Source organism: Pantoea sp. USHLN298 (assembly GCF_037149395.1).
Taxonomy (GTDB): Bacteria; Pseudomonadota; Gammaproteobacteria; order Enterobacterales; family Enterobacteriaceae; genus Pantoea; species Pantoea astica.
The window spans coordinates 857,566-914,678 of sequence record NZ_JBBCRO010000001.1; the positions used below are offsets into that span (position 1 = coordinate 857,566).

The window sequence follows — 57,113 nt, forward strand, 5'->3', positions numbered from 1 at the left end:
GTGGTGGTACCGGAATCGAAAATCACCGTGTCGCCATTTTCGATATGCTGGGCTGCCAGCCGGCCAATCGCCTCCTTCTCTTCCAGATGGGTCTGCCGCTCAAGCAGCATCGCCCCGGTATTCTGTTTGCCGGTCATCAGGGTTGCGCCCCCGTGGTAGCGCTGGACAAAGCCCTGTTTTTGCAGCATTCGCAGATCGCTGCGCAAGGTGGCTTCCGTCAGGCCAAAGGTCTCGGTCAGGGCTTTGACCGTGACGGTGCCATCCTCTCGGATCATCTCCAGAATTTTTTCGCGGCGTTGCTGCATATCAGCTAACTGCTCACTTTTGCTTTTCAATCGAAATGCTCCCTTTTCCAATCGCAGGGGTTCAGGCGAAGAAGGATCTGTCGCAGAGTTTAACGCGACGTTTTTATGAATGCGAGATAGCCCGCAGCAACATTGATTTTCGAACGAAAGTTAATATCCGACAGGTCATTGAATCATCCGCGTTTTCATCCATGCGGTTCAGCACTTTTATTTCCGCATTGCAAGCCGGATCACGTCTTTTCAATAAGATAATCCCTGCCAGCAGGCAGATGGTCGAAATTTGATCTGCCCCACATATCATTTCTTTTCGATAGCTTATATTTTTGTTCGAAAATGATTGAGTCCAGAGCGGCAGCAAAAAACTGAGGGGATAAGTGGGATGAGTGCTGAATATGACGTAAACCTGCGCTACGGCGTGGATATCGCGCTGAATCTGGCTGAGAAAGTCGCGGTGGTGACCGGTGGGCTCGGCGGCATTGCGATGGCGACCAATGGCATGTTGCTGGAGAAAGGCGCACGTCTGGCGCTGCTCTATCCGCCGTTCGAGGCGGATAAGGTGGTCAGCCTTGAGGCGGAGTTTGCTGCCGATCGGGTGCGTTTCGTCTGCTGTGATGTCACTGACCCCGCTTCCGTTACTACGGCCTTTGACCAGGTAATCGCCCACTACGGCCGCATCGATATTCTGGTGAACTGCGCCGGGTATGTGATGTTACAGCCGGTGATCGAGACCGATTTTGCCGAGTGGCAGAAGCAGATCGCCGTCAATCTCACTGGCCCTTTTCTCTGTTCGCAGGCCGCAGCGCGCCTGATGATCGCGGCGGGTAACGGCGGAAAAATCATCAATATCGCCTCGCAGGCGGCCTCCATCGCCATTGATAACCACGTCGCCTACACCTCAGCCAAAGCGGGACTGCTCGGCATGACGAAGGTGATGGCGAAAGAGTTCGCGCCGTACCGCATCAACGTTAATACCCTTTCGCCCACCGTGGTGCTGACGCCGATGGGCGAAAAAGCCTGGCGCGGCGAGAAGGGCGAGCAGATGAAGAAACTGATTCCGTTAGGCCGCTTTGCTTACACCGATGAGATTGCCGCCGCAGTGCTGTTTTTTGCCAGCAACGGCAGCGACATGATCACCGGCGCAGATTTGATGATCGATGGCGGATTTACCATCTGGTAAGGCTGCTCTGACACCCGGGAATCAACACCCAGTGATAACGATAAGAGAGAACATCATGAAAAACCGTACCCTGCTGTGCACTGCTGTGGCCGCCTGTCTGGTTTCGCAGGCGGCATTCGCCGTCGAGAAAGGCACCATTATGATTCTGGTTAACTCCCTCGATAACCCGTATTACGCCTCGGAAGCCAAAGGCGCCAACCTCAAAGCGCAGGCGCTGGGCTACAAAACCTCGGTGCTGTCGCACGGCGAAGATGTGAAGAAGCAGAGCGAACTGATCGACGCCGCCATCGGTAAAAAAGTGCAGGGTATCGTGCTGGACAACGCCGACTCTACCGCCAGTGTGGCGGCGATCAAAAAAGCCAAAGATGCCGGTATTCCGGTGGTGCTGATCAACCGTGAAATTCCGGTGGATGACGTGGCGCTGGCGCAGATCACCCATAACAACTTCCAGGCCGGTTCTGACGTCGCCAACGTGTTTGTCGAGAAGATGGGTGAGAAGGGCAAGTACGCCGAGCTGACCTGTAACCTGGCCGACAATAACTGCGTGACGCGCTCCAAATCGTTCCATCAGGTGCTGGATCAGTACAGCGATATGCAGAGCGTGGCACGCCAGGATGCCAAAGGAACGCTGATCGACGGCAAGCGGATCATGGACAGTATTCTGCAGGCGCATCCGGATGTGAAAGGGGTGATTTGCGGTAACGGACCGGTGGCGCTGGGGGCCATTGCCGCCCTGAAAGCAGCCGGACGCAACGATGTGATTGTGGTGGGGATCGATGGCAGCAATGACGAACGGGATGCGGTGAAGGCCGGCACCCTGAAAGCCACGGTGATGTTACAGGCGCAGGCGATTGCGGCGCAGGGCGTGACCGACCTCGACAATTATATCCAGAAAGGGGCGAAACCGGAGAAACAGCGGGTAATGTTCCGCGGCATCCTGATTACGCCGGATAACGCCAGCGGCGTACAGGATTTCAACTTCAAATCGTAATTCACTCATCGCCGCCGCGCCTGCCTGAGCGGGCGCCAGGGAGAAGAAGATGTCCGGAAGAGTCTGGCTGACACTGGGGGTCCTGCTGCTGAGCGGCTGCCGGATTGTGTCGCAGCAACAGCTGGCCGAGCTGAAAAATCCCCCCAATCCACAGATGGCCAACATCGATCAGGTCTGGCAGCAAAAGCTGGTGCCACAGCTCACGGCCGAGGCGAAACCGCTGGCAGTGTTAATGAAGTCGCTGCAGTCGGCGAAAGATTTTGACAGCGCCTGCCAATCCTATGGCTACCGCAGCCAGGCGGAAAATCCGTGCGTATTCAGCGTAACGGTTCGTGGTGACGTCACCGCGCTAAACACCACTTCCCGCAGCGGCAAGATGAGCGTCAAAGATGAATCAGGTGACACTGTCACTATTCAGATCGGGCCGATCATTCGCGGGACCGCGCTGCGTGATGCTTATAAGGGCGCGAGCTATCAGGACTTTAACGATCAGGTGCTGTTTGGTGATTACGGCAAAGCGATTAATCAGCAGGCGGCCAGCCTGATGCAGACATTCAAGCCTGGCGTGGGCGATAAGGTGACGGTCGTCGGCGTGTTCAGCAGCTGGGACATCCCGCAGTCGCTGCCGGAGATCACCCCGGCGTCGATCAGCCGGCAATAAGGAGCGGCAGATGCAAGATCTTCAACCGCAGCAGAGCAGCGATGTGATCATCGAAACCCGCAACGTGTCGCGTCTCTATCCCGGCGTTACGGCACTCGATCAGGTTAACTACCGGGTCTATCGCAATAAAGTCAACGTGCTGATTGGCGAAAACGGTGCCGGCAAATCAACCATGATGAAGATGCTGGCGGGGGTCGAAACGCCCTCATCCGGCGAGATCCTGCTGGACGGTAAGGTGGTATCGCTTAACTCGACCCATCAGGCAGAGAAGCAGGGCATCAGTATCATCTTTCAGGAGCTGAACCTGTTCCCCAACATGAACGTGATGGACAACATCTTTATCGCTAACGAGTTTTTCCAGCGTGGCGTGATCAACGAAAAATATCAGTATGCGCTGGCGAAGACGCTGCTGGAGCGGCTGGAGCTGGATGTTGACCCTTATGCGCCCCTTGGTGAGCTGGGCATCGGTCATCAGCAGCTGGTGGAGATCGCCCGCGCGCTCTCCAAGGATACGCGGGTATTGATCATGGATGAGCCGACCAGCGCGCTGAGTCAGTCCGAGGTGAAAGTGCTGTTTAACGTGATCGCTCAGCTCAAGCGGCGCGGCGTCACCATCATCTATATCTCGCACCGGCTGGAGGAGCTGATGGAGATTGGCGATCACATCACCATCTTCCGCGATGGGCGCTTTATCAGCGAACGCGACGTGCGAGAGGCAAGCGTGCCGTGGATTATCGCCCAGATGGTGGGTGATAAGAAGAAGCAGTTCGATTACCAGGCGGCTCCGCAGGGGGAAACGGTATTGCAGGTTGACGGCCTGACTGCCCTGCACCAGAACGGCGGTTACACCCTGAATGACGTGACCTTTACCCTGCGCAAAGGCGAAGTGATTGGCATTTACGGTCTGCTGGGTGCCGGGCGCACCGAACTGTTTAAAGGGCTGATTGGCCTGATGCCGTGTCAGTCAGGTCAGGTGCAGCTGGCGGGTAAAGATCTGGCGAAACGCAGCTTCCAGCAGCGGCTAAAAAGCGGTATCGCGCTGGTGCCGGAAGACCGTAAAGGGGAAGGCGTGGTGGAGCTGATGTCGATCACCGCCAACATGACGCTCTCCGATCTCAGCCTGCGCGGGTTTCGCCATGCGCTGCGGCTGCTCAGGCCGGCTCAGGAGAATCAGCGGGTGAATGAGATGATTGGGCATCTGTCGATCAAGGTCAGCGACGCGGAACTGCCGATCACCGCGCTGAGCGGCGGCAACCAGCAAAAAGTGGTGCTGGGTAAAGCGTTGATGACCGGTCCGCAGGTGGTGCTGCTGGATGAGCCAACGCGCGGCATCGACGTCGGCGCAAAAACCGATGTTTACCATCTGATTGGCAATCTGGCGCAACAGGGGCTGGCGGTCATGTTCTCCTCCTCGGAACTGGATGAGGTGATGGCGCTGGCAGACCGCATCCTGGTGATGGCCGATGGCCGGATTACTGCCGATTTGCCGCGTGCCGTGGCGACGCGAGAACAACTGATTGCGGCATCAACCCCGCAGGATTAAAAGCCTGGTCCATCGGGCTATTTTATTTGTCAGTCTGACGCTGGGCAGTGGTCACACAGGCTGCTTTAGCAACCTGAACGCCCGTCAGGGCGGCCCTGAAGGGGCGAGCACAGCGAGTAATCCTCACGTACTGCGTGTACGGCTGGTTGTTCCGCGCTGTCCGTGTCCAGACTGCCTGCAACCATTACGCCTGGTGGGCCAGGCCCTAAGCTGGCCGGAGAACTTCATGAACCAAAAATATCTGCTCTATATGTACCTGCTGAAGGCGCGCACTTTTATCGCGCTGCTGATTGTGGTCGGCTTTTTCAGCGTGATGGTGCCGAACTTTCTGACGCCCTCCAACCTGCTGATTATGACTCAGCATGTGGCAATTACTGGCCTGCTGGCGATTGGTATGACGCTGGTGATCCTGACCGGCGGTATCGATCTTTCGGTGGGTGCAGTGGCGGGCATCTGCGGCATGGTGGCGGGCGCGCTGCTCACCAACGGCGTGCCGTTGTGGGGCGGGAATACGCTGTTTCTTAACGTGCCCGAAGTGATTCTGGTGGTGGCGATCTTTGGCGTGCTGGTGGGATTCATCAATGGCACGGTGATTACCCGGCTGGGCGTGGCGCCCTTTATCTGTACCCTTGGCATGATGTATGTGGCGCGCGGCGCGGCATTGCTGTTCAACGACGGCAGCACCTACGCCAATCTGGTCGGGCTGCCGGCGCTCGGCAATACCGGCTTTGCGCTGCTTGGCTCCGGCACGGTGCTGGGCGTTTACATCCCGATCTGGCTGATGATCGGTTTCCTGCTGCTCGGGCTCTACCTGACGCGCAAAACGCCGCTCGGGCGTTACATCTACGCCACCGGCGGCAATGAGTCCGCGGCCCGGCTGGCGGGCGTGCCGATTATCAAAGTCAAAGTGTTTGTCTACGCCTTTTCTGGCCTGTGTGCTGGCCTGGTCGGGCTGGTGGTGGCCTCTCAGCTACAGACGGCGCATCCGATGACCGGCAACATGTTTGAGATGGATGCGATTGGTGCCACGGTGCTGGGCGGCACCGCGCTGGCGGGCGGACGCGGACGGGTTTCCGGTTCGATTATTGGCGCCTTCGTGATTGTCTTTCTGGCTGACGGCATGGTGATGATGGGCGTCAGCGATTTCTGGCAGATGGTAATTAAAGGGCTGGTGATTGTGACCGCCGTCGTCATTGACCAGTTCCAGCAGCGTCTGCAAAGCAAAGTGGTGCTGTTACGTCGGCATGAAAAGAAGTTACAGGCGGCACCGCTCTCTGACATTCGTCACAGCTAACAGGAGTGTTTATGACCCGCGATTTTAGTGGAAAAACAGTGGTGATCACTGGTGCCTGTCGCGGCATCGGTGCCGGAATTGCAGCCCGCTTTGCCCGCGATGGGGCGAAGCTGGTGATGGTGTCCAACGCCGACCGCGTCTTCGCCACCGCTGAGCAGTTACAGCAGCAATACGGCAGTGAGATTCTGGCGCTACAGGTGGATGTCACCGATGAGGCGGCGGTGCAGCAGCTCTATCAGCAGGCTGCCGATCGCTTTGCCCAGATCGATGTGTCGATCCAGAATGCTGGCGTGATCACCATCGATCGCTTCGATACGATGCCGAAAAGTGATTTTGAGAAGGTGCTGGCGGTGAATACCACCGGCGTCTGGCTCTGCTGTCGCGAAGCGGCGAAGTATATGGTAAAGCAGCGCAGCGGCAGTCTGATCAATACCTCATCGGGACAGGGACGGCAGGGCTTCATCTACACGCCGCACTACGCCGCCAGCAAAATGGGAGTCATCGGCATTACTCAGAGCCTGGCGCTGGAACTGGCACCCTGGCACATCACGGTCAACGCTTTTTGTCCCGGCATTATTGAGAGTGAGATGTGGGATTACAACGACCGCGTCTGGGGAGAAATCCTCAGTAGCGATCAGAAAACCTACGGCAAGGGCGAGCTGATGGCGGAGTGGGTGCAAAATATTCCACTGAAGCGCGCCGGTCAGCCTGAGGATGTCGCCGGTCTGGTGGCCTTTCTGGCGTCTGAGGATGCGCGCTACATCACCGGCCAGACGATCAATGTCGATGGCGGATTAATTTTCTCCTGAGGATGCGCATTAACTCCGGGCTTGCTGCGGCAGGCCTTTTTTGCGTCAGATTTTTCTGGCATATGCACGATTTGTCACCTCTGTCCTGTATCGCCGTCACAATATGGTAAGGTAAAGGCACGTTATTTTTCATCCGCTGCCACTAAACCTTAATCTGAATGCCTGGTGACATGATACGAAAAACAGTGATTCTCTCTTTGTTCGCACCGGTGCTGCTGACGCTGCAGCCTGTTCGCGCGCTCCAGACCGAAACACAGGTGTCTGAAACGCCATTTGACGATCCTGCTCGCTATCGTCAGTCGCTGGACGCATTGCCGTCGCTGGGCAGCAGCGCTGAGCAGGATGAAGAGTGGAGCAAAAAACTGGCGGCGGTCGCCAAAAGTATTGGGGAAGCGAGTAACAACAGTGACAGTGACGTCTCCTTTGGACAGCAGGCTGGCGTCTGGGCCTTTAATCATCTGCGTGATGAGGTGGCCGATCGGGTCGAGAGCGAAGGGCAGTCACTGCTCTCCCCGTACGGCACCGCACAGCTCGATCTGATGGTGGACATGAACGGTAACTTTACCGGCACCGGTGGCGATCTGTTCAGTGCGCTGGCCGATGAGAACAGTATGCTCACCTTCAGCCAGCTCGGAGTACACGACACCGGCGACGGGCTGGTGGGGAATGCCGGGCTGGGGCAACGCTGGGATGCAGGCAACTGGCTGCTGGGCTACAACGGTTTTGTCGATCGCATTTTCAGCAGCGGCCTGCAGCGTGCCTCGCTGGGGACCGAGGCCTGGAGCGACAATCTGCGCCTCTCCGCCAACTACTATATGCCGCTGTCAGGCTGGAAAAATCTCGGCGATTCACAGCAGCAGCGTATGGCGCGCGGTTACGACATCACCAGCCAGAGCTATCTGCCGTTCTATCGTCAGCTTGGCGTCTCGGTGAGCTACCAGCAATATCTCGGCGAAAATGTCGATCTGTTTAACAGCGGCAACCGCTATCATAATCCCTCCGCAATGGCGTTTGGCCTCTCCTATACGCCGGTGCCGCTGGTGACGCTGTCCGCGACCCATAAAACCAGCAGTGCCGGAGAAAGTCAGGATCAGCTCGGCCTGAAGCTCAATTACCGCTTCGGTGTGGCGCTGAGCCGCCAGCTGGATGCCAGTAACGTTGCTGAAGCGCACTCGCTGCGCGGCAGTCGTTACGATACCGTGACCCGCAGCGATACGCCGGTGCTCTCATTCCGCCAGCGCAAAACCCTGTCGGTGTTCCTCGCGACGCCGCCGTGGCAATTGAATGCCGGTGAAAGTCTGCCGCTGAAGCTGCAGGTGCGCGCCAGTAATCCGATTAAAGCCGTTAGCTGGCAGGGCGATACCCAGGCGCTGAGCCTGACACCGCCCGCCAATAATGCCGATCCGCAGGGCTGGAGCGTCATTTTACCGCAGTGGGATGATTCGCCGGGTGCCAGCAACGAATACCGGCTGTCAGTCACGCTGGAAGACAACAAGCAGCAGCGTGTGACCTCAAACTGGATCACCCTGAAAATCCAGCCGCCAATGGCAATGGACCCGCCGTCACCGGATGAGCGTTACGATCTGATGGCACCAGCCGGCGTTTCGGGTGTGGCGCTGTAGCCATCGTGCTGAAGTGTAATACTGTTGCAGCTGCGTTGATGTGTCGCGTTGTAAGGTGAAATACCGCAGCGCTGCCGTCCGCGCCCTGCGCTAAGGTACCGGCTAATCTGATGGCCTGTTGTTACTTGTCCTGGCGATAACCCCATCAATATCCAGGTGAAAAGCTACAGATCTGAAGATAAACCGGCGCAGGCTCAGCCTTTAAGCGTGCCTGCTAACGGGCGTATCGGCTAATTGTTCCGTGTCGGGCCAGCATTACCTTTATCCGATGCGCTTATAGCATGGTTAACCTGGCGTGAAGATGAGAGTGATATCGACATCAGTCTCGTCGTTACCTCGCCATGTTTAAGCCACCTCAGCGAGTTGCACATGAAAATACGCTTTCTTCTGCCGCTATGTTCTCTGTTAGTCGCAGGTTGTTCTTCGATAGAAAAATCAACGGACCCGGAAAGGGATTATGAGATTCTGCAAAGGAAACAACAGGCGGAAGCAGTGAAACGTTTTGAGTCGCCAACCTCCTTACCCAGAACCCGTGATCCGCTTTATCAGATGCGAGGCATTCACTGATTCAGCCTAATCAGTACCCGGTTCACCCCACTGTTTTGCTTCACAATTCCGCATATCTGCCGCACAGCGCTGCGACAATGTTAATGGCTGGCATCGTCGGCGAGGTCACCTCGCTGATATGGCAGGCCATACGAAGATACTTTTCTCTTTCCTGACGCCTTCCGCCGCATAACCCCTTTATAGCCACGCTTCTGTTGCACCGTCTGGTAGCCCTTTGCGCCAAAACAGGGCAACGGTTGACCTTTTTTGGACAGATAATTTATCAGCGATCACAAAAGCGATATTTCCTGCCATAAATGCATAATTCTGCTGATTAAAACCCGGCGCTGCCGCTGCGATAAGACAATTATTCACTATATATGCAAAATAAGTGAATAGTGTCAGTGGCTAAGTTATTGATAATCCGTTTGCAGGACGATTTTATGCATTAATCTCCTTGGCTGGCACGCTATCTGCACTCTACAGTAGAGCAGCTTCACAACATCCTTTAACAATTTTAAAACAAAATATTTACCCAGCCGGGTAAGCAGGAGAGTCGGTTATGTCACTGCAGGTTTCGCGTCACGATTTCGATCAATGGATGATGCCGGTGTATGCGCCCGCCACCTTTGTGCCGGTTCGCGCTGAAGGGTCAACCGTCTGGGATCAGAACGGCAAGGATTACATCGATTTCGCCGGTGGCATAGCCGTCAATGCGTTAGGCCATGCGCATCCGGCATTACAGCAGGCGTTGCAGGAACAGGCCGCACGTTTATGGCATACCGGTAACGGTTATACCAATGAGCCGATTCTGCGTCTGGCTAAGCAGCTGATCGACGCCACCTTTGCGGACCGGGTGTTCTTCTGTAACTCCGGTGCTGAGGCGAACGAAGCCGCGCTGAAGCTGGCGCGTAAAGTGGCGCACGATCGCTTTGGCCCGGCTAAAAGCGGCATCGTTGCCTTTAATAATGCCTTCCACGGCCGCACGCTGTTTACCGTTTCGGCTGGCGGTCAGCCCGCCTATTCAAAAGATTTTGCGCCGTTGCCGCCAGATATCCAGCATGCGCCTTTTAACGACCTGGCCGCTGCGGCCACCCTGATTAACGACACGACCTGTGCGGTGATCGTCGAACCGATTCAGGGCGAAGGCGGCGTGGTACCGGCCGAACCGGCCTTTCTGCGTGGCCTGCGTGAACTGTGCGATAAGCACAACGCGGTGCTGATTTTTGACGAAGTGCAAAGCGGCGTTGGCCGCACCGGTTCGCTTTACGCCTATATGCACTACGGCGTGACGCCAGACGTGCTGACCAGCGCGAAAGCGCTTGGCGGCGGCTTCCCGATTGGGGCGATGCTGACGCGTGAGGATCTCGCGCTGGTGATGGGTGTCGGCACCCACGGCACTACCTACGGCGGCAATCCGCTGGCTGGCGCGGTGGCGGGAAAAGTGATGGAGCTGATCAATCAACCGGCCCTGATGGCGGGCGTGACCGAGCGTCACCAGTGGATCGTTGCGGCACTTAATGAGATCAACCAACGGCTGCATCTGTTTAAAGAGGTGCGCGGTCTGGGTCTGCTGATTGGTGCGGTTCTGAACGACGATTTCGCCGGCAAAGCGAAGCAGATTAATCTCGCGGCGGCTGAAATGGGCGTGATGGTGCTGATTGCCGGTGCCAGTGTGGTGCGTTTCGCGCCGGCGCTCAACATCAGCGAGCAGGAAGTGAAGCTGGGCATGGCGCGCTTCGCCGAGGTGTGTGAAAGCCTGGTACGAGGGTCCGCATCATGATGGTGATCCGTCCGGTTGAACGCGACGACCTGAGCCAGCTACTGGCGCTGGCCGGTAAAACCGGCGGCGGGCTGACCTCGCTGCCGGTGGATAGCGCCACGTTGCAGGCGCGCATCGATCGATCGCTACAAACCTGGCAGGATACGCTGCCGCGCGCCGAGCAGGGCTACGTGTTTGTGCTGGCCGACAGTGAGGACAATCGGGCCGTGGGCATTTGCGCCATTGAAGTGGCGGTCGGCCTGCAGGATCCCTGGTATAACTTCCGGGTCGGTACCCAGGTACACGCCTCCAAAGAGCTGAATGTCTATGCCGCGCTGCCTACGCTGTCGCTGAGTAACGACCACACCGGCAGCAGCGAGCTCTGTACGCTGTTTCTCGACCCGGACTACCGCGACGGCAAAAACGGCTACCTGCTGTCGAAGTCGCGCTTTCTGTTTATGGCTAACTTCCGCGAACGCTTCATGGATCGGGTGGTGGCTGAGATGCGTGGCGTCAGCGATGAGCAGGGACATTCGCCATTCTGGGAGAGCGTCGGCAGCCGGTTCTTCTCGATGGAGTTCAGCAAAGCGGACTTCCTGAGCGGCACCGGTCAGAAATCCTTTATCGCCGAGCTGATGCCAAAACATCCGCTCTATATTCACTATCTGTCGCCAGAGGCACAGGCGGTAATTGGCGAGGTACACCCCAAAACTGCGCCAGCCCGCGCCGTGCTGGAGGCGGAAGGTTTCCGCTACCTCAACTATGTTGACATCTTTGACGGCGGCCCGACGCTGGAGTGCGACATCGATCGTATCCGGGCGGTACGCAAAAGCCGCCTGCGCTGCGCCGAATCGGGCGAAAACCGCCACGATGCGCCGCTGTGCCTGGTCGCTAACCACAATTATCGCCAGTTTCGCGTGGCGCTGATACCGGCCGAAGCGGATGGCGACTGCGTGCACCTGACGGATGAACAGATGCGGGCGTTGCACTGCCAGCCGGGCGATAGCCTGCGCGTCGTGCCGCTTTGCAGTGAGGAGAAAAAAGTATGACCCACCTGATTAATGGACAATGGCTGCGCGGCGAAGCAGAGGCGTTGGTCAAAACTGACCCGGTCAGTGGCGATACGCTGTGGCAGGGCGTGGCAGCTTCGCCAGCCCAGGTCAGCGCCGCCTGTGAGGCGGCACGCTCGGCCTTTCCCGGCTGGGCCAGACGTCCGTTTGCCGAGCGTCAGGCAGCGGTAGAAAAGTTTGCCGCACAGCTGGAAGCACACAAAGCTGAGCTGGCGGAAACCATCGCCCGCGAAACCGGCAAGCCACGCTGGGAAGCGCTGACTGAAGTTGGCGCGATGATCAATAAAATTGCCATTTCGGTGAAGGCCTGGCATAGCCGCACTGGCGAACAGGCGGACGGCGAGAGCAGCCTGCGCCATCGTCCGCACGGGGTGCTGGCGGTATTTGGTCCCTATAATTTCCCCGGCCATCTGCCGAACGGTCATATCGTTCCGGCGCTGCTGGCCGGTAACTGCGTGGTGTTCAAACCCAGTGAGCTGACGCCGCTGACGGCTGAGAAAACCGTGCAGCTCTGGCTGGCGGCCGGCCTGCCAGCCGGTGTGCTGGCGCTGCTGCAGGGCGGCCGGGAAACCGGTCAGGCGCTGGCTGCGGATAGCCAGATTGATGGCCTGCTGTTTACCGGCAGCGCGCATACCGGTTACCAGCTGCACCGCCAGTTTGCCGGACAGCCTGAAAAGATGCTGGCGCTGGAGATGGGCGGCAACAATGCGCTGATTGTTGAAGATCCGGCCGATATTGACGCCGCGGTCCACATTGCGTTGCAGTCGGCGTTCATTACCGCCGGTCAGCGCTGCACCTGCGCCCGTCGCCTGCTGGTGAAACGCGGCGCAGCGGGCGATGCGTTTTTACAGCGTCTGGTGGAGGTCGCCGGTCGTTTGCAGCCGGGCGGCTGGAACGCTGAGCCGCAGCCGTTTATGGGCAGCGTTATTTCGACCGGCGCGGCGGAAAAGATTTTCGGGGAATGGCAACAGCGGGTGACGGCGGGCGGCAAAGTGCTGCTGGCGATGCGCTGGCCGGATCGCCACAGCGCACTGCTGACGCCTGGCATTATCGATTTAACCGATGTCGCGGGCGTGGCGGATGAAGAGGTGTTTGGCCCGCTGCTGGGCGTGATTCGCTATGACGATTACGATCAGGCGATCCGGCTGGCTAATCAGACGCGCTACGGTCTGTCGTGCGGCCTGATTTCGCCCTCCCGCGCCCAGTTCGATCAGCTGCTGCTTGAGGCACGAGCGGGTATCGTAAACTGGAATAAACCGCTGACCGGTGCAGCCAGTACCGCACCGTTTGGCGGCATTGGCGCGTCAGGCAACCATCGCGCCAGCGCCTGGTACGCCGCCGATTACTGCGCCTGGCCGATGGCCTCGCTGGAAACGGCGGATCTGACGCTGCCTGCCACACTCTCGCCGGGACTCGATTTTTCACCTCAGGGAGCGGCGAAATGAGTGCAGTGGAAGCGAACTTTGATGGGCTGGTGGGTTTAACCCACCATTACGCCGGCTTGTCGTTTGGCAATGAGGCTTCGACCCGTAATCAGCTGCAGCCGTCGAATCCCCGGCTGGCGGCAAAGCAGGGCCTGCTGAAGATGAAAGCGCTGGCGGATATGGGCTATCTGCAATGCGTTATTCCGCCGCATGAGCGACCCAACATCGGCGCGCTGCGCCAGTTAGGCTTCAGCGGCAGCGATGAGCAGGTGCTGGCCCACGCCGGAAAAACCGCACCAGGTTTACTTTCGGCCGCCAGCTCCGCTTCGGCGATGTGGGTGGCGAATGCCGCCACGGTCTCGCCGTCGGCTGACAGTGGCGATGGGCGGGTCCATCTGACCGTGGCTAACCTCAATAATAAATTTCATCGGGCGATGGAAGCGCCGGAGACCGCATTACTGTTGCGCGCCATCTTCCGCGATAGCCGCCACTTTAGCGTGCATGATGCCTTGCCGCAGGTGGCGATGTTTGGTGATGAGGGCGCGGCCAACCATAACCGGCTCGGCGGCGCGTATGGCGAGCCGGGCCTACAGCTGTTTGTTTATGGTCGTGACAGCAGCCATGAAGGCAGGGCGCCGCAGCGTTATCCGGCCCGACAGACGCGCGAAGCCAGTGAAGCGGTGGCGCGACTGCATCAGCTCCCGGCCGAACAGGTGATGTTCGCGCAGCAAAACCCGGCGGTTATCGATCAGGGTGTGTTTCATAATGACGTGATAGCCGTGAGCAATCAGCAGATGTTGTTCTGTCACCAGCAGGCGTTTGTCGACCAGCCTGCGTTACTGGCCCGGCTACAGGCGCGGGTGCCGGGATTTGTGGCACTGGAAGTGCCGGAAAGTCGGGTATCGGTCAAAGACGCGGTCAACACCTATCTGTTTAACAGCCAGCTGCTGAGCCAGCCTGACGGCAGTATGCTGCTGGTGCTGCCGGAAGAGTCGCGCCAGCATGCGGGCGTCTGGGACTATTTGTGCGAGCAGGTGGAGAGTGAGGGTCCGCTCAAGGCATTGAAGGTGTTTGATCTGCGTGAAAGCATGTATAACGGAGGCGGACCGGCCTGCCTGCGTTTGCGGGTGGTGCTGACGCCACAGGAGCAGCAGGCGGTGAATCCCGCTGTAATAATGAACGATCGGCTATTTAACCGGCTGAACCAATGGGTTGATCGCCATTATCGCGATCGCCTGACGCAGGCCGATCTGGTCGATCCGCAGTTACTGCGCGAAGGACGTGAAGCGCTGGATGAATTAACGAAGCTGCTAGACTTAGGAAATGTGTATGCATTTCAGCAGTGAAGGGCGCGGCATCAGCGGCTGCCGCTCACTTCAGGCTCAAAGGAGGAACGATGCAGGACTTTTTACAGCAAACGCTGTCCGGCGAGGCGCCGCGTAAGCGTAGTGGTGAAACGGCGCATCTTCGCTGGCAGTGGTTGTATCACGGCATTCTGTTAATGGAACCGACGGTGCCGGTTAAGCAGGCGCTGGTATTGTCAGCCGGTATTCACGGTAACGAAACCGCGCCGGTCGAAATTCTCAATCAGGTGATTAATCCGCTGTTGCGGGGCGAGAAGCCGCTGCAGCAGCGGATGCTGGTGATCCTCGGCAATCCCTCGGCGCTACGCAGCGGCAAACGCTACGTTCGCTATGATATTAACCGGCTGTTTGGCGGACGCTGGCAGCAGATTGATGACGGTGACGAAGCCCGTCGCGTGCTGCGTCTGGAGCAGACACTGGAGACCTTCTGGCAGGTCGGCGAATGCGATGAGACACGCTGGCACCTTGATATGCACACCGCGATTCGCGGTTCTTATCATCCACGCTTCGGCGTGATGCCGCACAATGAGCGTCCGTGGCCGCCTGAGTTTCTCAAATGGCTGGCGGCGGCCGGTCTGGAGGCGCTGGTATTCCACCGTTCGCCGGGCGGTACCTTTACCCATTTCAGCTGCGAGCACTTCGGGGCGGCCAGCTGTACGCTGGAGCTGGGCAAAGCGCTGCCGTTTGGCGCGAACGATCTCACGCAGTTCAGCGCGACGCAGCAGGCGCTGGCGGCCCTGCTGTATGGCGATGCGCTGCCACCGGCGACATCCACACCGCGTCACTATCGGGTGGCGCAGCAGATTACCCGGCTGAGTGAACATTTCCAGCTCCACATGTCACCGGAAACGCTCAACTTCACCGCCTTTCCGCAGGGCGCGCTGCTGGCGGAGGATGGGGAGACCCGCTATTACGTCCAGCAGGCGCGCGAGTATGTTCTGTTTCCCAACCCCAATGTCGCTGCCGGCCTGCGCGCCGGATTGATGCTGATTGAAGAGGGCGAACAGACTCAGGCGCTGCCGATCTGACGTCGGGCAAATTCAGCGAAAACAGGCGGGAGTTTTACTTCCGCTTTCCTGCCATTACCCTTACACTCCCCGCACACCTCTCCATGATTTCTGCCAGATTCGCTTTAAATTCATAAAGTTTTGCAATTCCTCACGCCTTTCTTCGCATTCTCTTCATGATTGCCGGATTTTTGTCTTTTATGCTTTCACGGCTTTACTCAGCCTCTGAGTAGTTGACGTTCAGCATCGTATGCTTGTTTCCGAAGACGCGACAGAGTGCTGTCGTCATAATCCCGAATCAATAATAAGGACACTATTATGCGCAAACTGACTTCCCTGTTACTGGCTTCTTCACTGGCATTTGGCGCGGCCAGCGCCGTTCACGCCGCCGCTGATAACCTGACGCCACCGCCGGCCGGCAGTGAAAAAGCGATGCATAAACCGCCAATGCGTCACGGCGGCATGGAGATGATGTTTAAAGGTCTGAACCTGACTGACGCACAGAAAACCCAGATACGTGACATCATGAAAGAGAGCCACAAAGAGATGAAACGTCCGTCGCTGGAAGAGCGCCGTGCGATGCACAGCATTGTTGCCGCGGACAGCTTCGATCAGAGCAAAGCTGAAGCGCAGGCGGAAAACATGACCGCCAATGCGAAAGATCATGCGCTGAAAATGCTGGAAACCCAGAACAAACTCTATAACGTGCTGACGCCAGAGCAGAAGAAGCAGTACAACGCCAATTTTGAAAAGCGTCTGACTGAGAAACGTCCGCACGATGACAAAATGGCACCGCCAGCCGCACCCGCTGAATAATTTTCGTTAAGCGAACGGTCTGAGACCGCCGGCCTTGTCCACTGACAGTAAGTGGACAGCGTCGGCGGTTTTTTTTATTTACAGCGGCAGGATAGGATAATCGCCCGACAGAATCGGTCGGCAGAGGATCTTGTAACCGTCGTGATCGAACCCCCCTTTGGGACGCTGCAACGTTTTCGCTTCCTCGATATTGCTGACCGAGCCAAGGTAAAACCAGTGATCGATGACGTGGATTTGAGTCATCTGTTTGCCTTCCTCGACCAGCCCGACCGCGCCCTGCCACGGCCAGCAAAAGACCCGTACATTTTCCAGCGCTTCCAGCAACCGATCCTGATGATCGCTGACCGGCTCTTTGCCGCAGCAGGCACCGGCACAGCGGCGCAGCGCGGAACGGAAACAGCCGCGCTGAGCACTGAGCGCTTCCAGTCCGAGCAAACCGTGACAGAGCTGATACTCATCGGCCAGCTGCTTCAGCCGCTCTATCGCAGCAAAGCGGCTACGATAGAGGCCAAACAAATTGGGCGACTGGCTGAAGTCGAGATCTTTGGCGTAAACCACCTGCGGTTTACCGTCGGTAATCTGCAACGAGCAGAGCTGGCGGTTTTTACGCAGGCGCTTATTAAACAGCGGCTGCTGCGTTTTAATCATCTGCGCTTCCAGCAGCAGCGCGCCGAGATCGCCCGCGGTTGGGATCCAGCTGACGCGCCGCGACTGGCGCAGCATTTTCGCCTCGTCCGGGGTGCGGAAATGCGACATCACCCGCGAGCGCAGGTTAACGCTTTTGCCAATGTAGAGCGGCAGCGAATCACTTTCGCCGTGAAAGGTATAGACGCCGGGCTGATTGGGCAGGCCTTCCAGCCACTCACGCAGGTGTTCGGGATATTGATAAATTGCAGCCGCGTCGAATTCGAGGCGGTGCGTTGCAGCACGTCTGACCAAGATGGACTCCATTTACTGGTTGTCCATACAGCATAACAGGCAGGTGAAATGATCGCCAGCCAGCCGATCAAAGACGCCGCGTCGCCAGCCAGCAGATCAGCGAACCGAGCGTGATCATCGCCACGCCTTGCCAGAAGGCCAGCGGCGGCGTCAGGCCCAGCCACAGTGAGGCCAGCAGGGCGGAAAAAACCGGTGTGAAGTAGGAGGCGGTGGCCAGCAGTGTCAGATTGCCGTGCTGAATACCGTGATTCCAGGCGGAGTAGGCGATAGCGGTCGACGCCCCGACAAAGAATACTTCCAGCAGCGGCAGCAGCGCGAATTGCATCGGTGCCGCTGGTGCACTCAGCAAGGTTTTGACCCACAGCGCCAGCGCGGTAAGGATAAAAAATAGCGTGACACCATTCGCGCCGCGGGCATAGCGACGGGTGATATTGTTGTAGAGCGCCCAGGTTATGGCGGCGATAAACGCCAGCGTGTAAGCCGTTGGGTTACGCAACAGGTTCTGCCACATCAGGGCGGGCGAGCCGCCGCCGTTGGCCTTCATCACCCAGACAATGCCCAGCAGAGAAAGCGCCAGTCCCGGCCACAGCCACAGGCGAAAGCGCTGCTGGTTAAACGGGATCGCCAGCACCACCGTCAGGCAGGGCCAGAGATAGTTGATCATGCCCAGCTCCAGCGACTGGCTGCGATCGCTGGCCAGCCCAATCGCCAGCGCCAGACAGATTTCATAGCCGACAAACAGCGCACCGCCGATGGCTAAGTACGCGGCGGGCATCGCGCCGGGTCTGGGCAAACCGCGAGTAATGCAGAGCAGCAGGGCGGTGGTGGTATAGATCAGGGCCGCACCGCCGGTCGCGCCAAAGGCTTCACTGACGCTGCGCAGCAGGCCAACCGTGGTGCTCCAGAGTAGAATGGCGATCAGACCGATCAGGGTGGCGCGTGTCACAGTAGCAGGCATGTCGCTATCAACGGGATGAGGCAGGAGAAAGCCTCCCTTGCCGCAGCAAGGGAGGGACGGGTTTACTTCCAGAAGTCGTCGAATACGGTAATCGGTGGGCGACGTTTGTGCTCAGTTTTCTGATACCAGCCTTCAATGATTTTCGCGTTATCCGGGTCGATGGTTTTGCCTTCCAGATAGTCATCAATCATCTCGTAGGTTACGCCCAGCGCCACTTCATCCTGCAGGCCGGGACGATCGTCTTCCAGGTCAGCTGTGGGTTTCTTCAGGTAGAGATGTTCCGGGCAGCCGAGCTGCTTCAGCAGTTGCTTGCCCTGGCGTTTGTTAAGACGGAACAGCGGATTAATGTCGGTACCGCCATCACCATATTTGGTGAAGAATCCGGTGACCGCTTCAGCCGCATGGTCGGTACCCACCACCACGCCTTTGGTCATACCGGCGATGCTGTACTGGGCTTTCATACGCTCACGCGCTTTTTCATTGCCGCGCACGAAGTCAGACAGTGTAATGCCGGCCGCCTGCAGCGCCCGCTCACTGGCCAGCACCGATTCTTTAATATTGACCACCAGCGAGCGATCGGGCTGGATAAATGCCAGCGCGTTCTGGCAATCCTGCTCATCGGCCTGCACGCCGTAGGGCAGGCGCACCGCGATAAACGTGTAGTCATTATCGCCGCTCTCTTCGCGCAGTTCGCCGATCGCCATCTGCGCCAGCTTGCCTGCGAGGGTCGAGTCCTGACCGCCGCTGATCCCCAGCACCAGCGTCTTAATGGCGCTGTGCCGCTTCAGATAGGCTTTAAGAAAATCGACGCTAACGCGCACTTCGTGATCGGCGTCGATAGTAGGCTTAACGCCCAGTGCTTCAATGATTTCCTGCTGCAGTGACATGAACTTCTCCTCAGGTCAGTGGCCCGTCGGCTCGATGCGAACGTTTTATTAAAGCTAACGTGCCTCAGCGAAAACAACAAGCCAAAGCGGCAGTCGATTTCAGTTAACCGTTGCGAAATCAGACAGTTTTCACCTGCGGCTGCGGTTTTTTGGCCAGCACAATGAACATCAGGATCGCCAGCATAAAGCAGCCAAAAATGGTAGCGGTCATGCTCAGCACCGAGGTGCCGCCAATGCCGGTAATCGGCACGGTGATAGCGCCCAGGGTGAACATGGTGACGCCAATCACTGCCGAGGCGCTACCGGCGCGATGGCCCTGGCTCTGCATCGCCAGTGAGGAGGCCGTCGTCGCGATCACCCCGTTACTGGCAATGGTAAAGAACAGCGCCACCAGCAGCAGCGGTAACGGCGCCTGCGTTAGCGCGGCCAGCAGCAGCAGGCTGGAGGCAACAAAGGCCAGCGTCAGTCCACCTTTCAGCACCCGATATTCTCCCCACAGCGGGCAGAGACGGGCACTGGTCTGCGAGGCGATCACCAGCCCGACACCGTTGGCGGCAAAGCAGAAGCTAAACGCCTGCGGCGAGAGTCCGTAGATTTGCTGCAGCACAAACGGTGAAGCGCCGATATAGGCAAACATCCCGGACATCATAAAGCCCTGCGTCAGACAGAAGCCCATGAAAGGACGATGAGTCACCACCTGTCCCAGCGCTGCGTAGGCGGAGAAAATGGAACCTTTACTGCGTCGCGCATCGGGCAGAGTTTCATGCAGTTTCCAGCGCGCCAGCAAAATCAGCAGCAGGGCAATGCAGCCGAGCACCACAAAAATGCCGCGCCAGTTAAGCACCGTCATCAGCACGCCGCCAAGTACCGGTGCGGCGATCGGGGCCAGGCCATTGACCAGCATCAGCAGCGCAAAGAAGCGGGTCAGTTCGTGACCGCTGTACATATCACGAGCGATGGCGCGTGATAATACTGCACCGCCCGCGCCGGCTAAGCCTTCAAACAGACGGGCCAGCAGTAGCTGATGAATATCCTGCGCCAGCGCACAGCCGATCGAGGCGATAAACAACAGCACCAGTGACAGCGCCAGCGGCCGCAGACGCCCAAATTTGTCGCTCATCGGACCAAACACCAGCTGACCGGCACCCAGGCCGAGTAATCCGGCGGTCAGGCTAAGCTGTGCCGTGGCGGTTTCGGTTTGCAGGTCACGCGCCAGCTGGGGCAGCGCGGGCAGGTAGAGATCGATACACAGCGGGCCGAGTGCGGCCAGCAGGCCCAGCGTAATGGCATAAACCAGCCGGTTGGAATGTACAGGTGTCATTTATTCTCAGTATCTGAAGCGATGGGTGAACAGCAGGCAGACAACGCCTTCACAGGCGGTCACGGATGCCGGAGCCGGTCCTGGCACTGCCGGTGATGGCAAACTGCACTCGGCAGATGGGTTGTTGCCGCGAGAGGCGCCGTTTTTTTGGCGCTGATTATACGTGCCCGTTGACAGCAAAACAGCCTTCTTTACGAAATCCTGACGGTTGTCAGTGCATTAAAAGTTCGCCATAAACTTGATAAACCTGAATTTATGTTCCAGGCTTGTCTGCACATGGACAATAAATGAGGAACAACAAGATGAATAAAGTGATGGGATGTATCGCTGCGGCGCTGACGCTGGCTGCACTGTCTGGTTGTACGACTTACGACCGCGCTGAAAGCTACGTCACCAAGCCGGTGGTGAAGGATGTTAAAAAAGGGATGACCCGTGACCAGGTTCGTCAGATCGCTGGCGCACCGTCAACCGAGATCACCATGGTTCACGCGCGCGGCACCTGCCAGACCTACGTTCTGGGCCAGCGTGATGGCAAAGCACAGACCTACTTCGTGAGCTATAACGATACCGGTCGCGTAATGAACTACGGCTTCCAGAGCTGTGCGGAATACGATACCGATCCGCAGGTTCAGCAGTAAGTTATACGCTGTAAAGCCCCAATTGAATAATAAGCGGCCCGTCAGACGACGGGCCGTTTTTCGTTTTGGTGCGGCTTATAACCCTGCCGGGCGCGGAACCTCGACGTAGTCGCCATCGATCTGGCGCTGATAGTAGTGTCCCTGCTGGACATAGAAGCGTTTACCGTTGAAGTCCAGTACCCGCATATCGTCGCTGACGCGGCGCTCTTCAGGTGGCTCCACCACCACATACTCCTCGCCGTGGCGCTGATAGTAATTACCGTTAAGCAGGTAGTAAGTCAGGCCGCCAATCAGTACTGCCGTGGCGGCTTCAGGCAGGAAGCGCACCGGACCGGGGCCGCCCCAGTGAGGGCCAGGACCGCCGTGTGGGCCCCATCCGCCAGGATGGGCAAAAGCGATAGCCGGGGTTAACAGGGTTAACGCCAGCAGTGAGGCGATAACTTTTTTCATCGGGCATTCTCCTCATAAGACTCCACGCAGAATTGGCTTTTTACCGGCTAATGACAAGCGCTAAAGCGGCGAATTTTCGCCTGTTTACCACGCTTAACGCTTTCTTAACGACGTCGCCATCAAGCGGGGAAATTATGGAGAGAGGAAGGCGGGAGAGGAGAAGAGAACCTGGCGCAGGCGCGCCAGGTTTAACCAGGATTAACGATGTGCCAGTTCGGCGTGTTCATCGCTTTCCAGCACGCGCTTATCGGTCAGACCTAACCAGCGGCTGGTCAGGGAACCTGCCGTCATCGAGCCATTGACGTTCAGCGCGGTACGGCCCATATCGATCAGCGGTTCGATGGAGATCAGCAGTGCGACCAGCGTCACTGGCAGGCCCATCGCGGGCAGCACAATCAGCGCGGCAAACGTAGCACCGCCACCGACACCGGCCACGCCGGCAGAGCTCAGCGTTACAATCCCGACCAGCGTGGCGATCCACAGCGGGTCAAACGGATTGATGCCGACGGTTGGCGCAACCATCACCGCCAGCATGGTCGGATAGAGACCGGCACAGCCGTTCTGACCAATCGTGGCACCGAAAGAGGCCGAGAAGCTGGCAATCGACTCCGGTACGCCAAGGCGACGGGTCTGCGTCTCGACGCTCAGCGGAATGCTGGCGGCGCTGGAGCGGCTGGTAAAGGCGAAGGTAATCACCGGCCACACTTTGCGGAAGAAACGCATCGGGTTAATGCCGTTCACCGACAGCAGCAGCGCGTGGACGCCAAACATAATCGCCAGGCCAAGATAAGAGGCAACCACGAAGCTTCCCAGTTTGATGATGTCCTGCAGATTCGAACCGGCCACCACTTTGGTCATCAGGGCCAGCACGCCGTAGGGGGTCAGCTTCATCACTAAACGGACCAGCTTCATCACCCACGACTGCAGCGTGTCGATCGCGACCAGCACACGCTGACCTTTGACTTCATCATCTTTCAGCAGTTGCAGCGCGGCCACACCGAGGAAGGCCGCGAAGATGACGACGCTGATGATCGACGTCGGGTTAGCGCCGGTGAGATCGGCAAACGGATTTTTCGGAATAAAGGAGAGCACTAGCTGCGGCACGCTCAGGTCAGCGACCTTACCGACGTAGTTGCTCTGAATGGCGCTCAGACGCGCCGTTTCCTGCACGCCCTGCACCAGACCTTCAGCGCTCAGACCAAACAGGCCGGTGACAAATACGCCGACCAGCGCGGAGATAGCGGTGGTAAACAGCAGCACGCCGATGGTCAGTACGCTGATTTTACCCAGCGAGGAGGCGTTATGCAGCCGGGCAACCGCACTCAGAATTGAAACAAACACCAGCGGCATCACCACCATCTGCAGCAGCTGAACATAGCCATTACCGACGATGTTAAACCAGCTGATGGAGGTTTTAACCACCGCGCTGTTTTCACCGTAAATCAGCTGCAGCACCAGGCCAAACAGCACGCCGATCACCAGACCGGTCAGCACTTTCTTTGACAGGCTCCAGTTGTTGCGGCTAAAGCGCGAGAGCAACACCAGCAGCACCACAAAGGCGACGAGGTTAAGCGTTAAGGGAAGGTCCATACTGAAACTCCAGAGTAATGCGGCTTTCCGCGTCGGGAAAACCGCATAATGTTAATCACGAATTAAGACTGCGGGAATGTTAGCAGCAGGAGAGGGTGCAGACCTTATATCCAAATGGAATGCTTTATAACTTATTGCCTGAATTTGTTGGTTTAATGCGCAGTCTGGCTGGAAATGAGCCGGCCAACACCGTTTTGCAGGGTATCGAACAGCTGAGCCGGCCAGCCGTTTGCACCAAACGAAGGCATACCCACCGGGAACCACAGCGCATAGCCGACCAGTCCGAGGCATAGCGCTCGCTCAAGCTGGTTACCTTTCTGACTTTTCAGAATAGGGAGACGGAAGCGCCAGCGGCAGGGCCACAATAATGGGACGCCTGCCGGCGTCAGCATATCGGCGACAATATGACTGAGATAACCCAGCGTCAGCCCCTGTAACACATCGGCCGGAATCGGGGACTCTTTGGGCAGATTGATCTGGAACAGCCACAGCCCGGCGGCGACCGCCAGCAAACTGTGGGTAAAGCCGCGATGACCAAAGGCGCGCGCAATCGGATGAGAGAGCCAGCGCAGCCGCTGTCCCAGCACCGACTTCGGGTGATCGATGTCGGGCAACAGGCAGGTCAGCAAGGCTGATGGAACGAGATGCCACCAGTCTGCCTGCGCCAGCACTGGCGTAAGTTCAGCACGTTTGGCAAATATGGCGCTCGCAATGGCGAAAATGATATGGCCCTCGGCCGTCATGATGGAACCTGGCTGCAAAGAAAACTGTCGATGCATCCAGTATAGGGATTTATCCAGTGAATGAGAACATGTGACGCTGTAACGAAGCGTTAATAATTACGCATTAAAGGCGGACAAGCATCGCGCATTGCCCGCCAGATTGATCAGCGTGCCAGCCAGCCGCCATCTACCGCCAGCGTATAGCCGTTAACATAGTCAGACGCGGCGGACGCGAGGAACACCACCGGCCCCATCATGTCATCCGGCACGCCCCAGCGACCTGCCGGAATACGGCCAAGTATCTCTTCGCTGCGTGCCTCGTCGCTGCGTAACTGTTCGGTGTTATTGGTCGCCATGTAGCCGGGCGCAATGGCGTTAACGTTAATGCCATGCTTCGCCCACTCGTTGGCCATCAGACGGGTCAGCCCCATCACGGCACTTTTTGACGCGGTGTAAGACGGAACGCGAATCCCGCCCTGGAAGGAGAGCATCGACGCGATGTTAATGATCTTGCCGCCGTTACCCTGGGCAATAAACTGCCGGGCGACCTGCTGTGACAGAAAGAACAGACTTTTGCTGTTGAGATTCATCACATCATCCCAGTCCTGTTCGCTGAAATTGAGTGCATCCTCGCGTCGGATAATCCCGGCGTTATTCACCAGAATGTCGATTTTACCGGCTGCGGCCAGCGCCTGCTCAACCACTGAGCCGACCACCTCCGTTTTCATCAGATCCGCCTGTATCGGCCAGAAACGGCGGCCCAGCGCTTCTACTTTGCTTTGGGTCTCGTCCGGACCGTCGCGGTTAACGCCGACAATGTCGCATCCCGCCTGCGCCAGGCCCAGCGCCATACCTTGTCCTAAACCGGTGTTACAGCCGGTCACCAGCGCCACTTTACCTTCCAGGCTAAACGCATTCAGTACCATGATATTTCTCCTCTGCTCAGCGCAGTTCGCTGATTTTGACGTGGTCCATGTCATCAAAGACCTGATTTTCGCCCACCATGCCCCAGATAAAGGTGTAGCGCTGCGTACCAACACCCGCATGGATTGACCAGCTGGGCGAGATCACCGCCTGCTCGTTATGCACCAGCAGATGACGGGTTTGCTGCGGCTCGCCCATCATGTGGAATACCGCGCTCTCCTCGCTCATGTCGAAATAGAAATAGACCTCCATGCGGCGTTCATGGGTGTGACACGGCATGGTGTTCCACAGGCTGCCTTCCTCCAGTTTGGTTAAGCCCATAGTGAGCTGACAGGTGGGAAGGACATCCGGCACGATAAATTTATTGATGGTGCGGCGGTTAGAGGTGGCGGGATCGCCGAGCGTGGCGGTAGCCGCTTCCTGTAAGGTGATTTTTTTATCCGGGAAGGTCGCGTGTGCCGGGGCGCTGTTGTAGTAGAACTTCGCTGGCTGCGCCGGGTTCAGGCTGCTGAATACTAAATTACGCGCGCCTTTGCCGACATAGAGCGCCTCTTCATGGCCGATTTCCCAGCGCTTGCCATCCACTTCCACCAGGCCTGGCCCGCCAATGTTGATCATGCCCAGTTCGCGGCGCTCAAGGAAATAGCTGACCCCCAGCTGTTTGCCCATCTCATCGCCAATGGTGACCGGGTTATTCACCGGCATCACGCCACCGATAATGATGCGATCGATATGGCTGTAGGTCAGGGTGTAGTTATCGGCAGTAAAAATATTCTCAATCAGAAACTGGCGACGCAGCGCGTCAGTGTCCAGCTGTCTGGCGTGATCACTGTGAATGCTTTGACGAACGTCCATCTCAGGCCTCTCTGCAGATCAGGTTAAGCATGCCCCGGAACAGGGACTGTTCGGGCATCTTAGGCAGAGTGGGATATGAATTCAATAAAAATGAAACGTTGTTTTATTTATTTGCGGAGTAGATCAATAGCCGGTGATGGCGTTGAAACTGCCCGCCTGATGGCGGGCGGTGATTAGCCTTGTAAATCAGCCAGCGTGAGACGGGTCAGATCGTCCAGTCTGACATCGGCCAGCGACCAGCGCGGATCGTTACGATGCTCCGCGGCAGGCACCACAATTGAACGCATCCGTGCTGCCTTGGTGGCAATCATGCCATTGAAGGAGTCCTCCAGCGTGACGCAGTTCAGCGGATCGATCGCCAGACTGCTGGCCGCGTTGAGATAGACCTGAGGATGCGGTTTGCTGTAGGGCAGCGCTTCCGCCGAGGAGAGCACGTCGAAATAGTGGCGCAAATTAAATATCTCCAGTACCCGTTCCAGCATCGCCAGCGGTGAGGCAGAGGCGAGACCGATTTTCAGGTTGTGCTCCCGGCAGAGTTGCAGCGCGCGTTCAACGCCGGGCAGCAACGGACGCGTCTCTTCGACCAGCGCCATCGCCCGGGCAATGATCCGTTGCGTCACCTCCTGCTGGCTGGGTCCGTGCCACGGCAGGGTTTCATACCACATGCGCACCGTCTGATCGATGCGTAAGCCCAGAGTGTCAGGCATTTCGCTGCGACGAGAGAGGTCGACATCCAGCGTGGAAAAAATATCCATTTCAGCCTGGTCCCACAGCGGCTCTGAATCAATCAGTAATCCATCCATGTCAAACAGCGCGGCGAGAACGGGGCGGTGATAGGGCATCTGAGGTCTCCTTATACAGTTTGGTCTACCTTAGCATGTTCAGCCGGTCCCGGGTCGACGGGCAGCGCGTCACGCTTTATTTGGGAAATTTCGCCATTGGCAGGTAGACTTACAGCAAATTGGATTCCGGGTTCAGGAGATATCATGACCTATCAACAGGCTGGCCGCATCGCCATCCTCAAGCGTGTGGCTGGCTGGGTGATTTTTTTACTGGCGCTACTCTCAACCATTATTTCTGTGCTGAGCTTTATGTTTAAGCACAGTGAGAAGCAGCCTGGCATTGATGCCGTAATGCTCGATTTTGTTCATGTGATGATCGATATGATCCGGTTTAACACCCCGTTCCTTAACTTCTTTTGGCATAATTCGCCGGTGCCGGAGTTTAACGGCCAGATGAACCCAGGCTTCTGGCTGATCTACATTCTGATTTTTGTCGGGCTGGCGCTGGAGTCGTCAGGGGCGCGGATGGGCCGTCAGGCGCGTCACGTCAAAGAAGGCATTGAGGATCAGATGATTCTGGAGCAGGTTAAGGGCAGTGAAGGGCGCACGCGTCAGCAGCTGGAAGAGAAGGTGCGGGTGCCGCGCCACACCATTTTCCTGCAAATTTTCCCGCTTTACGTGCTGCCGATAGTGATTGCCGTCGCTGGCTACTTCGTGCTGTCGCTGCTCGGCTTTATCTGAGCCGGTCAGGCCGGTCTGGCCTGACGAGCCGCCAGCGCATCTTCATCCAGCAGCTGACCAATGGCGAACTGGGCGTCGCCCAGCCAGTGGCCGCCAAACACGTTGGCCCGGTTTAGCAGATAATAAAGCTGGTATACCGGCTGCCGCTGCGAAAAGCCATCCGGCAGCGGCCAGACGGTGTGATACCCCTCGAAGATCTGGCGTGGCAGATCCGGGAACCAGTTTAGCATTGCTAAATCGCATTCCCGGTCGCCCCAGTAACAGGCGGGATCGAAAATCCACGGTCCCGCTGCGCTGCCTGCGCAGTTAGCGGGCCAGAGATCGCCATGCAACAGGGAAGGCTGGGGATGATGTGATGCCAGCACCCGCTGCACACAGGCAATAATCAGCTCGGTGTCGCCATACTGAATGCCTTTTTCCGCCGCCAGCTGCAGTTGCCAGCCGATGCGTTGTTCCGCAAAGAAAACCGACCAGCGTCGTAGCCAGCTATTGGGTTGCGGGGTGGTGGTGATGTTGTTGTCGAAGTCGAGCCCGAACTGGGTTTGCTCACTCCACTGATGCAGATGCGCCAGCTGCTGTCCCAGCTGAAAGGCACTCTGCTGATCAAGCGGCTGCGGCTCGATATATTCCAGTAGCAAAAAGCTCTCTTCGCGATGATGCCCGACACCGTACACTTTCGGCACGGTGACGGTCTGGGTGCGCGCCAGCAGGGCGAGCTGATCGGCTTCCCAGGTAAACAGCGACAGCATCTCGCGACTGTTGCATTTCACAAAGACGTCATGATCACCGTAGCGGATACGCCAGGCGGGATGGACATCGCCACCGGGCAGGGCGTGGCGTTGAGTGATTTCGGCGTTGCCTAACTGCTCGCTTAACAGACGACTAATGGCTGACCACATCGGGCTATCCTCGTTATTCGCTGCGTAAGTTCGATTGTAGCGCGTAAATCTTCACCAAAACCAGCGCTGACGCACCCTTTATTCTGCAGGTGAAGCGGCAGGGCGATGATCGGCTGCGTCGCGCAGGTACTGCTCAAAGGGAGTCACGGTCACCTCTGGCTTTTGTCCCAGCGCGCTTTCACCCGCTGACGTCACCTGCTCTCTGAGATCCTCCTCATCCAGCGTAGTGACAATGCCAAAACTGTTGGTTCCCAGCTCATGCGGGTGTCCATCGTCATCTGTCAGGGTGGTGGTAAATCCGGCGGCGGTCATGGCGCCGGTCAGCTCAAGAATGTCACTCAAGCCAGACTCCTGATAGCGCAACGTCACAATATAACGGCTTAAAGAATGGTTGCTCATCATTCACCTCAGGGTAGAGAAACTGAACTGAGCGTAGACCATGCTGAAAAAATGAGCGAATTATGAAGGGGATAATGAAAGCTCAACCACGGTTGAAAAGTAAAATTCTGTCAACCGCAGCCGGTAACGATCTGAAAAATCTTGTCGCGCAGCGGCTGTATTTTCGATTGCGCACCACTATAATGCGCCGCGTTAATCAGATGAGTCCCAATTAACATGCGGTTTCAGAGCAATACCACGCATTTCGAGCGAGTTAATAATATTTTACAAAACTTACCGTAAATTGCGTTGATTGCCGGGCAAAACGCTTCAGACTCTCCGTTTTTTAAACTGTCGCACGGATCACATTTAATGAAAGCCTTTAACAAGCTGTCTGCTGTACTTTTGCTCTCCGCCGGAGCGTTTTGCCACCAGGCACTGGCCGATAATGCCGTATTCACTTCCATGGATGACCCTTCCACGGCGAAAAAACCGTTCGAAGGTTCTGCTGCTGCGGGTTACCTGGCGCAAACCGGTAACACCACCAGTTCATCCATGACTGCTCAGACCAACATGACCTGGTATCAGTCATCGATGGCATACAGTTTGTGGGGCAACGCCGCCAACACCTCTTCAAATGATGAGCGCTCGTCCGAGACCTACAATATCGGCGGCCGTTCACGTTATAACCTCAACGCCTATGACTACCTGTTCGGTCAGGCGAGCTGGTTAAGCGATCGCTTCAACGGCTACGATTCCCGCGACGTGCTGACCGCCGGTTATGGTCGTCAGATCCTGAACGGTCCGGTGCATTCACTGCGCGCGGAATTTGGTCCGGGCGTACGCTACGATGACTTCCATGATGGCGGCCACGAAACGAAAGCGCTGGGCTACGGTGCTATCAGTTACCAGTGGCAACTGACCGATACCACCAAATTCGTGCAGGGCGTTTCCGTGCTGAGCAGCTTTGGCGAAGACACCACCGTCAACTCAGAAACCGGCCTGCAGGTGGCAATCAACAGCCACTTCGCGCTGAAGCTGGCTTACAACGTCACCTGGAACAACAATCCGCCAGAATCTGCGCCGGATCGTACCGATACCAAAACCTCTATCATGCTCTCATACGCGATGTAAGCGGCTTTTCCATCGCAGCAGCTGCGGCGGCCTGACAACGTGTCAGGCCGCTTTTTTTTGATCTCTCCGAGGCTTAGCGAAAACGGCATGGGTTTTTCTCGCCGGGGAAAACTGCTATCATCTGTTCCGCACTGCAATCCTGGCGACATTCCGACACTGTGGGTCAGACATTACGCCAGGTCATTAAATTTACACGACGTTGCATGTAGGCTTTCGTGTGGCTTACCACTGCAATTAAGGATATGAAATGCCTGTAATTACGCTTCCTGATGGCAGCCAGCGAGTTTTTGATCGCCCTGTCAGCGTTATGGATATCGCGCTGGACATCGGCCCGGGATTAGCAAAAGCCTGCATCGCAGGTCGCGTCAATGGTGAACTGGTTGATGCTGTCGATCCCATCACTGAAGATGCTGCCGTTGCGATCATCACGGCCAAAGATGAAGCGGGCCTGGAGATTATTCGTCACTCCTGCGCGCACCTGTTAGGGCATGCGATTAAGCAGCTGTGGCCGGACACTAAAATGGCGATCGGCCCGGTGATTGATAACGGCTTCTATTATGATGTTGATATCGACCGCACCCTGACCCAGGAAGATATCGACCTGCTGGAAAAACGCATGCATCAGTTGGCTGAAACCAACTATGACGTCGTTAAGAAAAAAGTCAGCTGGCAGGAAGCGCGCGATGTCTTCGCCGCGCGTGGTGAAGTCTACAAGACCACCATCCTGGATGAAAATATCAGTCATGATGATCAGCCTGGCTTGTATCATCACGAAGAATATGTCGACATGTGCCGCGGTCCGCACGTGCCGAACATGCGTTTCTGTCATCATTTTAAGCTGCAGAAAATCTCCGGCGCCTACTGGCGTGGCGACAGCAACAATAAAATGCTGCAGCGTATTTATGGCACCGCATGGGCAGACAAGAAACAACTGGCAGCCTATCTGCAGCGCCTGGAAGAGGCGGCGAAGCGCGACCATCGTAAGATTGGTAAGCAGCTTGACCTCTACCACATGCAGGAAGAAGCACCAGGCATGGTCTTCTGGCATAATGACGGCTGGACCATTTTCCGCGAGCTGGAAGTGTTCGTCCGCAGCAAGCTGAAAGAGTATCAGTACCAGGAAGTCAAAGGTCCATTTATGATGGATCGCGTGTTGTGGGAAAAAACCGGACACTGGGAAAACTACAAAGAAGCGATGTTCACTACCTCTTCAGAGAACCGTGAATATTGCATCAAGCCGATGAACTGCCCAGGCCATGTACAGATCTTTAATCAGGGTCTGAAATCATACCGTGACCTGCCGCTGCGTATGGCCGAGTTTGGTAGCTGTCACCGTAACGAGCCATCAGGTGCCTTGCACGGTCTGATGCGCGTTCGTGGCTTTACCCAGGATGACGCACACGTCTTCTGTACTGAAGAGCAGGTACGTGACGAAGTGAACAGCTGTATCCGCATGGTCTATGACATGTACAGCACCTTCGGCTTTGAAAAGATTGTGGTGAAGTTATCTACCCGTCCTGAGAAGCGTATCGGCACGGATGAGATGTGGGATCGTGCCGAGGAAGATCTGGCGGCCGCGCTGAACGAAAACAATATTGAGTTTGAGTTCCAGCCAGGCGAAGGTGCGTTCTACGGTCCTAAAATTGAGTTCACATTGTACGATTGTCTTGATCGCGCCTGGCAGTGCGGAACCGTTCAGCTAGACTTTTCCCTGCCAAAACGCCTTGAGGCAACCTACGTGGGTGAAAACAACGATCGTCAGACGCCAGTGATGATTCACCGTGCGATTCTGGGGTCAATGGAGCGTTTCATCGGTATTCTTACCGAAGAATTCGCCGGTTTTTTCCCAACCTGGCTGGCACCGCTGCAAGTCGTGGTAATGAATATTACCGATGGACAAGCAGAATATGTTGAGTCTTTGACGCGTAAGCTGCAGAATGCTGGCATTCGTGTGAAGGCAGACTTGAGAAATGAGAAGATAGGCTTTAAAATCCGCGAGCACACATTACGTCGCGTCCCTTATATGCTGGTCTGTGGTGATAAAGAGGTGGAATCTGGCAAAGTTGCCGTTCGCACCCGCCGTGGTAAAGACCTTGGGTCGCTGGATGTCGATGTGTTTGTTGAGAAACTTCAACAAGAGATTCGCAGCCGAAATCTTCACCAATTGGAGGAATAAAGTATTAAAGGCGGAAAACGAGTACTACCGACGCGACCGAACAAAATCAACAGTGAAATCCGCGCGACTGAAGTGCGCTTAACAGGCATGGATGGCGAGCCGATTGGCATTGTCACATTACGCGAAGCTTTGGAAAAAGCCGAGGAATCGGGTGCTGATCTGGTTGAGATCAGCCCGAATGCCGAACCGCCGGTTTGCCGCATTATGGATTACGGCAAGTTCCTCTATGAAAAAAGCAAATCTTCTAAGGAACAGAAGAAGAAGCAAAAAGTTATTCAGGTTAAGGAAATTAAATTCCGTCCTGGAACCGATGATGGCGACTATCAGGTCAAACTACGCAACCTGATTCGCTTTCTGGAAGAAGGCGATAAAGCCAAAATCACGCTGCGTTTCCGCGGTCGTGAGATGGCGCACCAGCAGATCGGTATGGAAGTGCTTAACCGCGTCCGTAAAGACCTGTGTGAAGATCTGGATTTGGCCATTGTCGAATCCTTCCCTTCGAAGATCGAAGGCCGCCAGATGATCATGGTGCTCGCTCCTAAGAAGAAACAGTAGGCTTTCAAGTAGCATTGACCGCGCAGCGTTCGCGCTGTGCGGTTTTCTGTTCGCCTGTCTGGGTCATGTTATCAACAATGCGAAGTGGATATTTTTTAAAATGCCAAAGATTAAAACTGTACGTGGCGCGGCTAAGCGCTTCAAGAAGACCGCTTCTGGCGGCTTCAAGCGTAAGCACGCAAACCTGCGTCATATTCTGACCAAAAAATCTACTAAGCGTAAACGTCACCTGCGCCCTAAAGGCATGGTGTCTAAAGGCGATCTGGGTCTGGTTATTGCCTGCCTGCCATACGCATAAGTAAATTTTTTCATTAATTCAGAATATTAAACAGGAGAGCTAAATGGCTCGTGTAAAACGTGGTGTAGTTGCTCGCGCACGTCACAAAAAAATCTTAAAACAAGCTAAAGGCTATTACGGTGCACGTTCACGTGTTTACCGCGTTGCCTTCCAGGCTGTTATCAAAGCTGGTCAGTATGCTTACCGTGACCGTCGTCAACGTAAGCGTCAGTTCCGTCAGCTGTGGATCGCGCGTATCAACGCAGCGGCACGTCAGAACGGCATGTCTTACAGCCGTTTCATCAATGGTCTGAAAAAAGCAGCCATTGAGATCGACCGTAAGATCCTGGCTGACATCGCCGTATTCGACAAAGTGGCATTCTCTGCACTGGTCGAAAAAGCGAAATCAGCACTGGCGTAAGCCGGATGAAAAAGGGAGCTTGCTCCCTTTTTTATTGCCTGTAACTCGCGCAAAAGATTGACATTTTCATCGCAACGCATTTCAATAGTGCCCTCATGGTTCATGACAAGGTAACCGCAAGCATGAATGCTGCTATTTTCCGTTTCTTTTTTTACTTTAGCGCCTGACATTCGGGGGCTTTTGCGCATAAGAAGAGAAACGAAAAATCGCGCTGAAAGCCTCCCTCGTGGAGGCTTTTTTGTTTCTGGCGCTAGCATATTGGACCGGCAGGTCCCAACGAGAACTGACCAGCCTGACTGGAAAAAGAGGAAACTATGTCCCAACTCGCAGAACTGGTGGCCAACGCCACGGCGGCCATCGACGGGGCGACAGATATCGCCGCCCTTGACGCGGTGCGCGTCGAATATCTGGGTAAGAAAGGCCATCTGACCCTGCAGATGACCACCTTACGTGAGCTGCCAGCCGACGAGCGTCCGGCAGCCGGTGCGGTGATCAACGAAGCGAAACAGCAGGTCACTGAACGTCTGAATGCCCGTAAAGATGCGCTGGAGTCTGCGGTACTGAACGCGCGTCTGGCCGCCGAAACCATTGATGTTTCACTGCCTGGCCGGCGGATTGAGAATGGCGGACTGCATCCGGTGACCCGCACTATCGATCGTATCGAAACCTTTTTCGGCGAATTGGGTTTCGCGGTGGTGACAGGCCCGGAAATCGAAGATGACTACCATAACTTTGATGCACTGAATATTCCCGGACATCACCCGGCGCGTGCCGATCACGATACCTTCTGGTTCGACGCCACGCGACTGCTGCGTACCCAGACGTCAGGCGTGCAGATCCGCACCATGAAAAATCAGCAGCCGCCGATTCGCATCATCGCGCCAGGCCGTGTCTACCGTAACGATTACGATCAGACCCACACGCCGATGTTTCATCAGATGGAAGGGCTGATTGTCGACAAAAATATCAGCTTCACCAATCTCAAAGGCACGCTGCACGATTTCCTGAACAACTTCTTCGAAGAAGATTTGCAGATTCGTTTCCGTCCCTCCTATTTCCCGTTCACCGAGCCTTCAGCGGAAGTGGATGTGATGGGCAAAAACGGCAAATGGCTGGAAGTGCTGGGCTGCGGCATGGTGCATCCAAACGTACTGCGCAATGTGGGTATCGATCCGGAAGTTTACTCCGGCTTCGCCTTTGGCATGGGTATGGAGCGTCTGACCATGCTGCGCTATGGCGTCACCGATCTGCGTGCATTCTTCGAAAACGATTTACGTTTCCTCAAACAATTTAAGTAAGGGCAGGTTATCCAATGAAATTCAGTGAACTCTGGTTACGCGAATGGGTAAATCCAGCCCTGGACAGCGCGGCGCTGTCTGAGCAAATCACCATGGCCGGTCTGGAAGTGGATGGCGTTGACCCGGTCGCGGGCGCGTTTCACGGCGTGGTAGTGGGTGAAGTGGTTGAGTGCGGCCAGCACCCGAACGCCGACAAACTGCGCGTCACCAAAATCAACGTTGGCGGCGATCGCCTGCTGGATATCGTCTGTGGCGCGCCAAACTGCCGCCAGGGCCTGAAAGTCGCCGTAGCAACGGTGGGTGCCGTGCTGCCGGGTGATTTCAAAATCAAAGCGGCAAAACTGCGTGGCGAACCGTCCGAAGGGATGCTCTGCTCCTTCTCCGAGCTGGGCATTTCCGACGACCACAACGGCATTATCGAACTGCCAGCGGACGCGCCGATCGGGTCTGACATCCGCGACTATCTGCAGCTGAATGATAACACCATCGAAATCAGCGTCACGCCGAACCGCGCCGACTGTCTGGGCATCATCGGTATTGCGCGTGATGTGGCGGTACTGAATGGCCTGCCGCTCACTATGCCTGAGATCACACCGGTCGCGGCCACCCTGAGCGAAACCTTCCCGATTCGCGTCGATGCGACCGATGCCTGCCCGCGCTATCTGGGCCGCGTCGTGAAAGGCGTCAACGTCACGGCGGCTACTCCGCTGTGGATGAAAGAGAAGCTGCGCCGCTGTGGTATTCGCTCTATCGACCCGATCGTCGATATCACTAACTATGTGCTGCTGGAGCTGGGTCAGCCGATGCATGCCTTTGATCTCGACCGCATTGATGGCGGGATCGTGGTGCGGATGGCGAAAGAGGGCGAAACCCTGACGCTGCTGGACGGCACCGAAGCCACGCTGCAGAGCGATACCTTAGTGATCGCCGATCACCATAAAGCGCTGGCGATGGCCGGTATTTTTGGCGGCGAGCATTCCGGTGTGAACAGCGAAACGCAAAATATCCTGTTTGAGTGCGCCTTTTTTGATCCGCTCTCGATTACCGGCCGTGCGCGTCGTCATGGCCTGCATACCGATGCGTCACATCGCTATGAGCGTGGCGTAGACCCGGCACTGCAACATATGGCTCTGGAGCGTGCGACTGCGCTGCTGTTAGAGATTTGTGGTGGCGAAGCGGGACCGATCATCGATCAGACTCAGCAGGCTGCGTTACCGCCGCAGGCTACCATCACTCTGCGTCGTGAGAAGCTGGACCGTCTGATTGGTCACGTCATCCCGGATGAGCAGGTGACCGATATTCTGACCCGTCTCGGTTGTCAGGTCAGCGTGGCTGAAGGCCAGTGGCAGGCGGTTGCGCCGAGCTGGCGTTTTGATATGGCGATTGAAGAAGATCTGGTTGAAGAAGTCGCCCGTATCTACGGCTACAACAACATTCCGGACGTGCCGGTTCAGGCTGGCCTGGTGATGACGAAGCACCGCGAAGCGAACCTGTCGCTGAAGCGTGCCAAAACTCTGCTGGTCGACAAAGGCTATCAGGAAGCGATCACCTACAGCTTCGTTGACCCGAAAATCCAACAGCTGCTGCATCCGGGTGAAGAGGCGCTGCTGCTGCCAAGCCCGATCTCCAGCGATATGTCGACCATGCGTCTCTCTCTGTGGACCGGTTTACTCAGCGCGGTGGTCTATAACCAGAACCGTCAGCAGAGCCGGGTGCGTCTGTTTGAGAGCGGATTACGCTTTGTGCCAGATACTCAGGCCGATCTCGGCATCCGTCAGGATCTTATGCTGGCTGGCGTACTGAGCGGCAACCGCGCGGAAGAGCACTGGGATCTGGCGCGCCAGACGGTTGACTTCTATGATTTAAAAGGCGATTTAGAATCGCTGCTCGATTTAACCGGCAAACTGGATGACATCAGCTTCCGTGCTGAAGCCAATCCGGCGTTGCACCCAGGACAGAGCGCTGCGATTTATTTGCATGATGAACGAATCGGATTTATCGGAGTGGTTCATCCTGAGCTGGAACGTAAGCTTGATCTCAATGGCCGCACCTTAGTCTTTGAACTGCTTTGGAATAAGGTCGCAGACCGCGTCCTGCCTGATGCGCGCGAGATTTCACGCTTCCCGGCGAACCGTCGTGACATTGCCGTTGTGGTGGCTGAAAACGTCCCTGCAGCAGATATCATCGCGGAGTGTAAGAAAGTTGGCGTAAATCAGGTAGTTGGCGTAAACTTGTTTGACGTGTACCGCGGTAAGGGCGTTTCTGAGGGTTACAAGAGCCTCGCAATCAGCCTGATTTTGCAGGATACCAGCCGGACACTCGAAGAAGAGGAGATTGCCGCGACCGTTGGCAAATGCGTTGCGGCATTAAAAGAGCGATTCCAGGCAACCTTGAGGGATTGAACCTATGGCGCTTACAAAAGCTGAAATGTCAGAGTACCTGTTTGAGAAACTCGGGCTGAGCAAACGCGATGCGAAAGAGTTGGTAGAGCTGTTTTTTGAAGAGGTACGCCGCGCTTTGGAAAATGGAGAACAGGTAAAACTGTCTGGGTTTGGTAATTTCGACCTGCGCGACAAAAACCAGCGTCCTGGCAGAAACCCGAAAACGGGGGAAGATATTCCGATTACTGCGCGTCGCGTAGTAACCTTCCGCCCAGGGCAGAAGCTGAAAAGCCGCGTAGAGAACGCCACACCCAAAGAAACTGACTGATTTCAGCGTTTCAAAAAGGCCGCGCAAGCGGCCTTTTTTTATTACCCCGTTTTCACCACCGCCCGCCGCTATCGCCACACGATTTACCGCTCAGCCTGACGGCTTCACTGCCAGCCTTTCTTTTTTCTGCAATCCCTCTACAATCAAATCTCTGTTTTCTCAGCTAATCCTGCTTATGTCTCTGCTAGACCAGCTTGCTCACCAGGCCGACCGCCGCAGCCAGAAATGGCTGGTGGGACTGAGTATTGCGCTGCTTGCGCTGCTTGTTGTCAGCCTGTGCGCCGGCGACAGCTGGATTGCGCCTTCGCGCTGGCTGAGTGATAGCGGCCGGCTGTTTGTCTGGCAGTTGCGGCTGCCGCGCAGCCTGGCGGTGGTGCTGGTTGGCGCCTCGCTGGCGGTGTGCGGCGTGGTAATGCAGGCGCTGTTTACTAATCCGCTGGCAGAGCCAGGACTGCTTGGCGTCTCGAATGGCGCCGGGATCGGGCTGGTACTCGGGGTCCTGCTCGGCAGCGGATCGCTGTGGAGTCTGAGCCTCGCCGCGATGGCTGGCGCGCTGATCGTTACCCTGATTCTGCTGCATTTCGCCCATCGCCAGCTTTCTGTGACCCGGCTGCTGCTGACCGGCGTTGCGCTGGGCATCATCTGCAGCGCCATCATGACCTGGGCCGTCTACTTCAGTACCAGTCTCGACTTACGTCAGCTGATGTACTGGATGATGGGCGGGTTCAGCGGGATTGACTGGCGCTACGGCTGGATGATGCTGGGCATATTGCCGGTGATGCTGGCGCTGAACGGCAGCGGCCGGATACTGAATCTGCTGGCATTGGGCGAGACCTCGGCGCGGCAGCTCGGCCTGTCGCTGTTCTACTGGCGCAATCTGCTGGTGCTGGCGATGGGCTGGCTGGTGGGCGTCAGTGTGGCGATGGCGGGAGCCATCGGCTTTGTCGGGCTGGTGATCCCGCACCTGCTGCGCCTGAGTGGCATCAGCGATCACCGCTATCTGCTACCGGCATCTGCGCTGGCCGGTGGCAGTGTGCTGCTGGGTGCCGATATTATCGCCCGTCTGGCGCTGACCGCTGCAGAATTACCGATCGGCGTGGTGACCGCGACCCTCGGGGCGCCGCTGTTTATTGCGCTACTGCTGAAATCTTCACGCTAGCCTCGGCTGGTTATTTAACATCCACGATAGGAATCCAGAATGAGCATTTATCAAACTGAACTGGTTACGCTTGATGGGGAAAAAACCACGCTGTCACAGTGGCAGGGCAAGGTGCTGCTGGTGGTCAATGTGGCGTCGAAATGCGGTCTGACACCGCAGTATGAGGAGCTGGAAAATCTGCAAAAAGCCTGGCAGGACGACGGTTTCAGCGTGCTGGGCTTTCCCTGCAATCAGTTTCTTGAGCAGGAGCCGGGCAGCAGCGAGGAGATCAAAACGTTCTGCAGCACCACTTATGGCGTGACGTTCCCGATGTTTGAGAAGACAGACGTCAATGGTGAGCATCGTCATCCGCTCTATGCGCAACTGGTGGCGGCACGGCCCGACGCGGTGCGTCCGGAAGGCAGTGGCTTCTACGAGCGGCAGGTGAGTAAGGGGCGCGGCCCGAAAGCGCCAGGCGATATCCTGTGGAACTTTGAAAAATTCCTGATTGGCCGTGATGGCACTATCATTCAGCGCTTTGCGCCCGATATGACGCCAGAAGATCCGATTATTCTGGAAACCATCAAGCAGGCACTGGCAAAGTAAATGCTGCTCCGGCTGAAACAGGTGGCCGTCTCCGGACGGCTACTGCCGTTTAGCAGTACGCTGGATACCGGGCAGTTGCTGCATCTGGCGGGTCCGAACGGGGCCGGCAAGAGCACCTTACTGAGTGTGATTGCGGGTCTGCAAGCCGCTGACGGCAGCGTTCTGCTGGATGAGCGTCCGTTAAGTGAATGGAACGGCAAGGCGCTGGCACGGGTGCGTGGCTGGCTGCCGCAGCAGCAGTTACCGCTCAGTCAGATGCCGGTCTGGCACTATTTACGCCTGCATCTGCAACCGGATGATGCCCGCGCCGATGCGCGACTGGCAACGCTGCTCCAGCGTCTGCAGCTCGATGATAAGTTATCCCGTCTGCTGAGCCAGCTGTCAGGTGGCGAGTGGCAGCGCGTCCGGCTGGCGGCGGTCTGTGCTCAGATCGATCCGCAGATCAACCCGCAAGGCCGGTTACTGATACTCGATGAACCGTTAACGGCACTGGATCTGGCGCAGCAGAAAGCGGTGGACGATCTGATTGCCGGGCTGTGTGCTGCGGGCATCAGCGTGATCGCCAGCAGCCACGATCTCAATCACAGCCTGCAACGGGCCGATTGCGTCTGGCTGATGCATCAGGGCGAAGTTGTCGCCCAGGGAACGCCCGCGGCCGTGCTGACTCCGGCGCAGCTGACCCCGCTGTATCAGATTGCGTTTCGCCAGCTGGAAACAGAAGGGCGCACACTGCTGATGGTACAGTCCTGACACTTGCCACCCGGCGCGCTTTCCCGCTACATTAAGCCGGTCGTAACTTCTGATAAGGACATTTGGCGATGCGCCTGGCTTTGCTGATTTTAGTTCTGCTACTGACGGGATGCAGTCATCACGCGCCGCCCATTAATGGCCGTCTTTCCGATTCGATCACCGTGATTGCAGAGCTGAATGACCAGCTTGGCAACTGGCGAGGCACGCCTTATCGTTATGGCGGTATGAGCCGCAACGGCGTTGATTGCTCCGGTTTTGTCTATCTCACCTTCCGCGACAAATTCGCGCTGCAACTGCCCCGTACCACGGCGGCGCAGAGCGATATCGGTACGCGCATCAGTAAAGATGAACTGCTGCCTGGCGATTTAGTGTTCTTTAAAACCGGCAGAGGCGAAAATGGCCTGCACGTCGGAATTTACGATACCGACAACGCCTTTATCCATGCTTCAACCAGCCAGGGCGTGATCCGCTCTTCACTGGATAATGTCTACTGGCGCAAAGTGTTCTGGCAGGCGCGGCGCATTTAATCGCAGCCTGCAGAGGCTGACTTAAGTCCAATTTTAAATAGACCGGAACCCGCCGGTAAAAGTTTTATTTAAAATGATATTTATCCCGCCGGGATTTAATTAATCATAATAAGTGCACCTTTATTTCCATTAATAACCGGGTTTTGATTGGCACTATTTGGCTTAAGCGTGATTACCCGGCCGCAAACGGCGGTGGAAGGGTAAAGAAGTCCATCTCTTCAATGATTTGGTCCTATTGCCTGCGTGTATCCATTCAGATAGGATATAACCATCGCCGCTTATTCTGGCAGTAGAAATGAAAATTCACTTATCGGCCGACTATCAGTCGGAAATTTGGTTCTATCCTGCCTGTGATGTTGATGGGCGGCTGACCGCTGTCGAGCTGGTAACCCAGTTTGTGCATGAGAGTGCACCTATCACTCTGCCGCAGGACCTGCTGCTGCCACAGCTGGACAAATCGCAGCAGTTGCGGCTGTTACAAAGTCAGATCGGTTTACTGGAACAGAATCGCGCGCTATTTGATTCGCACGTGATTTCTGCATTAATTCGTATTGACGAAGGGATGGCCCACACCCTGCTGGAAAATGAATTACTGATGCGGAAAATAAAACAGCTGCCCTTTGTGCTGCTGGATATCACTGAAACGTTTCCGCAACTTAAACTGGGCAGAAATAATCCGTTGCTGCAGAGCCTGAACGCTGAATTTAATTTATCGCTTTCGCATTTTGGTGCCGGGAAATCACCTGCCAATGCGGTTTACGATAATTTGTTTACCTGCATCAGTCTTGATAAGGGATTTATTCATTCGCTGGCCAAACGGGCTTCGTTCGTCCCCTTTATTCAAAGCATTGTCGATAACTTCCGTTCTCACTGCGATCAGATCATTATTTGTGGCATAGACGACGATCGCCTGCTGGATAAAGCCCTGCAACTTAACGGCGTGCATCTGCAGGGCGCGCTATTCCCGGTGGTTAAATCCGATGCGTTGTCTTCGCTGGTTTGCGCTGACAACCGCGTGCCTTCCTCTTTGCATCCAGGCTGATGCGACCTGTTTAATCCCCGATATCAGCGTTACACTGAAGGTTTTAGCTGAACGACGTATCGCTGAGCGTCGCATGGGAGAAACAATGTCCTCTGGCAAGATCTCTTTTGATAACACCTGGTTCCGCGAGCTGACAGGGTGTTACACCGCACTGAACCCCACTCCGCTGGCAGGCGGACGCCTGCTTTACCATAATGCCCCGCTGGCCACCGAAATGGGGCTGGATGAGGCGCTGTTTACCGGTGACGGTCATGATGTCTGGCAGGGCGCGGCCTTGTTGCCCGGCATGCAGCCGCTGGCTCAGGTTTACAGCGGACACCAGTTTGGAGTCTGGGCCGGACAGCTGGGCGATGGCCGTGGCATCCTGCTCGGTGAGCAGCGGCTGGCGGATGGCAGCAAACTCGACTGGCATCTGAAAGGGGCGGGACTGACGCCCTATTCGCGCATGGGCGACGGTCGTGCAGTGATACGCTCCAGCGTGCGTGAGTTTCTGGCCTCAGAAGCGCTGCATCACCTGGGGATCCCCACCACCCGCGCACTGACCTTATCCATTGGTGATGAGCCGGTTTATCGGGAAACGCCGGAGCGTGGTGCCATGCTGATGCGCATTTCGCCGAGCCATCTGCGCTTCGGCCACTTCGAGCATTTCTTCTACAGCCAGCAGCAGGAGAAAGTGCAGCAGCTGGCCGATTACGCCATTCGCCACCACTGGCCGCAGTGGCAGGAAGAGGCTGACCGCTATCAGCTGTGGTTTACCGACGTGGTCCTGCGCACCGCGCGCCTGATCGCGCAGTGGCAAAGTGTCGGTTTTGCTCATGGCGTCATGAACACCGATAACATGTCGATTCTGGGTCTGACGCTCGATTACGGTCCGTTCGGCTTTCTTGATGATTACCAGCCCGACTACATCTGTAATCACAGCGATTATCAGGGCCGCTACAGCTTCGAAAACCAGCCGATGATCGGCCTGTGGAATCTCAACCGGCTGGCACATGCGCTGTCCGGGCTGATGACCACCGAACAACTGAAGCAGGCGCTGAGCGTTTACGAGCCGGAACTGATGCGGATATGGGGCGAACGGATGCGGGCTAAGCTCGGCTTGCAAACGGCAGAGAGCGGCGACAATGAGATTCTGACTGAACTGCTGGCGCTGATGACCAAAGAGCACAGCGACTACACGCTGACTTTCAGGCTGTTAAGTGAGACCCAGCAGGCAGAAACCCGTTCACCGCTGCGCGATGAGTTTATCGATCGTGAAGCCTTTGATAGCTGGTACCAGCGTTATCGTGCGCGCTTATTGCAGGAGGAGAGTCGCGATGATACGCGCCAGACGCTGATGAAGTCGTCGAATCCGGCAGTGGTGCTGCGAAATTATCTGGCACAGCAGGCAATTGAAGAGGCAGAGCGGGGAGAGCAGGGCGCGCTGGCGCGATTGCACCAGGCGCTGCAGCAGCCTTTCAGCGATCTGACCGCCGCTGAATATCGTCAGCGGCCGCCAGACTGGGGTAAAACTTTAGAGGTCAGCTGCTCCAGTTAACTCAGAAACGGCGGGAAACCGCGTCGGCGAGCAGGGCAAGCACCGCTTCACTCTCCTGCCAGCCGAGGCAGGGATCGGTGATTGACTGACCGTAAACCAGCGGTTGACCGCCCACCACTTTCTGATTGCCTTCCTGCAGGAAGCTCTCAATCATTACGCCAGCCACGGCCCGCGATCCTGTCTCAATCTGCTGCGCCACATCCGCCGCCACATCAAGCTGGCGGCGATGCTGCTTCAGGCAGTTGCCGTGGCTGAAGTCGATCACCAGCTGTTGCGGTAAATTAAACTCCGCCAGGCTGGCCGCCGCATCTGCCACATCGCTGGCATGATAGTTTGGCGCTTTGCCACCGCGCAGGATCACATGACCATGCGGGTTGCCGCTGGTCTGATAAATCGTCATCTGGCCCTGCTTATCCGGCGACAGAAACATATGGCTGGCGCGGGCAGCGCGAATCGCATCCACCGCAATTTGCACGTTGCCGTCAGTACCGTTTTTGAAGCCGACCGGGCAGGAGAGTGCCGACGCCATTTCACGGTGAATCTGACTTTCAGTGGTGCGTGCGCCAATCGCGCCCCAGCTAATCAGGTCAGCAATAAACTGTCCGATCACCATATCAAGAAATTCTGTTGCGGTCGGCAAGCCCAGGGCGTTGATATCAATCAGCAACTGGCGGGCAATACCGATACCCCGGTTCACATCATAACTGCCGTCCAGGTCGGGATCGGAGATAAGGCCCTTCCAGCCCACCACGGTGCGAGGCTTCTCGAAGTAGGCGCGCATCACGATCTCCAGTCGATCCTGATAACGCACGCGCAGCGCGTTCAGGCGCTCCGCATACTCCAGCGCCGCTTTCGGATCGTGCAGCGAGCAGGGGCCGATAATCACCAGCAGACGCGGATCTTCACCGGTCAGGATACGGGCGATGCGCTGGCGGGCGGCGGTAACATTATTCGCGATGGCGGCAGAAACAGGATGCTCAGCCGCCAGGCTGGCAGGCGTAATCAGACTGCCAATGCGGGCGGTACGCAGTTCGTCGGTTTTGTTCATGAGTTTCTCGAAAACGATTCTTCGCAACGGTGAAATACCGGGAAGTGATGGTGGTCACAATAAACCATTAGCCTGCGAATTCAACCCGGGAATTAATAATGAAATCAAAACCGACGGCAGCGACGCTTTACATCGCCGCCGTGGAAAGCGCGTTAATACATGCGACGGGTCAGACCCATAATGTCGAGAATTTTGGTGGCGATCTCCTCCACCGAGTAGTTGGTGCTGTTGAGATAGCGAATCTGATGGGTGCGGAACAGCGCTTCCACTTCACCCACTTCCAGCCGGCACTGGCGCATTGAGGCGTAACGGGTATTTTCCGCCCGCTCCTGGCGAATCGCGGCCAGCCGCTCCGGATCGATGGTCAGCCCGAACAGTTTGTGCTGATGGGCGCGCAGCGCCGGCGGCAGTTTAAGGTTATCCATATCATCGGCGATGAACGGGTAGTTGGCGGCGCGGATACCAAACTGCATCGCCAGGTAGAGGCTGGTGGGCGTTTTGCCACAGCGCGATACCCCCAGCAAAATCACCTGCGCATCTTCCAGACCGCGCAGTGAAATGCCGTCATCGTGCGCCAGGGTATAGTCAATAGCGGCGATACGCGCATCATATTTACCGAGATTACTGGCATCCAGACCGTGCGTGCGGTGCGCCACCGGCGCTGGCGACAGCCCCAGTTCCTGCTGTAACGGTGCCACCAGCGCCTGCACGATATCCTGACAAAAGCCTTCACTCTGCACGATGATGTCGCGCACTTCCGGCGTGACAATAGAGAAGAACACCAGCGGTCGTACGCCGCTCTGCTGATAGAGCGCATTAATCTGCGCTTTGACCGCCTGCGCCCGCTGAACGTTTTCAACGAACGGCAGCGTCAGGCTGGTGATGTTGACCGGAAACTGGGACAGCACCGCATGGCCCAGCACTTCGGCGGTGATGGCAGTGCCATCGGAAATATAAAAAACGCTTCTGTCAGTACTCATGACGTGTCGGCCTCTGAAAAGAGTGAGCGGTCAGTCGGTGCCGCAAGATAAAATAAATAATCCATATTATTCAGTTATGAATTTTTCATTTTTAGTATTACCGCCCTGTTTTAGCACAGCAGAGAAAATGAAAGGGTGTTTCATTTCGCATATTTTCGTGATGACTTTAAGCGGCAATAAAAACAGCCATTCAGCCTGTTGCGCAACAAAAATCGATTATTAAGTGACTGAAAATGGGTGATTTACTGTTGCATCAGTCATTTAGCTTAAAATAAGCGGCTTGCGCAACAGAAAATTACGCCATGCACAATTCCGAATCTGTTGCCGATATTCTGCTTTAACGATTCAACAGATCGTTATTAGCAGGACGTTATGCCAGGCTGAATGGGTTGATTGCAGAATATTCCATGTGCCCATTCATTGATAAAGGATAAGCTCAATGTCCAATAAAGGCGAACAGCCGCTAGTGCTCTGGTATAACCAGCTTGGCATGCATGATGTTGATCGGGTGGGAGGCAAAAATGCTTCTCTGGGTGAAATGATTACCAATCTGTCGTCGCTGGGAGTATCGGTACCCAATGGTTTTGCGACCACATCTTACGCCTTCAACCTGTTTCTCGATCAAAGCGGACTGAACCAGCGCATTTATGCATTACTGGATAGCACCGATATTGATGATGTTGATGCGCTGGCAAAAGCCGGTAAGCAGATTCGTCAGTGGATAGTCGAAACGCCGTTTTTGCCGGAACTGGAAGCGGCGATCCTGGAGGCCTACCAGCAACTCTCTTCTGATGATGCTGATGCCTCTTTTGCCGTACGTTCATCGGCGACCGCCGAAGATATGCCCGATGCCTCATTTGCCGGCCAGCAGGAAACGTTCCTGAATGTGCAGGGCATTGAGGCAGTGATGGTGGCGGTGAAGCATGTTTATGCCTCACTGTTTAACGATCGCGCAATCTCCTACCGTGTCCATCAGGGCTATGATCACCGTGGCGTCGCACTGTCAGCGGGCATTCAGCGTATGGTGCGTTCCGATCTGGCTGCATCCGGCGTGATGTTTACTATCGATACCGAATCCGGCTTCGACCAGGTAGTCTTCATCACCGCGGCGCTGGGCCTGGGTGAGATGGTGGTGCAGGGCGCGGTCAACCCGGATGAGTTTTATGTCCATAAACCGACGCTGGCGGCGGGCCGCCCGGCGATTGTTCGTCGCAACATGGGGTCGAAAAAAGTGCGTATGGTTTACGCCGATTCCCTGGCGCATGGCGAACAGGTCCGGATAGAAGATGTGCCCGAAACTGAGCGCGATCGCTTCTGTCTCTCGGATGACGAAGTGCAGGCGCTGGCGCAGCAGGCGGTGCTGATCGAACAACACTATCAGCGTCCGATGGACATTGAATGGGCCAAAGATGGTCATACTGGCAAGTTATTTATCGTTCAGGCGCGGCCTGAAACGGTGCGCTCAAATGGTCAGGTGATGGAGCGCTATACGCTGCAGGGTCAGGGCAGCGTGGTGGTTGAAGGTCGTGCCATTGGTCATCGTATTGGCGCGGGTGAAGTGAAAGTCATCCACGACATCAGCGAAATGAACCGGATTGAAAAAGGCGATGTGCTGGTCACGGACATGACCGACCCGGACTGGGAACCGATCATGAAAAAAGCCTCGGCAATCGTGACCAACCGTGGCGGTCGTACCTGTCATGCCGCGATCATTGCGCGTGAACTGGGTATCCCGGCGGTGGTCGGCTGCGGAGATGCCACCGATCGGCTGAAAGAAGGTCATAAGGTGACGGTCTCCTGCGCCGAAGGAGATACCGGCTATGTCTACGATCAGCTGCTGGACTTTGACGTCACCAGTTCGCAGGTCGATTCCCTGCCAGAGCTGCCGCTGAAAATTATGATGAACGTCGGCAACCCTGACCGGGCTTTTGACTTCGCCTGTCTGCCGAATGAGGGCGTTGGCCTGGCGCGGCTGGAATTTATCATCAACCGCATGATTGGCGTTCACCCTAAAGCCCTGCTGGAGTTTGATCAGCAGACGCCGGAAATACAGCAGCAGATTCGCAAGCTGATGAAAGGATTCGACGATCCGGTAGAATTTTATATCGGTCGTCTGACTGAAGGGATTGCCACTCTTGGTGCCGCTTTTGCGCCGAAACGGGTAATTGTGCGACTTTCCGATTTTAAAACTAACGAATACGCCAATCTGGTCGGGGGCGAACGTTACGAGCCGGAAGAGGAAAATCCGATGCTCGGCTTCCGCGGTGCCGGCCGTTATGTTGCTGACAGCTTCCGTGATTGCTTCGCGCTGGAGTGTGAAGCGGTGAAGCGGGTCCGCAACGAGATGGGACTGACCAATGTCGAGATCATGGTTCCGTTCGTGCGTACCGTCGATCAGGCGCAGGCGGTGGTGGAAGAGCTGGCGCGTCAGGGACTGAAGCGCGGCGAGAATGGGCTGAAGGTGATCATGATGTGTGAGATCCCGTCGAATGCCCTGCTGGCTGAGCAGTTCCTGCAGCACTTTGACGGCTTCTCGATTGGCTCCAACGATATGACGCAGCTGACGCTGGGGCTGGACCGCGACTCTGGCGTAGTTTCCGCGCTGTTTGATGAGCGTAACGACGCGGTCAAGGCGTTGCTTTCAATGGCGATCAAAGCGGCGAAAAAGCAGGGCAAGTATGTCGGGATTTGCGGTCAGGGTCCGTCGGATCACCAGGACTTTGCCGCCTGGCTGATGGAAGAAGGGATAGACAGCCTGTCGCTCAACCCGGACACCGTGGTAGAGACCTGGGTCAGCCTGGCACAGCTCAATAAATCCGCCTGACAACCCACCCGATTGCAGTGACAAGGCCAGCTTAGCTGGCCTTTTTTTATCAGGTGGCTGTATTGCGGGCAAAAAAAAGCCCATCACAGGGGATGGGCAAAGACTACACACAGCAATTCTTTACTCTACTCAGGGGAAGACTGTTGTTTAGAAATCAGTAAGATGATTTCGAACATAGGAAACATGTTATTCACCAGACCGGCTGGCGTCTTTAAGAATCCTCTTATTAGTTTAAGGCCGATAATCTTTTGTCACCTTTTATGGCGCATTTCACTTAAGAAACAGTGCAGAAAATAATCTTTTTTAACCCGGAATGGTGCATTTCTGGCTAAACATGGCTTTTTTCTTAAAAACCGCTAATGGAAAACAGTATTAAGGTGAAGAAGAAGAAGCGGTGCGGTTAATGATCATTAACCGCACTAATCATTGCTTAAAGGGCGTTAAGGTGGGGTTTCTTCATGGTCGGAGAGGGCCTCCGCCACGGCCAGCGGGTCGTCGTCCGGGGCGGGCGCTTCATGTACCCAGACGGAAACCAGGCGATAAGAGACCGCCAGCACTACCGGACCGATAAACAGGCCAATCATACCAAACGCGAACAGGCCGCCGATGACACCGGAGAGGATGAGGATCATCGGCAGGTCAGCCCCCATCCGAATCAGCATCGGTCGCAGCACGTTATCCAGCGTGCCGACGACGCAACTCCAGACCAGCAGGACGGTGCCCCAGGTAGTATCGCCGCTCCAGTAGAGATAGATAATGGCAGGCACCAGCACCAGCAGCGGACCAATCTGCACCAGGCAGCAGAGGATCATCAGCACCGTTAACAGCGTGGCATAGGGGATACCGGAGATCGCCAGGCCAATGCCGCCCAGCACGCCCTGTACCAGCGCGGTGACAACCACTCCCAGCGCCACGGCGCGGATCGACTGCGCCGCCAGCAGTACCGCAGCATCGCCACGACGTCCGGCCATGCGGAACGCGAAGTGGCGGATGCCCTGCGCGGCCTGTTCGCCACGCCAGTAGAGCAGTACGCTGAACAGCAGCATCACCGCCAGGTGAATCATAAAGCGACCAAAATGGCCGGCCTGCGCCACAAAGAAACCGGTAGTGCGGCCAATATAGGGCTGTACTTTCGCCATGATGCCGGAGCCGCCGCCTTCCACCAGTTTGTGATAACTGCTGTAAAGTTTACGGCCTACCATCGGCACATCATTAATCCATAGCAACTGAGGCACCAGGTGCCCCTGCGTTACCCAGGCGACTACCGGTGCGCTGTTATCGATCAGGCTACTGACCAGCAGAGCAATAGGGATAATAAACAGCAGTAACAGCAGCAGGGTCATGGCGATCACCGCCAGTGAACGACGTCCCCATAACAGCCGCTGTATCCTGAGCATCAGTGGCCAGGTAGCGATCACCACCATGCTGGCCCAGGCAAACCCCAGAATAAAGGGCTGTACCACCCATAAACAGGCGATGATCAGTAACAGAATAAACATCAGGGTAAAAAGTATCTGCGGTAAATCCATGTCCCGATACAGGCTTTTCATCATTGATTCATAACCTCATCCAAATCCTTCATTGCCGGGCTCTCTGCGCCCGTTTTTATCATGATCTATTTACCGCGGATTAAACAGAGCCGCGGGGAAAGGTTTTTACCTTTCCTGAAAAAACGGCAGCCGTGGAAAAAATGTGATAAAACGAGGGACCGCAAACGCGCAAACGCAAACGTTTACAACATCTTCGGTCAGACAATCATGATCCCACAGATTTCGCAGGCGCCGGGCCTGGTTCAACTGGTGCTGACATTCCTCGAGTCGCTGAAAGAGCAGGGTTTTACCGGCGATACCGCCACCAGCTATGCCGATCGCCTCTCACTCTCCACCGACAACAGCATCTATCAGCTGCTGCCCGATGCAGCACTGTTTCCACGCTCAACCGCCGATGTTGCGCTGATTGCCCGGCTGGCCGGCGAGTCACGCTTTGAGAGCCTGGTGTTCACGCCGCGCGGTGGTGGCACCGGCACCAACGGCCAGTCGCTGAACCAGGGTATTGTGGTGGATATGTCGCGCTACATGAACCGCATCCTGGAGATTAACACTGACGAAGGCTGGGTGCGGGTAGAAGCGGGCGTTATCAAAGATCAGTTGAATGCTTATCTTAAACCGTTTGGCTTCTTCTTCTCGCCTGAGCTGTCGACCAGTAATCGCGCCACGCTGGGCGGCATGATTAATACCGATGCCTCCGGCCAGGGGTCGCTGGTCTATGGTAAAACCTCCGATCATGTCATTGGACTGCGCGCCGTTCTGCTGGGCGGCGATATCCTGGATACCCGGCCAATGGCGACAGCACTGGCCGAAACGCTGGCCCGCACGGCCACGCCGGAAGGCCGGATCTATCAGCAGGTGCTGAGTCGCTGCCGTGAACAGCGCGCGCTGATTCTGGAAAAATTCCCGCGTCTCAACCGTTTCCTGACCGGCTATGACCTGCGGCACGTCTTTAGCGACGATATGCAAACCTTCGATTTAACGCGCCTGTTGTGCGGTGCCGAAGGAACGCTGGCTTTTATTACCGAAGCCCGGCTGGACATCACGCCGCTGCCGAAAGTACGCCGGCTGGTTAACATCAAATATGATTCGTTCGATTCGGCCCTGCGCAATGCGCCTTTTATGGTTGAAGCGCAGGCGCTGTCGGTCGAAACCGTCGACTCGAAAGTGCTGAATCTGGCGCGGGAAGATATCGTCTGGCATTCGGTGCGGGAGCTGATTACCGACGTGCCGGATAAAGAGATGCTGGGGCTGAATATTGTCGAATTTGCCGGTGACAATGCCGCATTAATCGACAGCCAGATCAGCCAGCTGTGCGCGCGTCTGGATGCGCTGATGGCGCAACAGCAGGGCGGCGTTATCGGTTATCAGTTCTGCGACGATCTGCAGGGCATTGAGCGCATTTATAATATGCGCAAAAAAGCGGTCGGGCTGCTGGGTAATGCCAAAGGTCGCGCCAAGCCCATCCCGTTTGTAGAAGATACTGCCGTGCCGCCGGAGAGCCTGGCTGATTACATTGTTGAATTTCGCGCCTTGCTCGACAGCCACGGGCTGAGTTATGGCATGTTCGGGCATGTCGATGCGGGCGTGCTGCATGTTCGTCCGGCGCTGGATATGTGCGATCCGCAGCAGGAGATGATGATGAAACAGATCTCCGATGAAGTGGTGGCGCTGACGGCGCGCTATGGCGGCTTACTCTGGGGCGAGCACGGGAAAGGATTCCGCGCGCAGTACAGCCCGGCATTTTTTGGCGAAACCCTGTTCAATGAATTGCGTCGGATTAAAGCGGCATTCGATCCGCTTAACCGCCTCAACCCCGGCAAAATCTGCACCCCGTTTGACAGCCATGACGAGATGATGCAGGTCGATGCGGAGAAGCGTGGCACGTTTGACCGCCAGATTCCGGTCACGGTGCGCGATGAATGGCGCGGTGCGATGGAGTGTAACGGCAACGGTCTGTGCTTTAACTTTGATGCCCGTAGCCCGATGTGTCCGTCGATGAAGATCACCCGTAACCGTATTCATTCACCGAAAGGGCGCGCGACGCTGACCCGTGAATGGCTGCGACTGCTGGCAAATCAGGGCGTCGATCCGCTGGTGCTGGAGCAGCAACTGCCGGAGAACCGACTGTCGCTGCGGGCGCTGATCGCCCGTACCCGCAACAGCTGGCATGCCAGTAAAGGCGAATACGATTTTTCGCATGAGGTTAAAGAGGCGATGTCGGGCTGTCTGGCCTGTAAAGCCTGCTCAACCCAGTGTCCAATCAAAATTGACGTTCCCGGATTCCGCTCGCGCTTCTTACAGCTCTACCACACCCGTTATCTGCGGCCGGTCAGCGATCATCTGGTGGCGGCCGTTGAAAGCTACGCGCCGCTGATGGCGAAAGCGCCCAAAACCTTTAACTTCTTTCTGCGCCAGCCGTGGCTGAAAGAGCTGAGCAAAAAGCAGATTGGCATGGTCGATCTGCCGCTGCTCTCCTCACCGACGCTGAAACAGCAGCTAAGCGGTCATCCGGCGATGAATATGACGCTGGAACAGCTGGAGCAGCTCTCGCTGGCTGAACGCGCTGACACGGTGCTGGTGGTGCAGGACCCGTTTACCAGCTTCTATGAAGCGCAGCTGGTGAATGACTTTATCCGCCTGATTGAGAAGCTGGGCTACCGACCGGTTCTGCTGCCGTTTTCGCCGAATGGCAAAGCGCAGCATGTGAAAGGTTTCCTGCAACGTTTCGCCCGCACCGCCAGCCGTACCGCTGACTTCCTCAATCGGGTGGCAAAGCTGGGAATGCCGATGGTTGGCGTCGATCCCGCCACGGTGCTCTGCTATCGCGATGAGTATCATCAGACGCTGGGTGAGGCGCGCGGTGAGTTCAGCGTCTTGCTGGTGCATGAGTGGCTACAGCAGGCGCTGGCTGAACGCGCGGTACAGACCACCAGCGGAGAGTCATGGTATCTGTTTGGACACTGTACCGAAGTGACAGCGTTGCCGTCCGCGCCCAATCAGTGGCAGGAGATTTTTTCCCGTTTTGGCGCCAAGCTGGAGAACATCAACGTCGGTTGCTGTGGAATGGCAGGGACCTACGGCCACGAGACTAAAAACTTCGAAAACTCGCTGGGGATCTACGCGCTCTCCTGGCATCCGCAACTGCAGCGCCTGCCGCGCCAGCGCTGCCTGGCCACCGGCTACTCCTGCCGCAGCCAGGTAAAACGCGTGGAAGGGAACGGGATGCGACATCCACTGCAGGCATTGTTAGAACTTATGTAAAAAAATTGTGCGCGACGTCACGACGCGGCTGGATTAGAATATCCAGCCCGCGTGACGCACAAATTCGCTTTGCAGCGCGGTGGCTTTGTCCCATTCACCGATCATCGCCAGCTGATGGCAGAGACGGGTCAGGGACAGGCGCGCCAGCTGATAGGCCTGAATGCGAAACAGGCGGTCGCGTTCGCTATTGCCCATCTCCTGCACCAGGCGGTGATGCAGTTTGCCCATCGCATGCAGGTAGCTCTGGTCATCTCCGTTCAGCTGGCAGACTTCTGCCATATCCAGACAGGTATCATTAAACTGACGTAATTGCTGAAGGGAACAGTCGGCCCGGTCAAGTCTGGCCTGCGCCAGGTAGAAGTCGACGGTGATATCGCGCACCGAAAATTTGTACTCGTCGATCTTATGCTGCAGCCAGGCAGAGACTGAAAGCGTCATAACGCCACCCTGAACGTGAATGATAATAATTATCATATTCAACTGAGTCGGGATTGCAATTGTTGCGGCAGAAAAATTTAACGATTTATCTGGCCTGTCGGTATAATCGGAAATAACAATCTGTTTACATCGCAGAAAGGCGTAACCTATCAATAAAGACTTTTACGAAAAGTGATGATTTTAAAAAGAGTGATTTATTAATAGGTTATATCGGGACTCTTCCTGTGTTCTGTCTCACCGCAAAGTGAGTTGAAGGGTCTATGCTTAATAAACAGGCGAATAAAACAGCACAAGATGATTATCCCTGCAAAACAAGAGGTTGAAGTGATTGGTCAGATCACTACCATAGGGGGATAGCCTGAAAAGGTCCGGACTCAAGAGGTATCAACATGGCATCCGTTAATGCAGACTCTTTCTCACCCGACGACTATGTCTGGAAAGGGCTGACGCTGACTGAAACCGCAGCGCAACAAATTCTCAATCTGGCGGCTCAGGACCCTGATGTCAAGGGTCTGCGCTTAGGCGTGAAACAATCCGGCTGCGCCGGTTTTGGTTACGTCATGGATCTGGTGAAAGAGCCAGTCGATGACGATCTGCAGTTCTCGTTCCACGGCGCAACCCTGTTTGTGCCGCTTCAGGCGATGCCATTTGTTGATGGCACCGAAGTGGATTACGTTCGCGAAGGCCTGAATCAGATTTTTAAATTCAATAACCCTAAAGCTCAGCACGCCTGCGGGTGTGGCGAGAGCTTTGGCGTCGAGTAAGTGAAATATGTCACGACACAGCGAAACATCTGACGATGTACAAATCTGGGAAGGCAAGCTCAATTATAAAGAGGGCTTCTTTACCCAACTGCAGACCGAAGAATTTGCCAACGGCATCAATGAAGATGTGGTGCGCGCAATTTCGGCCAAGCGTAACGAGCCAGAGTGGATGCTGGAGTTTCGTCTTAAAGCTTTCCGTGCCTGGCTTGAAATGGAAGAGCCGCACTGGCTGAAAGCGCATTACGAGAAACTCGATTACCAGGATTACAGCTACTATTCCGCACCGTCGTGCGGTAATTGCGATGACAGCTGCGCCTCTGAGCCGGGAGCAACTCAGGCATCAGGCAGCGCGCCGGCCAGCGATTATCTGACGCAGGAAGTGGAAAATGCCTTTAACCAGCTGGGCGTACCGGTACGTGAAGGGCGCGAAGTAGCGGTTGACGCGATTTTTGACTCGGTATCGGTGGCGACCACCTATCGCGGCAAACTGGCGGAGCAGGGCATTATCTTCTGTTCCTTCGGCGAAGCGATTCAGGATCATCCGGAGCTGGTGAAGCAGTATCTTGGCACGGTGGTACCGGCCAACGATAACTTCTTTGCCGCGCTGAATTCGGCCGTTGCCTCAGACGGGACCTTTGTTTATATCCCGAAAGGCGTGCGCTGCCCGATGGAGCTATCGACCTATTTCCGCATCAACGCAGCGAAAACCGGTCAGTTCGAACGCACCATCCTGATTGCTGATGAAGATAGTTACGTCAGCTACATCGAAGGATGTTCAGCACCGGTACGTGACAGCTACCAGCTGCATGCGGCGGTGGTGGAAGTGATCATCCATAAAAATGCCGAAGTGAAGTACTCGACGGTGCAGAACTGGTTCCCGGGCGGTGAAGGCGAGGGCGGTATCCTCAACTTCGTGACCAAGCGTGCGCTGTGTGAAGGCGACCACAGCAAGATGTCCTGGACGCAGTCAGAAACCGGTTCAGCCATCACCTGGAAATACCCGAGCTGCATTCTGCGCGGTGATTACTCGGTTGGCGAATTTTACTCGGTCGCGCTGACCAGCGGCCGCCAGCAGGCGGACACCGGCACCAAAATGATCCACATCGGTAAAAACACCAAATCGACCATTATCTCCAAAGGGATTTCGGCCGGTAAAAGTGAAAACACCTATCGCGGCCTGGTGAAAATCATGCCGACCGCCACTAACGCGCGTAACTTTACCCAGTGTGACTCAATGCTGATTGGCCCGGACTGCGGCGCACATACCTTCCCGTATGTGGAAACCCGCAACAATACGGCCCAGCTTGAGCACGAAGCCACTACCTCACGTATCGGCGAAGATCAGATGTTCTACTGTCTGCAGCGCGGTATCAGTGAAGAAGATGCCATCTCGATGATCGTGAACGGCTTCTGTAAAGACGTGTTTTCGGAGCTGCCACTGGAATTTGCCGTGGAAGCCCAGAAATTGTTAGCCATCAGCCTTGAGCACAGTGTGGGCTGATGCCGTCACACGCGTTGCCGGAAGCAATGTGAAGGAATAAGTATGTTAAGCATTAAAGATTTACAGGTAAGTGTTGAAGATAAAGCCATTCTGCGTGGTCTGAACCTCGAAATTAAACCGGGTGAAGTTCACGCCATTATGGGCCCGAACGGCTCAGGCAAAAGTACGCTCTCTGCTACGCTGGCCGGACGCGAAGATTATGAAGTGACCGGTGGTTCTGTCACCTTTAAAGGTAAAGACCTGCTGGAGCTGGCACCGGAAGAGCGTGCCGGTGAAGGTATCTTTATGGCCTTCCAGTATCCGGTTGAAATCCCTGGTGTGAGCAACCAGTTTTTCCTGCAAACCTCGGTTAACGCGGTGCGTAAATACCGTCAGCAGGAGGAGCTGGATCGCTTCGATTTCCAGGACTTTATCGAAGAAAAAATTCATCTGCTGAAGATGCCAGAGGATCTGCTGACTCGTTCAGTGAACGTTGGCTTCTCCGGTGGCGAGAAGAAGCGTAACGACATTCTGCAGATGGCGGCGCTGGAGCCGGAACTCTGCATCCTGGATGAAACCGATTCCGGGCTGGATATTGATGCGCTGAAAATTGTGGCGAACGGCGTTAACAGCCTGCGCGATGAGAAGCGTGCCTTTATCATCGTTACCCACTATCAGCGTATTCTGGACTACATCAAGCCAGACTTCGTACACGTTCTTTATCAGGGCAAAATCGTGAAATCTGGCGACTTCTCGCTGGTGAAACAGCTGGAGGAGCAAGGTTATGGCTGGCTTACCGACGAAGAGTGATTCTGCGCTGCAACAGTGGCATCACCTGTTTGAATCGCGCGGTGACGTGCGTTCACTTCAGGCACAGCAGCACTGGCAGCAACTGATGCGGGTTGGCTTGCCGACCCGTAAGCATGAGAACTGGAAATACACCTCGCTGGATACTTTCCTGACGCAACAGTTTGTGCTGCCAGAGGCACCGCAAACCCTGAGCGCTGAGCAGGTTGATGCGCTGGCGCTGCCACTGGATGCCGTGCGTCTGGTCTATGTCGATGGTCAGTTTCAGCCTGCGTTCAGTTCCCGCGACAGCGAGCTGTTTGAAATTCACCACAGCGTGGCGGCCGAGCGTCGTCCACTGCCGGCTGCGGTACAGCCGGAAGTCTTCCTGCACCTGACCGAGAGTCTGGCGGAAGAGGTGACCACTCTTCATCTGGCTCGCGGTAAAGCTGCTGCCCGTCCGCTCTATCTGCTGCACATCACCAGCGGCCAGCAGAGCGGGATGAACACCGTTCATCATCGTCATCATCTGCAGCTGGATGAGAGCGCGGAAGCGGAAGTGGTTGAGCACTACGTCTCGCTGGATGGCAGCGCGCACTTCACCGGCGCACGCTTTACCTTTGAGGTCGGCAACAACGCAAAACTGACCCACACCAAACTGGCGTTTGAAAGCAGCGAGAGCTATCACTTCGCGCACAACGACCTGGTGATCGGCAGTGATGCCCAGGTCAGCAGCACCAGCTTCCTGCTGGGCGCGGGTCTGAGCCGTCACAACACCAGCACCCAGTTAAACGGTGAGAATACCCAGCTGGCGGTGAACAGTCTGGTGCTGCCGGTGCGTCAGGAAGTGGCGGATACCCGTACTTACCTTGAGCACAATAAAGGCTACTGCGTCAGCCGTCAGATGCACAAAACCATCGTGCGTGACAAAGGCCGGGCGGTGTTTAATGGTCATATCAAAGTGGCTAAGCATGCGCTGAAAACAGATGGACAGATGACCAACAACAACCTGTTGCTGGGACGTCTGGCCGAAGTGGACACCAAGCCGCAGCTGGAAATCTATGCGGATGACGTGAAGTGCAGCCACGGCGCCACCATCGGTCGCATCGATGATGAGCAGATGTTCTATCTGCGCTCGCGCGGTATTGAGCAGGACGCTGCCCAGACCATGATCATTCACGCCTTTGCTGCGGAACTGACCGAAGCACTGGAGAATGAGGTCTTGCGTCAGGCAGTGCTGCAGCGTATCGCTGAGCGCTTTCCTGGAGACGACTCATGATGAACTTCGATCTCGAACGCATCAGGGAAGATTTTCCGATCCTGAAGCGTGAGGTCAA

At 56.1% G+C, this 57,113-nt stretch carries 54 protein-coding genes, 1 other RNA gene and 1 other annotated feature (2 of these 56 only partly in view); of the genes, 37 read left to right on the forward strand and 18 right to left on the reverse strand.

Features of this window, described 5'->3' with window-relative positions; all coding sequences use genetic code 11:
- Positions 1-335 carry the start of a DeoR/GlpR family DNA-binding transcription regulator gene (locus WFK59_RS04095; protein WP_336755076.1) on the reverse strand. 478 nt of this gene lie to the left of the window's left edge, so the window shows 335 of its 813 coding nt (coding positions 1-335); its start codon is at positions 333-335; its stop codon lies beyond the left edge, outside the window.
- Positions 336-684: 349 nt separating this feature from the next.
- Between WFK59_RS04095 and WFK59_RS04100 the strand changes: the two genes are divergently transcribed.
- The 13 genes from WFK59_RS04100 to spy all read left to right on the forward strand — a co-directional run bounded on the left by WFK59_RS04100 (position 685) and on the right by spy (position 16,391).
- A complete protein-coding gene (locus WFK59_RS04100) occupies positions 685-1,482 on the forward strand; it encodes a GolD/DthD family dehydrogenase (RefSeq protein ID WP_336755077.1) in 798 nt (265 codons plus the stop codon).
- A 55-nt stretch (positions 1,483-1,537) separates the two neighbouring features.
- A complete protein-coding gene (locus tag WFK59_RS04105; protein WP_233984510.1) occupies positions 1,538-2,473 on the forward strand; it encodes a D-ribose ABC transporter substrate-binding protein in 936 nt (311 codons plus the stop codon).
- Between the two features lie 49 nt (positions 2,474-2,522).
- Positions 2,523-3,134 (forward strand): DUF2291 family protein, encoded by a 612-nt coding sequence (locus WFK59_RS04110; RefSeq protein WP_336755078.1) that lies wholly within the window; start codon positions 2,523-2,525, stop codon positions 3,132-3,134.
- A gap of 10 nt (positions 3,135-3,144) precedes the next feature.
- A complete protein-coding gene (locus WFK59_RS04115) occupies positions 3,145-4,677 on the forward strand; it encodes a sugar ABC transporter ATP-binding protein (RefSeq protein WP_336755079.1) in 1,533 nt (510 codons plus the stop codon).
- A 226-nt stretch (positions 4,678-4,903) separates the two neighbouring features.
- Positions 4,904-5,971 (forward strand): ABC transporter permease, encoded by a 1,068-nt coding sequence (locus WFK59_RS04120; protein WP_233984507.1) that lies wholly within the window; start codon positions 4,904-4,906, stop codon positions 5,969-5,971.
- An 11-nt stretch (positions 5,972-5,982) separates the two neighbouring features.
- A complete protein-coding gene (locus WFK59_RS04125; RefSeq protein WP_336755080.1) occupies positions 5,983-6,780 on the forward strand; it encodes an SDR family oxidoreductase in 798 nt (265 codons plus the stop codon).
- 170 nt (positions 6,781-6,950) lie between these two features.
- Complete coding sequence (locus tag WFK59_RS04130; protein ID WP_233984505.1) at positions 6,951-8,402, forward strand: YchO/YchP family invasin; 1,452 nt, start codon at positions 6,951-6,953, stop codon at positions 8,400-8,402.
- Between the two features lie 1,108 nt (positions 8,403-9,510).
- Positions 9,511-10,731: an aspartate aminotransferase family protein gene (locus WFK59_RS04135; protein ID WP_336755082.1), complete on the forward strand. Its 1,221-nt coding sequence runs from the start codon at positions 9,511-9,513 to the stop codon at positions 10,729-10,731.
- On the forward strand, positions 10,728-11,759 hold the full coding sequence (gene astA, locus WFK59_RS04140; RefSeq protein ID WP_293000863.1) for an arginine N-succinyltransferase: 1,032 nt from the start codon (positions 10,728-10,730) through the stop codon (positions 11,757-11,759). Before WFK59_RS04135 ends, astA begins: the two co-directional genes overlap by 4 nt.
- A complete protein-coding gene (astD, locus tag WFK59_RS04145; RefSeq protein ID WP_336755083.1) occupies positions 11,756-13,225 on the forward strand; it encodes a succinylglutamate-semialdehyde dehydrogenase in 1,470 nt (489 codons plus the stop codon). The genes astA and astD overlap by 4 nt, the downstream gene beginning before the upstream one ends.
- Complete coding sequence (astB, locus tag WFK59_RS04150; protein WP_336755084.1) at positions 13,222-14,550, forward strand: N-succinylarginine dihydrolase; 1,329 nt, start codon at positions 13,222-13,224, stop codon at positions 14,548-14,550. Before astD ends, astB begins: the two co-directional genes overlap by 4 nt.
- A 50-nt stretch (positions 14,551-14,600) precedes the next feature.
- Positions 14,601-15,596, forward strand: a complete 996-nt coding sequence (gene astE / locus WFK59_RS04155; RefSeq protein WP_233984500.1) for a succinylglutamate desuccinylase — start codon at positions 14,601-14,603, stop codon at positions 15,594-15,596.
- A 297-nt stretch (positions 15,597-15,893) separates the two neighbouring features.
- A complete protein-coding gene (gene spy / locus WFK59_RS04160; RefSeq protein WP_336755085.1) occupies positions 15,894-16,391 on the forward strand; it encodes an ATP-independent periplasmic protein-refolding chaperone Spy in 498 nt (165 codons plus the stop codon).
- A 78-nt stretch (positions 16,392-16,469) separates the two neighbouring features.
- On the opposite strand, the gene cho is transcribed toward spy, so the two are convergent.
- The 4 genes from cho to WFK59_RS04180 all read right to left on the reverse strand — a co-directional run bounded on the left by cho (position 16,470) and on the right by WFK59_RS04180 (position 20,496).
- Positions 16,470-17,330: an excinuclease Cho gene (gene cho, locus WFK59_RS04165; protein ID WP_233984498.1), complete on the reverse strand. Its 861-nt coding sequence runs from the start codon at positions 17,328-17,330 to the stop codon at positions 16,470-16,472.
- Between the two features lie 67 nt (positions 17,331-17,397).
- Positions 17,398-18,288, reverse strand: coding sequence for an aromatic amino acid DMT transporter YddG (gene yddG, locus WFK59_RS04170; protein WP_336755087.1), 891 nt, complete (start codon positions 18,286-18,288; stop codon positions 17,398-17,400).
- Positions 18,289-18,350: 62 nt separating this feature from the next.
- Positions 18,351-19,175 carry an ammonia-dependent NAD(+) synthetase gene (gene nadE / locus WFK59_RS04175; protein WP_336755088.1) on the reverse strand — a complete coding sequence of 275 codons (825 nt, stop codon included), beginning with the start codon at positions 19,173-19,175 and terminating at the stop codon, positions 18,351-18,353.
- Positions 19,176-19,293: 118 nt separating this feature from the next.
- Positions 19,294-20,496, reverse strand: a complete 1,203-nt coding sequence (locus WFK59_RS04180) for a multidrug effflux MFS transporter (RefSeq protein ID WP_233984495.1) — start codon at positions 20,494-20,496, stop codon at positions 19,294-19,296.
- A gap of 302 nt (positions 20,497-20,798) precedes the next feature.
- On the opposite strand from WFK59_RS04180, the gene osmE reads away from it, so the two are divergent.
- Entirely contained in the window at positions 20,799-21,134 is a 336-nt protein-coding gene (osmE, locus tag WFK59_RS04185) for an osmotically-inducible lipoprotein OsmE (RefSeq protein ID WP_003848350.1), read from the forward strand.
- 75 nt (positions 21,135-21,209) lie between these two features.
- On the opposite strand, the gene WFK59_RS04190 is transcribed toward osmE, so the two are convergent.
- The 6 genes from WFK59_RS04190 to hxpB form a co-directional block, all read right to left on the reverse strand.
- Positions 21,210-21,584 (reverse strand): DUF6515 family protein, encoded by a 375-nt coding sequence (locus WFK59_RS04190; protein WP_031375683.1) that lies wholly within the window; start codon positions 21,582-21,584, stop codon positions 21,210-21,212.
- Positions 21,585-21,782: 198 nt separating this feature from the next.
- The gene (locus WFK59_RS04195) at positions 21,783-23,174 is read right to left on the reverse strand and encodes an L-cystine transporter (protein ID WP_233984493.1); all 1,392 of its coding nucleotides are present in this window, start codon (positions 23,172-23,174) and stop codon (positions 21,783-21,785) included.
- A gap of 152 nt (positions 23,175-23,326) precedes the next feature.
- Complete coding sequence (locus WFK59_RS04200; RefSeq protein ID WP_233984492.1) at positions 23,327-23,917, reverse strand: metal-dependent hydrolase; 591 nt, start codon at positions 23,915-23,917, stop codon at positions 23,327-23,329.
- 143 nt (positions 23,918-24,060) lie between these two features.
- Positions 24,061-24,822: a 2-dehydro-3-deoxy-D-gluconate 5-dehydrogenase KduD gene (kduD, locus tag WFK59_RS04205; RefSeq protein WP_233984491.1), complete on the reverse strand. Its 762-nt coding sequence runs from the start codon at positions 24,820-24,822 to the stop codon at positions 24,061-24,063.
- A 16-nt stretch (positions 24,823-24,838) separates the two neighbouring features.
- On the reverse strand, positions 24,839-25,675 hold the full coding sequence (kduI, locus tag WFK59_RS04210; RefSeq protein ID WP_336755090.1) for a 5-dehydro-4-deoxy-D-glucuronate isomerase: 837 nt from the start codon (positions 25,673-25,675) through the stop codon (positions 24,839-24,841).
- 173 nt (positions 25,676-25,848) lie between these two features.
- Positions 25,849-26,517, reverse strand: coding sequence for a hexitol phosphatase HxpB (gene hxpB, locus WFK59_RS04215; protein ID WP_336755091.1), 669 nt, complete (start codon positions 26,515-26,517; stop codon positions 25,849-25,851).
- A gap of 144 nt (positions 26,518-26,661) precedes the next feature.
- Between hxpB and WFK59_RS04220 the strand changes: the two genes are divergently transcribed.
- Complete coding sequence (locus tag WFK59_RS04220; protein ID WP_233984488.1) at positions 26,662-27,198, forward strand: YniB family protein; 537 nt, start codon at positions 26,662-26,664, stop codon at positions 27,196-27,198.
- Between the two features lie 5 nt (positions 27,199-27,203).
- On the opposite strand, the gene WFK59_RS04225 is transcribed toward WFK59_RS04220, so the two are convergent.
- Positions 27,204-28,097, reverse strand: a complete 894-nt coding sequence (locus WFK59_RS04225; RefSeq protein WP_233984487.1) for a fructosamine kinase family protein — start codon at positions 28,095-28,097, stop codon at positions 27,204-27,206.
- Between the two features lie 78 nt (positions 28,098-28,175).
- Positions 28,176-28,496, reverse strand: coding sequence for a type V toxin-antitoxin system endoribonuclease antitoxin GhoS (gene ghoS, locus WFK59_RS04230; RefSeq protein ID WP_233988189.1), 321 nt, complete (start codon positions 28,494-28,496; stop codon positions 28,176-28,178).
- A gap of 351 nt (positions 28,497-28,847) precedes the next feature.
- On the opposite strand from ghoS, the gene WFK59_RS04235 reads away from it, so the two are divergent.
- From WFK59_RS04235 to WFK59_RS04305, 15 genes are all read left to right on the forward strand, one after another.
- On the forward strand, positions 28,848-29,609 hold the full coding sequence (locus WFK59_RS04235; RefSeq protein ID WP_233984486.1) for a DUF481 domain-containing protein: 762 nt from the start codon (positions 28,848-28,850) through the stop codon (positions 29,607-29,609).
- 247 nt (positions 29,610-29,856) lie between these two features.
- Positions 29,857-31,785 carry a threonine--tRNA ligase gene (gene thrS, locus WFK59_RS04240; RefSeq protein WP_233984485.1) on the forward strand — a complete coding sequence of 643 codons (1,929 nt, stop codon included), beginning with the start codon at positions 29,857-29,859 and terminating at the stop codon, positions 31,783-31,785.
- A 3-nt stretch (positions 31,786-31,788) separates the two neighbouring features.
- Positions 31,789-32,340 carry a translation initiation factor IF-3 gene (gene infC, locus WFK59_RS04245; protein ID WP_094120302.1) on the forward strand — a complete coding sequence of 184 codons (552 nt, stop codon included), beginning with the start codon at positions 31,789-31,791 and terminating at the stop codon, positions 32,338-32,340.
- Between the two features lie 100 nt (positions 32,341-32,440).
- Positions 32,441-32,638, forward strand: a complete 198-nt coding sequence (gene rpmI, locus WFK59_RS04250) for a 50S ribosomal protein L35 (protein ID WP_004157374.1) — start codon at positions 32,441-32,443, stop codon at positions 32,636-32,638.
- Positions 32,639-32,681: 43 nt separating this feature from the next.
- Positions 32,682-33,038, forward strand: coding sequence for a 50S ribosomal protein L20 (gene rplT, locus WFK59_RS04255; RefSeq protein WP_003853267.1), 357 nt, complete (start codon positions 32,682-32,684; stop codon positions 33,036-33,038).
- A gap of 117 nt (positions 33,039-33,155) precedes the next feature.
- Positions 33,156-33,281, forward strand: a sequence feature (Phe leader region).
- Entirely contained in the window at positions 33,161-33,205 is a 45-nt protein-coding gene (gene pheM / locus WFK59_RS04260) for a pheST operon leader peptide PheM (protein WP_106120997.1), read from the forward strand. (Overlaps the previous feature by 45 nt.)
- A gap of 71 nt (positions 33,282-33,352) precedes the next feature.
- A complete protein-coding gene (gene pheS / locus WFK59_RS04265; RefSeq protein ID WP_094120303.1) occupies positions 33,353-34,336 on the forward strand; it encodes a phenylalanine--tRNA ligase subunit alpha in 984 nt (327 codons plus the stop codon).
- A 14-nt stretch (positions 34,337-34,350) separates the two neighbouring features.
- Complete coding sequence (gene pheT, locus WFK59_RS04270) at positions 34,351-36,738, forward strand: phenylalanine--tRNA ligase subunit beta (protein WP_336755092.1); 2,388 nt, start codon at positions 34,351-34,353, stop codon at positions 36,736-36,738.
- 4 nt (positions 36,739-36,742) lie between these two features.
- Positions 36,743-37,045, forward strand: a complete 303-nt coding sequence (gene ihfA, locus WFK59_RS04275; protein ID WP_003853259.1) for an integration host factor subunit alpha — start codon at positions 36,743-36,745, stop codon at positions 37,043-37,045.
- A 175-nt stretch (positions 37,046-37,220) separates the two neighbouring features.
- Positions 37,221-38,204 carry a vitamin B12 ABC transporter permease BtuC gene (btuC, locus tag WFK59_RS04280; RefSeq protein ID WP_233984483.1) on the forward strand — a complete coding sequence of 328 codons (984 nt, stop codon included), beginning with the start codon at positions 37,221-37,223 and terminating at the stop codon, positions 38,202-38,204.
- A 39-nt stretch (positions 38,205-38,243) separates the two neighbouring features.
- Entirely contained in the window at positions 38,244-38,789 is a 546-nt protein-coding gene (locus tag WFK59_RS04285) for a glutathione peroxidase (protein WP_233984482.1), read from the forward strand.
- Positions 38,790-39,539: a vitamin B12 ABC transporter ATP-binding protein BtuD gene (gene btuD, locus WFK59_RS04290; protein ID WP_336755093.1), complete on the forward strand. Its 750-nt coding sequence runs from the start codon at positions 38,790-38,792 to the stop codon at positions 39,537-39,539.
- Positions 39,540-39,607: 68 nt separating this feature from the next.
- The gene (locus WFK59_RS04295) at positions 39,608-40,066 is read left to right on the forward strand and encodes a C40 family peptidase (RefSeq protein WP_233984480.1); all 459 of its coding nucleotides are present in this window, start codon (positions 39,608-39,610) and stop codon (positions 40,064-40,066) included.
- 295 nt (positions 40,067-40,361) lie between these two features.
- Positions 40,362-41,108: an EAL domain-containing protein gene (locus tag WFK59_RS04300; RefSeq protein ID WP_336755094.1), complete on the forward strand. Its 747-nt coding sequence runs from the start codon at positions 40,362-40,364 to the stop codon at positions 41,106-41,108.
- Positions 41,109-41,193: 85 nt separating this feature from the next.
- Positions 41,194-42,645 (forward strand): protein adenylyltransferase SelO, encoded by a 1,452-nt coding sequence (locus tag WFK59_RS04305; RefSeq protein ID WP_442956293.1) that lies wholly within the window; start codon positions 41,194-41,196, stop codon positions 42,643-42,645.
- A 1-nt stretch (position 42,646) separates the two neighbouring features.
- Here the strand turns inward: WFK59_RS04305 and WFK59_RS04310 are convergent, their stop codons facing one another.
- Together WFK59_RS04310 and ppsR are read right to left on the reverse strand one after the other, a co-directional pair.
- The gene (locus tag WFK59_RS04310) at positions 42,647-43,693 is read right to left on the reverse strand and encodes a 3-deoxy-7-phosphoheptulonate synthase (RefSeq protein ID WP_336755096.1); all 1,047 of its coding nucleotides are present in this window, start codon (positions 43,691-43,693) and stop codon (positions 42,647-42,649) included.
- A gap of 152 nt (positions 43,694-43,845) precedes the next feature.
- Entirely contained in the window at positions 43,846-44,673 is an 828-nt protein-coding gene (ppsR, locus tag WFK59_RS04315; protein ID WP_094120311.1) for a posphoenolpyruvate synthetase regulatory kinase/phosphorylase PpsR, read from the reverse strand.
- Positions 44,674-45,112: 439 nt separating this feature from the next.
- On the opposite strand from ppsR, the gene ppsA reads away from it, so the two are divergent.
- The gene (gene ppsA, locus WFK59_RS04320) at positions 45,113-47,497 is read left to right on the forward strand and encodes a phosphoenolpyruvate synthase (protein WP_233984477.1); all 2,385 of its coding nucleotides are present in this window, start codon (positions 45,113-45,115) and stop codon (positions 47,495-47,497) included.
- A gap of 68 nt (positions 47,498-47,565) precedes the next feature.
- Here ppsA and rprA read toward each other — a convergent pair.
- Positions 47,566-47,673, reverse strand: an RNA gene (rprA, locus tag WFK59_RS04325) — antisense sRNA RprA.
- A 264-nt stretch (positions 47,674-47,937) separates the two neighbouring features.
- Positions 47,938-49,047 (reverse strand): AI-2E family transporter YdiK, encoded by a 1,110-nt coding sequence (ydiK, locus tag WFK59_RS04330; protein WP_233988187.1) that lies wholly within the window; start codon positions 49,045-49,047, stop codon positions 47,938-47,940.
- A gap of 207 nt (positions 49,048-49,254) precedes the next feature.
- Between ydiK and ydiJ the strand changes: the two genes are divergently transcribed.
- Positions 49,255-52,308 (forward strand): D-2-hydroxyglutarate dehydrogenase YdiJ, encoded by a 3,054-nt coding sequence (gene ydiJ / locus WFK59_RS04335; protein WP_336755097.1) that lies wholly within the window; start codon positions 49,255-49,257, stop codon positions 52,306-52,308.
- A gap of 33 nt (positions 52,309-52,341) precedes the next feature.
- Here the strand turns inward: ydiJ and WFK59_RS04340 are convergent, their stop codons facing one another.
- A complete protein-coding gene (locus tag WFK59_RS04340) occupies positions 52,342-52,746 on the reverse strand; it encodes a hypothetical protein (RefSeq protein WP_233984475.1) in 405 nt (134 codons plus the stop codon).
- Between the two features lie 389 nt (positions 52,747-53,135).
- On the opposite strand from WFK59_RS04340, the gene sufA reads away from it, so the two are divergent.
- The 5 genes in view from sufA to sufS are tightly spaced (at most 42 nt apart) and all read left to right on the forward strand, a layout consistent with a single transcriptional unit that may run on beyond the window.
- Positions 53,136-53,510 (forward strand): Fe-S cluster assembly scaffold SufA, encoded by a 375-nt coding sequence (gene sufA / locus WFK59_RS04345; RefSeq protein ID WP_233984474.1) that lies wholly within the window; start codon positions 53,136-53,138, stop codon positions 53,508-53,510.
- A gap of 7 nt (positions 53,511-53,517) precedes the next feature.
- The gene (gene sufB / locus WFK59_RS04350) at positions 53,518-55,011 is read left to right on the forward strand and encodes a Fe-S cluster assembly protein SufB (protein WP_233984473.1); all 1,494 of its coding nucleotides are present in this window, start codon (positions 53,518-53,520) and stop codon (positions 55,009-55,011) included.
- A gap of 42 nt (positions 55,012-55,053) precedes the next feature.
- Positions 55,054-55,800, forward strand: a complete 747-nt coding sequence (gene sufC, locus WFK59_RS04355) for a Fe-S cluster assembly ATPase SufC (protein ID WP_094120315.1) — start codon at positions 55,054-55,056, stop codon at positions 55,798-55,800.
- Positions 55,775-57,055, forward strand: coding sequence for a Fe-S cluster assembly protein SufD (sufD, locus tag WFK59_RS04360; RefSeq protein WP_233984472.1), 1,281 nt, complete (start codon positions 55,775-55,777; stop codon positions 57,053-57,055). Before sufC ends, sufD begins: the two co-directional genes overlap by 26 nt.
- Positions 57,055-57,113 carry the beginning of a cysteine desulfurase SufS gene (gene sufS / locus WFK59_RS04365; RefSeq protein WP_233988186.1) on the forward strand. It continues 1,165 nt past the right edge of the window, so 59 of the gene's 1,224 nt are visible here — the first part of the coding sequence; its start codon is at positions 57,055-57,057; its stop codon lies beyond the right edge, outside the window. The genes sufD and sufS overlap by 1 nt, the downstream gene beginning before the upstream one ends.

What these genes read in the sequence shown, in the direction of transcription:
- WFK59_RS04100 (WP_336755077.1), top strand. Translation starts at nt 685, where the DNA reads ATGAGTGCTGAATATGACGTAAACCTGCGCTACGGCGTGGATATCGCG.
- WFK59_RS04105 (WP_233984510.1), top strand. Translation starts at nt 1,538, where the DNA reads ATGAAAAACCGTACCCTGCTGTGCACTGCTGTGGCCGCCTGTCTGGTT.
- WFK59_RS04110 (WP_336755078.1), top strand. Translation starts at nt 2,523, where the DNA reads ATGTCCGGAAGAGTCTGGCTGACACTGGGGGTCCTGCTGCTGAGCGGC.
- WFK59_RS04115 (WP_336755079.1), top strand. Translation starts at nt 3,145, where the DNA reads ATGCAAGATCTTCAACCGCAGCAGAGCAGCGATGTGATCATCGAAACC.
- WFK59_RS04120 (WP_233984507.1), top strand. Translation starts at nt 4,904, where the DNA reads ATGAACCAAAAATATCTGCTCTATATGTACCTGCTGAAGGCGCGCACT.
- WFK59_RS04125 (WP_336755080.1), top strand. Translation starts at nt 5,983, where the DNA reads ATGACCCGCGATTTTAGTGGAAAAACAGTGGTGATCACTGGTGCCTGT.
- WFK59_RS04130 (WP_233984505.1), top strand. Translation starts at nt 6,951, where the DNA reads ATGATACGAAAAACAGTGATTCTCTCTTTGTTCGCACCGGTGCTGCTG.
- WFK59_RS04135 (WP_336755082.1), top strand. Translation starts at nt 9,511, where the DNA reads ATGTCACTGCAGGTTTCGCGTCACGATTTCGATCAATGGATGATGCCG.
- astA (WP_293000863.1), top strand. Translation starts at nt 10,728, where the DNA reads ATGATGGTGATCCGTCCGGTTGAACGCGACGACCTGAGCCAGCTACTG.
- astD (WP_336755083.1), top strand. Translation starts at nt 11,756, where the DNA reads ATGACCCACCTGATTAATGGACAATGGCTGCGCGGCGAAGCAGAGGCG.
- astB (WP_336755084.1), top strand. Translation starts at nt 13,222, where the DNA reads ATGAGTGCAGTGGAAGCGAACTTTGATGGGCTGGTGGGTTTAACCCAC.
- astE (WP_233984500.1), top strand. Translation starts at nt 14,601, where the DNA reads ATGCAGGACTTTTTACAGCAAACGCTGTCCGGCGAGGCGCCGCGTAAG.
- spy (WP_336755085.1), top strand. Translation starts at nt 15,894, where the DNA reads ATGCGCAAACTGACTTCCCTGTTACTGGCTTCTTCACTGGCATTTGGC.
- yddG (WP_336755087.1), bottom strand. Translation starts at nt 18,288, where the DNA reads ATGCCTGCTACTGTGACACGCGCCACCCTGATCGGTCTGATCGCCATT.
- nadE (WP_336755088.1), bottom strand. Translation starts at nt 19,175, where the DNA reads ATGTCACTGCAGCAGGAAATCATTGAAGCACTGGGCGTTAAGCCTACT.
- WFK59_RS04180 (WP_233984495.1), bottom strand. Translation starts at nt 20,496, where the DNA reads ATGACACCTGTACATTCCAACCGGCTGGTTTATGCCATTACGCTGGGC.
- osmE (WP_003848350.1), top strand. Translation starts at nt 20,799, where the DNA reads ATGAATAAAGTGATGGGATGTATCGCTGCGGCGCTGACGCTGGCTGCA.
- WFK59_RS04190 (WP_031375683.1), bottom strand. Translation starts at nt 21,584, where the DNA reads ATGAAAAAAGTTATCGCCTCACTGCTGGCGTTAACCCTGTTAACCCCG.
- WFK59_RS04195 (WP_233984493.1), bottom strand. Translation starts at nt 23,174, where the DNA reads ATGGACCTTCCCTTAACGCTTAACCTCGTCGCCTTTGTGGTGCTGCTG.
- WFK59_RS04200 (WP_233984492.1), bottom strand. Translation starts at nt 23,917, where the DNA reads ATGACGGCCGAGGGCCATATCATTTTCGCCATTGCGAGCGCCATATTT.
- kduD (WP_233984491.1), bottom strand. Translation starts at nt 24,822, where the DNA reads ATGGTACTGAATGCGTTTAGCCTGGAAGGTAAAGTGGCGCTGGTGACC.
- kduI (WP_336755090.1), bottom strand. Translation starts at nt 25,675, where the DNA reads ATGGACGTTCGTCAAAGCATTCACAGTGATCACGCCAGACAGCTGGAC.
- hxpB (WP_336755091.1), bottom strand. Translation starts at nt 26,517, where the DNA reads ATGCCCTATCACCGCCCCGTTCTCGCCGCGCTGTTTGACATGGATGGA.
- WFK59_RS04220 (WP_233984488.1), top strand. Translation starts at nt 26,662, where the DNA reads ATGACCTATCAACAGGCTGGCCGCATCGCCATCCTCAAGCGTGTGGCT.
- WFK59_RS04225 (WP_233984487.1), bottom strand. Translation starts at nt 28,097, where the DNA reads ATGTGGTCAGCCATTAGTCGTCTGTTAAGCGAGCAGTTAGGCAACGCC.
- ghoS (WP_233988189.1), bottom strand. Translation starts at nt 28,496, where the DNA reads ATGAGCAACCATTCTTTAAGCCGTTATATTGTGACGTTGCGCTATCAG.
- WFK59_RS04235 (WP_233984486.1), top strand. Translation starts at nt 28,848, where the DNA reads ATGAAAGCCTTTAACAAGCTGTCTGCTGTACTTTTGCTCTCCGCCGGA.
- thrS (WP_233984485.1), top strand. Translation starts at nt 29,857, where the DNA reads ATGCCTGTAATTACGCTTCCTGATGGCAGCCAGCGAGTTTTTGATCGC.
- rpmI (WP_004157374.1), top strand. Translation starts at nt 32,441, where the DNA reads ATGCCAAAGATTAAAACTGTACGTGGCGCGGCTAAGCGCTTCAAGAAG.
- rplT (WP_003853267.1), top strand. Translation starts at nt 32,682, where the DNA reads ATGGCTCGTGTAAAACGTGGTGTAGTTGCTCGCGCACGTCACAAAAAA.
- pheS (WP_094120303.1), top strand. Translation starts at nt 33,353, where the DNA reads ATGTCCCAACTCGCAGAACTGGTGGCCAACGCCACGGCGGCCATCGAC.
- pheT (WP_336755092.1), top strand. Translation starts at nt 34,351, where the DNA reads ATGAAATTCAGTGAACTCTGGTTACGCGAATGGGTAAATCCAGCCCTG.
- ihfA (WP_003853259.1), top strand. Translation starts at nt 36,743, where the DNA reads ATGGCGCTTACAAAAGCTGAAATGTCAGAGTACCTGTTTGAGAAACTC.
- btuC (WP_233984483.1), top strand. Translation starts at nt 37,221, where the DNA reads ATGTCTCTGCTAGACCAGCTTGCTCACCAGGCCGACCGCCGCAGCCAG.
- WFK59_RS04285 (WP_233984482.1), top strand. Translation starts at nt 38,244, where the DNA reads ATGAGCATTTATCAAACTGAACTGGTTACGCTTGATGGGGAAAAAACC.
- btuD (WP_336755093.1), top strand. Translation starts at nt 38,790, where the DNA reads ATGCTGCTCCGGCTGAAACAGGTGGCCGTCTCCGGACGGCTACTGCCG.
- WFK59_RS04295 (WP_233984480.1), top strand. Translation starts at nt 39,608, where the DNA reads ATGCGCCTGGCTTTGCTGATTTTAGTTCTGCTACTGACGGGATGCAGT.
- WFK59_RS04300 (WP_336755094.1), top strand. Translation starts at nt 40,362, where the DNA reads ATGAAAATTCACTTATCGGCCGACTATCAGTCGGAAATTTGGTTCTAT.
- WFK59_RS04305 (WP_442956293.1), top strand. Translation starts at nt 41,194, where the DNA reads ATGTCCTCTGGCAAGATCTCTTTTGATAACACCTGGTTCCGCGAGCTG.
- WFK59_RS04310 (WP_336755096.1), bottom strand. Translation starts at nt 43,693, where the DNA reads ATGAACAAAACCGACGAACTGCGTACCGCCCGCATTGGCAGTCTGATT.
- ppsR (WP_094120311.1), bottom strand. Translation starts at nt 44,673, where the DNA reads ATGAGTACTGACAGAAGCGTTTTTTATATTTCCGATGGCACTGCCATC.
- ppsA (WP_233984477.1), top strand. Translation starts at nt 45,113, where the DNA reads ATGTCCAATAAAGGCGAACAGCCGCTAGTGCTCTGGTATAACCAGCTT.
- ydiK (WP_233988187.1), bottom strand. Translation starts at nt 49,047, where the DNA reads ATGAAAAGCCTGTATCGGGACATGGATTTACCGCAGATACTTTTTACC.
- ydiJ (WP_336755097.1), top strand. Translation starts at nt 49,255, where the DNA reads ATGATCCCACAGATTTCGCAGGCGCCGGGCCTGGTTCAACTGGTGCTG.
- WFK59_RS04340 (WP_233984475.1), bottom strand. Translation starts at nt 52,746, where the DNA reads ATGACGCTTTCAGTCTCTGCCTGGCTGCAGCATAAGATCGACGAGTAC.
- sufA (WP_233984474.1), top strand. Translation starts at nt 53,136, where the DNA reads ATGGCATCCGTTAATGCAGACTCTTTCTCACCCGACGACTATGTCTGG.
- sufB (WP_233984473.1), top strand. Translation starts at nt 53,518, where the DNA reads ATGTCACGACACAGCGAAACATCTGACGATGTACAAATCTGGGAAGGC.
- sufC (WP_094120315.1), top strand. Translation starts at nt 55,054, where the DNA reads ATGTTAAGCATTAAAGATTTACAGGTAAGTGTTGAAGATAAAGCCATT.
- sufD (WP_233984472.1), top strand. Translation starts at nt 55,775, where the DNA reads ATGGCTGGCTTACCGACGAAGAGTGATTCTGCGCTGCAACAGTGGCAT.